The 57,671-nt window shown below is 42.5% G+C and carries 47 protein-coding genes and 1 pseudogene (1 of these 48 running past the window's edge); 23 read left to right on the plus strand and 25 right to left on the minus strand.

The genetic code is table 11. The features are described 5' to 3' along the window. Positions 1-190: 190 nt before the first annotated feature. On the minus strand, positions 191-1,003 hold the full coding sequence (locus tag MHO82_RS22140; RefSeq protein WP_239187992.1) for a class I SAM-dependent methyltransferase: 813 nt from the start codon (positions 1,001-1,003) through the stop codon (positions 191-193). A 104-nt stretch (positions 1,004-1,107) separates the two neighbouring features. Beyond that, a complete protein-coding gene (locus MHO82_RS22145) occupies positions 1,108-1,809 on the minus strand; it encodes a hypothetical protein (protein ID WP_239187995.1) in 702 nt (233 codons plus the stop codon). Between the two features lie 276 nt (positions 1,810-2,085). Between MHO82_RS22145 and MHO82_RS22150 the strand changes: the two genes are divergently transcribed. Next, a complete protein-coding gene (locus MHO82_RS22150; RefSeq protein ID WP_239187998.1) occupies positions 2,086-2,685 on the plus strand; it encodes an acetate uptake transporter in 600 nt (199 codons plus the stop codon). An 81-nt stretch (positions 2,686-2,766) separates the two neighbouring features. On the opposite strand, the gene MHO82_RS22155 is transcribed toward MHO82_RS22150, so the two are convergent. The 4 genes from MHO82_RS22155 to MHO82_RS22170 all read right to left on the minus strand — a co-directional run bounded on the left by MHO82_RS22155 (position 2,767) and on the right by MHO82_RS22170 (position 7,690). After that, positions 2,767-4,302, minus strand: coding sequence for a long-chain fatty acid--CoA ligase (locus MHO82_RS22155; RefSeq protein WP_239188002.1), 1,536 nt, complete (start codon positions 4,300-4,302; stop codon positions 2,767-2,769). Between the two features lie 289 nt (positions 4,303-4,591). Next, positions 4,592-5,821, minus strand: coding sequence for a DUF3179 domain-containing (seleno)protein (locus MHO82_RS22160; RefSeq protein ID WP_239188005.1), 1,230 nt, complete (start codon positions 5,819-5,821; stop codon positions 4,592-4,594). Positions 5,822-5,924: 103 nt separating this feature from the next. Further along, positions 5,925-6,836 carry a LysR family transcriptional regulator gene (locus MHO82_RS22165; RefSeq protein WP_239188008.1) on the minus strand — a complete coding sequence of 304 codons (912 nt, stop codon included), beginning with the start codon at positions 6,834-6,836 and terminating at the stop codon, positions 5,925-5,927. Positions 6,837-6,865: 29 nt separating this feature from the next. After that, a complete protein-coding gene (locus MHO82_RS22170; RefSeq protein ID WP_239188011.1) occupies positions 6,866-7,690 on the minus strand; it encodes a RecX family transcriptional regulator in 825 nt (274 codons plus the stop codon). A 203-nt stretch (positions 7,691-7,893) separates the two neighbouring features. Between MHO82_RS22170 and MHO82_RS22175 the strand changes: the two genes are divergently transcribed. Continuing rightward, positions 7,894-8,604, plus strand: coding sequence for an SDR family NAD(P)-dependent oxidoreductase (locus MHO82_RS22175; protein WP_239188014.1), 711 nt, complete (start codon positions 7,894-7,896; stop codon positions 8,602-8,604). Positions 8,605-8,902: 298 nt separating this feature from the next. Here the strand turns inward: MHO82_RS22175 and MHO82_RS22180 are convergent, their stop codons facing one another. Then, the gene (locus MHO82_RS22180) at positions 8,903-9,430 is read right to left on the minus strand and encodes an outer membrane beta-barrel protein (RefSeq protein WP_239188016.1); all 528 of its coding nucleotides are present in this window, start codon (positions 9,428-9,430) and stop codon (positions 8,903-8,905) included. Between the two features lie 150 nt (positions 9,431-9,580). Here MHO82_RS22180 and MHO82_RS22185 point away from each other — a divergent pair, with 150 nt between their 5' ends. Together MHO82_RS22185 and MHO82_RS22190 are read left to right on the plus strand one after the other, a co-directional pair. After that, positions 9,581-12,649 (plus strand): toxin VasX, encoded by a 3,069-nt coding sequence (locus tag MHO82_RS22185; protein ID WP_343299981.1) that lies wholly within the window; start codon positions 9,581-9,583, stop codon positions 12,647-12,649. Between the two features lie 4 nt (positions 12,650-12,653). Continuing rightward, positions 12,654-13,367 (plus strand): hypothetical protein, encoded by a 714-nt coding sequence (locus MHO82_RS22190; protein WP_239188020.1) that lies wholly within the window; start codon positions 12,654-12,656, stop codon positions 13,365-13,367. A gap of 63 nt (positions 13,368-13,430) precedes the next feature. On the opposite strand, the gene MHO82_RS22195 is transcribed toward MHO82_RS22190, so the two are convergent. The 9 genes from MHO82_RS22195 to MHO82_RS22235 all read right to left on the minus strand — a co-directional run bounded on the left by MHO82_RS22195 (position 13,431) and on the right by MHO82_RS22235 (position 21,122). Then, a complete protein-coding gene (locus tag MHO82_RS22195) occupies positions 13,431-13,976 on the minus strand; it encodes an outer membrane beta-barrel protein (RefSeq protein WP_239188022.1) in 546 nt (181 codons plus the stop codon). 132 nt (positions 13,977-14,108) lie between these two features. After that, the gene (locus tag MHO82_RS22200; RefSeq protein ID WP_239188024.1) at positions 14,109-14,909 is read right to left on the minus strand and encodes a hypothetical protein; all 801 of its coding nucleotides are present in this window, start codon (positions 14,907-14,909) and stop codon (positions 14,109-14,111) included. A gap of 345 nt (positions 14,910-15,254) precedes the next feature. After that, positions 15,255-16,055 (minus strand): carbon-nitrogen hydrolase family protein, encoded by an 801-nt coding sequence (locus MHO82_RS22205; protein WP_239188026.1) that lies wholly within the window; start codon positions 16,053-16,055, stop codon positions 15,255-15,257. Continuing rightward, positions 16,056-16,277: a DUF6500 family protein gene (locus MHO82_RS22210; protein ID WP_239188028.1), complete on the minus strand. Its 222-nt coding sequence runs from the start codon at positions 16,275-16,277 to the stop codon at positions 16,056-16,058. Positions 16,278-16,328: 51 nt separating this feature from the next. Beyond that, positions 16,329-16,874: a GNAT family protein gene (locus tag MHO82_RS22215; protein WP_239188030.1), complete on the minus strand. Its 546-nt coding sequence runs from the start codon at positions 16,872-16,874 to the stop codon at positions 16,329-16,331. 119 nt (positions 16,875-16,993) lie between these two features. Then, on the minus strand, positions 16,994-17,965 hold the full coding sequence (gene dgcA / locus MHO82_RS22220; RefSeq protein WP_239188033.1) for an N-acetyl-D-Glu racemase DgcA: 972 nt from the start codon (positions 17,963-17,965) through the stop codon (positions 16,994-16,996). A 7-nt stretch (positions 17,966-17,972) separates the two neighbouring features. Beyond that, positions 17,973-18,977 carry an N-acetyltransferase DgcN gene (gene dgcN / locus MHO82_RS22225; RefSeq protein ID WP_239188035.1) on the minus strand — a complete coding sequence of 335 codons (1,005 nt, stop codon included), beginning with the start codon at positions 18,975-18,977 and terminating at the stop codon, positions 17,973-17,975. Positions 18,978-19,069: 92 nt separating this feature from the next. Then, positions 19,070-19,990 carry a LysR family transcriptional regulator gene (locus tag MHO82_RS22230; RefSeq protein WP_239188037.1) on the minus strand — a complete coding sequence of 307 codons (921 nt, stop codon included), beginning with the start codon at positions 19,988-19,990 and terminating at the stop codon, positions 19,070-19,072. Positions 19,991-20,132: 142 nt separating this feature from the next. After that, positions 20,133-21,122: a Gfo/Idh/MocA family oxidoreductase gene (locus MHO82_RS22235; protein WP_239188039.1), complete on the minus strand. Its 990-nt coding sequence runs from the start codon at positions 21,120-21,122 to the stop codon at positions 20,133-20,135. A gap of 428 nt (positions 21,123-21,550) precedes the next feature. On the opposite strand from MHO82_RS22235, the gene MHO82_RS22240 reads away from it, so the two are divergent. After that, positions 21,551-23,548, plus strand: coding sequence for a 5'-nucleotidase C-terminal domain-containing protein (locus tag MHO82_RS22240; protein WP_239188041.1), 1,998 nt, complete (start codon positions 21,551-21,553; stop codon positions 23,546-23,548). Positions 23,549-24,127: 579 nt separating this feature from the next. Here the strand turns inward: MHO82_RS22240 and MHO82_RS22245 are convergent. Next, positions 24,128-26,431: pseudogene (locus MHO82_RS22245) on the minus strand (glycosyl hydrolase family 18 protein); the annotation flags it as partial. Positions 26,432-27,416: 985 nt separating this feature from the next. Then, a complete protein-coding gene (gene yeiP / locus MHO82_RS22250) occupies positions 27,417-27,992 on the minus strand; it encodes an elongation factor P-like protein YeiP (protein WP_239188043.1) in 576 nt (191 codons plus the stop codon). A 260-nt stretch (positions 27,993-28,252) separates the two neighbouring features. Here yeiP and MHO82_RS22255 point away from each other — a divergent pair, with 260 nt between their 5' ends. The 3 genes from MHO82_RS22255 (at position 28,253) to gltS (ending at position 31,782) form a co-directional block, all read left to right on the plus strand. Further along, entirely contained in the window at positions 28,253-29,125 is an 873-nt protein-coding gene (locus MHO82_RS22255) for a patatin family protein (RefSeq protein WP_239188109.1), read from the plus strand. 144 nt (positions 29,126-29,269) lie between these two features. Continuing rightward, positions 29,270-30,136 carry an alpha/beta fold hydrolase gene (locus tag MHO82_RS22260; RefSeq protein ID WP_239188045.1) on the plus strand — a complete coding sequence of 289 codons (867 nt, stop codon included), beginning with the start codon at positions 29,270-29,272 and terminating at the stop codon, positions 30,134-30,136. Between the two features lie 419 nt (positions 30,137-30,555). Beyond that, positions 30,556-31,782, plus strand: a complete 1,227-nt coding sequence (gene gltS, locus MHO82_RS22265) for a sodium/glutamate symporter (protein WP_239188047.1) — start codon at positions 30,556-30,558, stop codon at positions 31,780-31,782. Between the two features lie 84 nt (positions 31,783-31,866). Here the strand turns inward: gltS and MHO82_RS22270 are convergent, their stop codons facing one another. Beyond that, positions 31,867-33,678: a cytochrome c peroxidase gene (locus MHO82_RS22270; RefSeq protein ID WP_239188049.1), complete on the minus strand. Its 1,812-nt coding sequence runs from the start codon at positions 33,676-33,678 to the stop codon at positions 31,867-31,869. A 535-nt stretch (positions 33,679-34,213) separates the two neighbouring features. On the opposite strand from MHO82_RS22270, the gene betI reads away from it, so the two are divergent. The 11 genes from betI (at position 34,214) to MHO82_RS22325 (ending at position 47,402) form a co-directional block, all read left to right on the plus strand. After that, a complete protein-coding gene (betI, locus tag MHO82_RS22275; protein ID WP_239188052.1) occupies positions 34,214-34,825 on the plus strand; it encodes a transcriptional regulator BetI in 612 nt (203 codons plus the stop codon). A gap of 23 nt (positions 34,826-34,848) precedes the next feature. After that, on the plus strand, positions 34,849-36,309 hold the full coding sequence (gene betB / locus MHO82_RS22280; RefSeq protein ID WP_239188055.1) for a betaine-aldehyde dehydrogenase: 1,461 nt from the start codon (positions 34,849-34,851) through the stop codon (positions 36,307-36,309). 123 nt (positions 36,310-36,432) lie between these two features. Further along, a complete protein-coding gene (gene betA / locus MHO82_RS22285; protein WP_239188058.1) occupies positions 36,433-38,148 on the plus strand; it encodes a choline dehydrogenase in 1,716 nt (571 codons plus the stop codon). A 73-nt stretch (positions 38,149-38,221) separates the two neighbouring features. Next, complete coding sequence (locus MHO82_RS22290; RefSeq protein ID WP_239188060.1) at positions 38,222-39,181, plus strand: choline ABC transporter substrate-binding protein; 960 nt, start codon at positions 38,222-38,224, stop codon at positions 39,179-39,181. A 46-nt stretch (positions 39,182-39,227) separates the two neighbouring features. Then, on the plus strand, positions 39,228-40,070 hold the full coding sequence (gene choW / locus MHO82_RS22295) for a choline ABC transporter permease subunit (RefSeq protein ID WP_239188062.1): 843 nt from the start codon (positions 39,228-39,230) through the stop codon (positions 40,068-40,070). A 2-nt stretch (positions 40,071-40,072) separates the two neighbouring features. Next, positions 40,073-41,284: a choline ABC transporter ATP-binding protein gene (choV, locus tag MHO82_RS22300; protein ID WP_239188064.1), complete on the plus strand. Its 1,212-nt coding sequence runs from the start codon at positions 40,073-40,075 to the stop codon at positions 41,282-41,284. Positions 41,285-41,615: 331 nt separating this feature from the next. Further along, a complete protein-coding gene (locus tag MHO82_RS22305) occupies positions 41,616-42,095 on the plus strand; it encodes a MarR family transcriptional regulator (RefSeq protein WP_239188066.1) in 480 nt (159 codons plus the stop codon). A gap of 510 nt (positions 42,096-42,605) precedes the next feature. After that, positions 42,606-44,699 carry a methyl-accepting chemotaxis protein gene (locus tag MHO82_RS22310; RefSeq protein ID WP_239188068.1) on the plus strand — a complete coding sequence of 698 codons (2,094 nt, stop codon included), beginning with the start codon at positions 42,606-42,608 and terminating at the stop codon, positions 44,697-44,699. A 468-nt stretch (positions 44,700-45,167) separates the two neighbouring features. Continuing rightward, a complete protein-coding gene (locus MHO82_RS22315; RefSeq protein ID WP_239188070.1) occupies positions 45,168-45,545 on the plus strand; it encodes a hypothetical protein in 378 nt (125 codons plus the stop codon). A 10-nt stretch (positions 45,546-45,555) separates the two neighbouring features. Next, positions 45,556-46,017, plus strand: coding sequence for a hypothetical protein (locus tag MHO82_RS22320; protein WP_239188072.1), 462 nt, complete (start codon positions 45,556-45,558; stop codon positions 46,015-46,017). Further along, positions 46,014-47,402, plus strand: a complete 1,389-nt coding sequence (locus tag MHO82_RS22325) for a hypothetical protein (protein ID WP_239188074.1) — start codon at positions 46,014-46,016, stop codon at positions 47,400-47,402. The genes MHO82_RS22320 and MHO82_RS22325 overlap by 4 nt, the downstream gene beginning before the upstream one ends. 104 nt (positions 47,403-47,506) lie before the next feature. Here the strand turns inward: MHO82_RS22325 and MHO82_RS22330 are convergent, their stop codons facing one another. Beyond that, positions 47,507-48,181, minus strand: coding sequence for a DMT family transporter (locus tag MHO82_RS22330; protein WP_239188076.1), 675 nt, complete (start codon positions 48,179-48,181; stop codon positions 47,507-47,509). Continuing rightward, on the minus strand, positions 48,111-48,434 hold the full coding sequence (locus MHO82_RS22335; RefSeq protein ID WP_239188078.1) for an EamA family transporter: 324 nt from the start codon (positions 48,432-48,434) through the stop codon (positions 48,111-48,113). Before MHO82_RS22335 ends, MHO82_RS22330 begins: the two co-directional genes overlap by 71 nt. A 190-nt stretch (positions 48,435-48,624) precedes the next feature. Between MHO82_RS22335 and MHO82_RS22340 the strand changes: the two genes are divergently transcribed. Beyond that, positions 48,625-49,680: a methylated-DNA--[protein]-cysteine S-methyltransferase gene (locus MHO82_RS22340; RefSeq protein WP_239188080.1), complete on the plus strand. Its 1,056-nt coding sequence runs from the start codon at positions 48,625-48,627 to the stop codon at positions 49,678-49,680. Positions 49,681-49,773: 93 nt separating this feature from the next. Here the strand turns inward: MHO82_RS22340 and MHO82_RS22345 are convergent, their stop codons facing one another. Further along, positions 49,774-50,637: a Vmh family MBL fold metallo-hydrolase gene (locus MHO82_RS22345; RefSeq protein ID WP_239188082.1), complete on the minus strand. Its 864-nt coding sequence runs from the start codon at positions 50,635-50,637 to the stop codon at positions 49,774-49,776. 165 nt (positions 50,638-50,802) lie between these two features. Here MHO82_RS22345 and MHO82_RS22350 point away from each other — a divergent pair, with 165 nt between their 5' ends. Together MHO82_RS22350 and MHO82_RS22355 are read left to right on the plus strand one after the other, a co-directional pair. After that, positions 50,803-51,696, plus strand: coding sequence for a LysR family transcriptional regulator (locus MHO82_RS22350; protein WP_239188084.1), 894 nt, complete (start codon positions 50,803-50,805; stop codon positions 51,694-51,696). Positions 51,697-51,888: 192 nt separating this feature from the next. Continuing rightward, the gene (locus MHO82_RS22355; RefSeq protein WP_239188086.1) at positions 51,889-52,908 is read left to right on the plus strand and encodes an alpha/beta fold hydrolase; all 1,020 of its coding nucleotides are present in this window, start codon (positions 51,889-51,891) and stop codon (positions 52,906-52,908) included. A gap of 64 nt (positions 52,909-52,972) precedes the next feature. On the opposite strand, the gene MHO82_RS22360 is transcribed toward MHO82_RS22355, so the two are convergent. The 3 genes from MHO82_RS22360 to MHO82_RS22370 form a co-directional block, all read right to left on the minus strand. Continuing rightward, complete coding sequence (locus MHO82_RS22360) at positions 52,973-54,022, minus strand: AraC family transcriptional regulator (protein ID WP_239188088.1); 1,050 nt, start codon at positions 54,020-54,022, stop codon at positions 52,973-52,975. A gap of 143 nt (positions 54,023-54,165) precedes the next feature. Further along, positions 54,166-55,449, minus strand: a complete 1,284-nt coding sequence (locus MHO82_RS22365) for a hypothetical protein (protein ID WP_239188090.1) — start codon at positions 55,447-55,449, stop codon at positions 54,166-54,168. A 143-nt stretch (positions 55,450-55,592) separates the two neighbouring features. Next, positions 55,593-56,753 carry an AraC family transcriptional regulator gene (locus MHO82_RS22370; protein ID WP_239188092.1) on the minus strand — a complete coding sequence of 387 codons (1,161 nt, stop codon included), beginning with the start codon at positions 56,751-56,753 and terminating at the stop codon, positions 55,593-55,595. Between the two features lie 336 nt (positions 56,754-57,089). Here MHO82_RS22370 and MHO82_RS22375 point away from each other — a divergent pair, with 336 nt between their 5' ends. After that, positions 57,090-57,671, plus strand: the 5' portion of a protein-coding gene (locus MHO82_RS22375; protein ID WP_239188095.1) for a hypothetical protein. 69 nt of this gene lie beyond the right edge of the window; 582 of the gene's 651 nt are visible here — the first part of the coding sequence; the start codon lies at positions 57,090-57,092; the stop codon falls past the right edge of the window.

A 57,671-nucleotide genomic window follows, 5' to 3' on the forward strand; every position in this document is an offset into this window, starting at 1 on the left:
GATAAGCCCCAAAAAGCCCCCCTCATCTCAACAAGTAAAAATGCTTCGTTTCTAGCGCTGAACAGTGAGAAAGAATTCTGACTTAGGACGCATAACGCCTGGCATAAGGTGCGCCAACGATGAACTCACCAAGTCCACTGAACTTCATACCAAAACCGCCGAGTGTAACGCGTCACCCTTGATGCCTTTGTTAACTGCACTTTTTCGCAATAACTAAACCATGGTTGCTAGATCCTAATAACGAAGGTTCATCACAGTTCGACAAATGATAGCTAAGCCAGGCTTGATATTGAGTTTCTGTAAGCGCATTGATTTCTTGACCAATGTATCGACTAAAACCATCAGTAGATATATGCTTAACCAGACTGAAACCGCTACTTTCTACTAATACTTCTATTTCGCTTGGTGAAGCGAAGTAACCAGTTCTGAAAAATGCATCTACTTCAGATGTAGTAACTAGACCTGTTTCATTCAACTCACTTAGAACTTCTGGTGTTACCAAAGATGGTGACATCTTAGCGAGCAAACCAGCAACAAAGAATCGGCTAATATACGCGACGGCAACGATACCACCATCTTTTACAATTCGATGAGCTTCTTTCATGACTGCTTCACGTTCGCTTTGACTTTGTATGTGATAAAGAGGCCCAAGGATTAGAACAACATCCTGAGAGTTATCAGAAATGAAAGGGACTCGTGTAGCGTTCGCTTCATGGATATGAACATTTAGCCCTTTTTTATCTGCATTTTCTTTTAATTGTGCGATTAATTCTGGTACAAGCTCAACAGCCGTTACCTCTATTCCTTCTTGGGCATAAAACAACGAATAACGACCTGTTGCAGCACCAAGCTCTGTTAGAGTTTGACACTCTGGCATAAAATCGGAAAGCTGATTAATTGTTGTATCGAACTCAATTCTTGTGATGTTTTGACAAGTGAGCCGCTTCTCCTCATCAAAGTTTGCATAATAACCTAAATATTCTTCTTGCACTGATTCCTCCATGTGCAGTTAACGCCTGCAATAAGGTGTGCCCCACCGAACTAGGCAAAGCACACTGAACTCCGTACCAAAACCGCCGAGTGTAACGCATCACCTTGATTGCTTTGTTAGCCCTTATGCGTATAATTAAAAAGCAACTTACCTATACCAGTAAGTTCAAAACAAGTCATATTCGTTATTGGGCTTGGGTGTAGTTTTAATAAATTCAATGAAACCAAAATTTCCAACTCAACATCTAAATTCATCATGCCTTGCCAGAACCTTTCTACAGCCAATACATTTTCTTTAATACTATCAAACCAAATTGCCATCACATTTTGCTGTAAAGCACCTTGGTTCATACTTCTATTTTCTTTCGTAGTTTTAGCCACAATTTCAAACAATTTACGCTGCACCGTTGTTAATGATGCTAATTTATCAAATATAATGTATTTGTTTGGTTCTTGATAATTATCAATGTTACCTGATAAAGCATATACTTTAGACAAGTAAGAAACTTTTTCAGCGTCAGGCTCAAATTGAACCTTATCAATTAGAACTTTGAAGATATTGAGAGCTGCTGGAGATGAAAACCATTCAACCTCTATGGATTTCGACTCGAAACTTTTAATAGCTTCACCCATTTCACTTATCGATGATTCTATATTTTTAATGCGGATATCATCAGCTTTATCAAACAATAAATGGTCTAACGCACCTCCCACCATTGGTATCGCTGAAACACCTGCTCGCATCGCTGAATTTACTGTCGGTACATGTTTTGAATCTTTAGCAAAAGTTTTAATTTTTTCTAAATTTAAGTTACTCAATTATACCTCCTTAAGGGGCTAACATTAACTATACGACCAAGATCCTCATATCCCTGCCATTTGGGGAAATATACGGATCTACACCATATATCCACAATGTGAACCTAGCCAACAAATGGCACATTCACAAAATATTATCACGCAAATATACCTAACCCTTGCATAGGATCATTTATACAATCTTAGTTTCCAGAGAATGAAGCTCCCTTTACTGTTTATAGTGTATTAAAATTTTCTTACAATTTTTATTAGTAATGTTTAATAAGGTAACTCCACATGTCAACCAAACTAGCTAACCCTGCGCCACTTGGCTTAATGGGTTTCGGTATGACCACAATTCTTCTGAATATCCACAATGCAGGATTTTTTCCAATCGATTCCATGATCCTAGCAATGGGGATTTTCTACGGTGGTCTTAGCCAAGTTATCGTCGGCATGATGTGCTTTAAACGTGGTGATACCTTTGGTACTACGGCCTTTACTTCTTATGGTCTGTTCTGGTTAACGCTGGTTGGTTTAATTGTTATGCCATACATGGGTTTACCAGCAAGCCCTGCTGGTTTCATGGGTTGGTATTTACTACTTTGGGGTGTATTCACAGGCTTCATGTTCATTGGCTCACTGTGTTACCCAGTTGCAAAACAGGTTGTGTTTGGATCATTAACTATCCTGTTTTTCTTACTGGCGGCTCGTGATTTTACTGGTAGCACATTAATTGGAACTATTGCCGGTTTTGAGGGTATTTTCTGCGGTGCATCAGCCATTTACTTTGCTATGGCTCAAGTACTAAACAATGAATATGGCCGTACGGTACTACCAATTGGTGACAAAAAAGCCGCTCAGGCAACCACATTAGATCAAGAAGTAACTGCCTAGTTAATGGCTTAGTGACTGCTCGTTTTGAATCAAAAAAGCACGCGTCATGTTACTGACGCGGGCTTTTTTATTGATATAACATTAATGTGTAAAGAGCGCTCTTAATTCACGTTTTAAAATCTTCCCAGTTGCGCTTAACGGCAACGAAGACACCACCTCAACGGTTCTTGGGTATTTATAAGACGCGCATTGCTCTTTGCCCCACTGAACTAACGCTCTGCCATCCACTTCAGCGCCTTTTTTGGGTACGACTACTGCTTTGATTTCTTCTCCGTATAACGAATCGGGAACGCCCAAGACTGCAACCATGGCAATGTCTGGGTGTTGAGCAAACACTTCTTCGACTTCTCTTGGGTACACATTCATACCTCCTCGAATGATCATGTCTTTGCTTCTATCAACAATGTATAAGTTGCCACTTTCATCTTGCTGACCAATGTCTCCCGTATAAAACCAGCCACTTTTTAATACTGCTTCTGTTTCTTCAGGGCGATCCACGTAGCCTTTCATCACATTATGACCACGGATTATGATTTCGCCCTTCTCCCCTCGGTTTAGTGGGGTTCCCTGCTCATCAACAATGCGTATTTCAACTCCCAATACTGGTTTACCTACCGAGCCAGGAACGCGAGAATCGGCATAATTAAAGCTGGCGATGGGGCTGGTTTCCGATAATCCATACCCTTCTAAAATAGGTACTTTAAAACGAGACTCAAATTGCTCGATCACTTCTTTATGCAAGGAAGAACCACCACTAATGGCAATGCGTAATGAGCTAATATCATACTCATCATCAGCTCCTAATAACCCGATGTACATGGTTGGAACCCCAGCGAAAATGGTGATTTGCTCTTGTTCAATTAAACTTAAAACTGTTGTTGGCTCAAAACGTGGCACCAGCACTAAGGTAGAGCCCGTTAATATGGCGCTGTTCATGTGTAACGTTTGACCAAAAGAATGGAAAAGCGGCAACGTAACCAAATGCCTATCGTCATTACTTGCCGACAACAAATGCTGAGCAATAAAAGCATTAGACATCATGTTACTGTGTGTTAGCTCTGCACCTTTCGGGTAACCTGTGGTGCCCGATGTATATAAAATAACCGCATTATCATGGCCTTGCCGCACAACACACTCTGAAATAGGCGGGTGATCAGACATAAAATGGCTCAATGTCTCGTAGCCCTTGTAGTTTATTAGCTGATCATCTACTGCCATGACAATGAGCTTTTGACAACCTTCCACCCGCTCAAATGCAGTGATGGCTTCTTTTGCCATTGGCAGTTCGGCCGTACCTTCAAAACAAAAGAAAAATTTGGCGTGTGCGTCTTTTAAGTGATATTCGATTTCTTGGTGTTTTAGCAATACATTCAGCGGTACTACTACCCCACCCGCTTTTTGAATACCATAATAGATCAATGGAAAAAACGGCAAATTGGGGCAGCTCAGTGCAACACGATCACCGGGTGTGAGCCCGTCTTCAATCAGCGCGGCGGCAATTTTTCCAGAGATATGATCAAACTCTTGATAAGTAATCGTGGTATCACCACAGATGAGCGCGGCTTTAGTGGGTGCACAGAACGCACTTCTTTGTAGGGTATTGGCTAAGTTCAGCACAGGGCTCTCCTTTACGATCGTGTTGTGACACTTTGTCTTATAACAACATACCTGTATTTACTTTTGTCTTGCTTCAATGTTCCACTCTACAAAATGTGAATAATATGTAAACAAAAACAATTCAACTAGATGCATAAATGTCGGTTCAGTTACAAGTTTATTTCATCACGATAAAAACAGGGCGAGTGCTAAGACTTGTCAGAAAGCTTTTCAACTCCTTTAGCGTTGTATTCAAGCGTTATTCACTCTTAATAAAAAAGCCCTTTACAATCAAAGGGCTTTAGAGTGATTAAAGACGGTTCACGTCTGTTGATGGGAAGAAATCGGCCCAAATAATCCAGTAAGCGGCGGCTTTTACTGTTTCTACACGCTCAAGGTTTCCGTGCTCGGTTTGGCCATAAAAACTAATTTTATCAATCTGCTTTCCAGTATTGTTATAGTAAACCCCTAGGCTCTCATATTGTTCATCATAAGTTATCACCACGTTCTGTCCGCCGATTGTGGTATTGATAGGCGCATTTTGCATGCGAACAAACCGCTCAGTGTAAGCAACATAGTCATCGCCAATATTCATACCCCATACTTTCGCTTTACTTGGCAGCCGTTGATCTTTGTACTCAACTGTCGGGAATGTCGGTGCGTCGTAGTATGATTGGTAGGCAATCGCAAGTTTGAAAATAAACTCCATAATTGGATCATATATCGCCAAGAATGGGTTTCCCCAAAACGTCGGACGCATATCTTCCACTAGGTAATCATTCACAAACACTTCGCCATCTGGGTAGGCTTCCACAAAGCGCTCAAAAGGCATGCGGAAAGTCGGCCACTCCTGCATTTTCGCTTCAGTGCCATTGTTACGATCGCTCTCTTTTTGCCCCCATAGCTGCTGAATAGGCTCACCGGTGTTGCGATCCCACATCACTAAATTATTACGTAGTTGATTTGCAGGAGCGAGATCAAGAGCTTGACCATTAATTTCAGGAATATAAGCCATGCCTAAGTTGGTAAGACCGCAATAAGTCATAACAACGTGATCGCTTCCCAACTCTGCTTCTGTACCAGCAACATGCGGACGCAATAATTGCCTGTCGGAGTGAGCCCGTGCTTGGCCATTCACGTCAATCACAATCACGCTTTCGTGTGGTTGCAGGTACTTGGCTCCTTCTTCAACGGACACGAAATGGCCATTATCCATGCGATCTCGCATCATGAGGTGTGGGTTGATCATGCCGCTGTAAAACGTAAAAGCAAACAAGATAGCAAGACTGGCAAAAGTCACATTTCCTACGATGTCACGTTTTACGTATTTTAAATAAGCAGCCATGCCCACAGTAACGATTGCGGTCAATGCCAACGCATGACGGTTGTACCAAACCCACATGGTGGTTTCACGATCGGATTGTACAAACCACTGACTAACATCGGCCAGATCTTTAAACAATAAAGCGCCGATATACTGGGCAATAATCATGCATACCCAGAATATCTTTTTACCATGACGATCTATGATTGCTTTCATAATTTCACTCATTCAGTTATTACCTGATGAGCAGTGTATGAAAACCAAATAACGGAATAAATTGGCCTAAACAGGATAAACTGTTCCATTTTGTGGCACAGTGTCACGCTGACTTAAACACGGAATGCTCGATCGCCTTAATTCTATTTGGGATTTCATTTTTGATGGTTTCGATCAGCACTTTGACTTTTTGCGGCACAAACCTTCGTGAATGATAAATCGCATAAATCGTTTGCTGAAAACTGCTCTGCCCGTCGAACAGCTCGACCAGTTCTCCAGCCGCCAACTCCTTACTGATCATCGCCACAGGTAAACAACCAATGCCTTGCGCTTCCAGTGTTAAGGCACGAACAATATAGGGAGAATTCGCCACATACTTTGGTGAATCGGGTAATTCCAGTCGCTCATGATTCCATAAGATCTCTTGAGATGGCAGCTCATGGGCGATTAATTTATGCATGCCAGATAACTGCTTAAGATCCGTTGGCACACCGTGCTTTTGAAGGTAATCAGGGTGAGCAAAAAAGCTAAAACTCACATCACAAATAGGCTTGGCAATAAAGGAAGAATCCGGCTGTTCACCGATATCGATCAATAAATCAAAACGTTTATCACTCATTGCCGTCAGAGGCTGGCTCGTATTGTGGAACCTCAATGAGATCCCTGGGTAACAACGACAAAATTCAGACACCTGATCAATACACAACTCAAGAATATAATCAGGCGCATAGATCGTTAAGTTTCCGACTGATTCTTGCTGAGAGTGAGAGATTTCTTGTTGTACTGAGCTCACCTGCTCCAGAATAGAAAGGCATTTTTGATAAAAAACACTGCCCACCTCCGTCAGTACCACTTTACGAGTCGTCCTTTCTAGTAAGCGACTTTGCAGGTGTTGCTCTAGGTTACGTATGCGCCGACTCACGGTGGATTTGGGCATATCGACAAGATCGGCTGTTTTGGTAAAGCTACCCGTTTCCACCACCCGAACGAATAGCGCCATATCATCTAATTGCATTTAGGTTCTACTTCCGTCATGTAAAAACATTAGCCGCCAGCGATTTCACTCATCGCAAATTTGATCTCATCGGATGAAAAACCTTTTCGGCTCAACATGGCATAGGCTTTACTGCGCTCTTTATGATCCGTCACGTCATAGGATTTTTTCTCTAACTGCTCTAAGCAGGACGCATAAAAATCAATCTCTTCAGAATGAATTAATCTTTCTATCAGCGAGTCGAGATCCGTGGTATCTATCTTACGTTGACGAAGCTCTTGGCGAATAACCGTCAACCCTTTTCCTTTTCGCACGTACTTCAACACTTCTTTTTCTAAATCGGCTTTTTCTGCTTTGATTTCTAGGTTCGATTTAAGCTGTTCATAAGCCTGATGCTGACAAAGGGCGACTTGAATCTGATCATAACTAAAACCACGCTTTTGAAAGGTTGAGATCAATTTCTCTTTGCTAAGCGTAAACTCTTGGTAATTGCGGTTCATTCGCTCAATTAAAATGGTTTGCTCATCAATGTTTAACTCCGCTTTCACTTTCTCAATCGCTTCAAGGATCAATGACTCGTTCAGGCCTTTATGTTTTAGCTTATCCAAAATGTAGCCTGAGCCAAACTCACTCGAAAAGGAACGCTCGGTAAACTGCTCAGCAAATTCAGTGTCTGACTTTAAATAACCAAAGCCACGCAATTTCTCAATGGTATCGGCGATCCACTCTTCATTGTCTGTTTTAACCCGAAGCTTAACCAGCAACTCACTTTCGGTCATATCACGTTGCGTTAAATGCCACATGGCTGAGTTCATGACACTTTCAATACGTCGTGCTTTTTTTACTTGGTTGTGCTCCAACCTTGAATTCTTCATGAGCTCACAATGCCTTTTTCACGTTTCGTTTTTATTATTAATAATTGTATAGCCTGTACTACCCGCATGGAAGCCAACAATACCAGACGAATAAATAGCAACCTCAATTAAAAGCAACTGATGCATTTTTCATGACTGGCCAGCTTTGAGATAGAAACACCAGCAGGTATAGTGCCAAAAACTGAATCTAAAGGTCATCAGCCATGCCTCAATTTGCGTTAATCACCGGAGCCAGCCGCGGTATTGGAAAAGCAATTGCTCATTATTTTGCCGAGCAAGGCTATTCACTTATTTTGGTATCACGAAATATAGATAACCTGAATGAAACCAAACTAGAGTTAGAGACCCAATATCACAGCTGCCACATTAAAACCGTTTCAGTGGATTTTAATCACCCCACTGACGTTGAATCGACAATCAAAGCCATCATCAACGAACACGACACCATCGATGTCATGGTTAACAGTGCAGGTGTTCTCATGGCCGGTCACACTAACCTTCACCTTGCTCAACTGTCTGAGTTAATGAATGTTAATCTGCTTTCCACCATCACTGCATGTAATCTTGTGGTTGAAAAAATGAAGCAGCAAGGACACGGTGAAATATACAACCTTGGATCCACCAGCGGCCTTGAACCCGTGGCTAAAATTGCTGCTTACTCTGCAACAAAAGCTGCCATCGTAAGCTACAGCCAGTCGCTGTATCACGAATTGCTTCCTCTTAACATTCAAGTTTGTTGTTTGTGCCCAAGTGTGGTCGATACCGACATGACAAACGATGGACGTATCGATAACAGCCTTAAAATAGAACCACAAGATCTTGCCAAATCGATCGACTTCATTCGAAGCTTATCTGCCGGATCAGCCATGCCCACCCTGCCAATACGATGTAAAGTGATTGATTTAGAAAAATAGCCGATCACTTTTTAGAGAGATAAAAATATGGGCTAAATATCTCCAATTTAGCCCATATGATCATTTAGAAAGGAAATAACCCAAGAAAGACTTTATGACATTCTGAAATGATTAATATAAAAGTATTTTTATACTAAGATCCATCCCGTTTATTCCTAAATTATTATCTTTATTTAACACTAAATAAAAAACACAATTCAATTAAGGCTCAAACTTTATCTCATTTACATTAAAAACAAGAAAGCTGAATTAAAAGACAGTGATTTTAGTGTCGAGTTGATGAAATAAGAATGACTAATTAAAAATGAAGCTTAATGCCAAAGTTTAGGATATCAGTGTCGCTGTACTTCTCATACATAAGCTCTGCCGAAATAAAATCTGTCAGCATATAGCCAGCACCCACTCCCATGCCAAACTCCCACTCATCGGAGCCAATGGAAACATTACTTCCAGCCACATTGCCTGTCGCTTTGCTACTAATGTATGTATATGCTGGCGCAGCAAACACATAGCCACCACTACCTACAGCATACTGACCTCGAAATGATAAAGATAAATACTGATCCATTTCGATTTTCACTTCATCACCAGCCAAAGAAATCGTGTCATCGGCCAAACCAACACCCACTTTCAACTCAGGCATTAAAAATAAATTATTGCCTGATGGAATTAAATAACCAATGCTGCCAGCAATGCCAGATAAGCTAATATCTGAACCCGCACTCTCGCTGGATACATTAATATAATTAACACCCGCATTCCAACTTGCCTGAGATAAAAAAGGTGCACACGCTAAAGAAAGCACCAACAAGGATTTTTTAAACATAATAGTTCCTATTTATACTTAGTGATTACATCAGCCAAGATGATATATAATCAAATCAATAACACCACAATAAAACAATGTTTCTTTGATTTCTGTCGCATTATTCCCACAAAAGTAACTTCACCATTTTGAACTCTCTTCCCCGGAGGCATCTTTAAATCAGACAGCACTTGTTATACCCTTCGCCAATTACGCGATGGCTGGTTATACGCACTGCATCAGTCACCAAAAACCCAAGAATGGCAATTAGAAGAATACCAAGTAACACAAAGTGAGCTGGCACGAATACCGGGCCTAACCGCCGAGGAACGAATGGCCGCATCTCCTGAGCCATTGAAAACCCACCTGTTACTCTCTGATTCTCAATCGTACTTTCTGGGCTATTCGGTGAAACGATGGTCGCAACGCATCTGCGATCACTATCTTGAAAAAGAAGCCGAGCGAGAACAATGGCTACGTAAAGTAGAATTAAGCCAAAGTAACGAGCACCGCATAGGCATAGAGCAAATCGAGCAATACGTTGCCGATGTGGCACCTGAAAACAGTGACGATTTTAAGTTCACCTGTGCGCCTTTTAGTGGAGACTCCTCTGAGCCCAATGATTTTATCTGCATAACGTCAGACAAAAACGAAGCCAGTTATCGCTACCAAGCCCCTTCTGCGCAGCAACAACAGCTGGTGGCGCTGGATGATCCATTAGGTGACTTAAGCGATCTCTATCTAGCCCTGTTAATGCCGATCCTGATCACCACTTTAGACGACGAAACACAACATAAAGTGGTAATGGCCGAAACCATTCGCTCCATCGCCCGTGCCGCTATCCCCGCCGACAAAATACCAGACATTGAGCCAGAGCAATGGACAGAGTTTGAAAGCGCGCTGGATACCTGTTTGGAATTCCATTATTTCAAAACACAGTATGAAAAGTTTAAATCGGCAGGCCCCTCTTCAGAATCTGCTCGCATGAGTATTCAACTGGAATCTCAAGCATGCCGAGATGCCTATCCAGAAGCTAAGCAGACCCTGACTAAAATGGGGTTCACCGATATTCAACCCTATCTCGAAAGTTACATTGATCGCCGTAAGGCCCATCAACAAGTCAATTGGTCACAATTGGATGATTTTTATAAAACGCACTTAATGGAGCAAGCCAAAGCAAACAGCGCAATCCAGCCCGCTTTTCAGGCTCTTCTTACTGCCATTCCATTGATTGGTACGGATCCAATGAACATCGGAATCGATTTGCTGCAAGGCGATCACATGGCTTACCTGCTGGATTTGTTTGGTGAAATTGTGCCAGCATTGAACACCGTCGCTCAAGACGAACAGCAACAAGCCGAGCTTGCCAATGCCATTGTTCAAGACTCGCCCGATAATCTCCTCGCCTTGGCTTCCAGCTTTTTCTCTGCCGACCTGTACACCAAAACCGATGAACTGGCCGCACAGACCGATGTGATCGCACTCCAACGAGAGTCTGTGCCTATTTCAGGGGTGGTTGCTGGGCTAAATGGCGTAATGGGTTATGGCATGGGCGCAGAATCAGGGCTACTCAAGCACACCTTAGATATTGTCACACCTGCCGATCAACTAATCACCAGTACTCAAACCGCCCTTAAAGGGGGCGTGTTAAGCAGTTGGCAAAAAATGAGTTTTATCTTGCTCGGAATCCAAGCGAAAAAAGGAGGCTACCGAGCAGGGCTAAATATTGCCATCATGACCTGGAGCGTTGAGCAAGTCACGAAAGGTAAATTAGGGCTTAACCCCGCCTTCAAAGGCACCGACACCCCCTTTCGTCAACGATTTGTTGACACCGTAAAAGAAAGCGAAGCTTTAAAAAAAAGATTAAGAAAAAGCACTAAAGGTTCAAAAAATTACATAAAAAGTAATAACCGACTTGAGCGCTTAATCAAACGCTTAGCCGGAATGGTGGAAGACACTCCTGCCATGTTTGATAGTGTGAACAGCAAAGCTATTGCAAAGCCCGCCCGTCTATTTAGCAATATGAATGCAAAGTTTAATGCTGTGGGTCGTGTGGATTTTGTGGTTGCTTTTGCCAATGCCATTAACGTGATTGTTCAACAACAAACCCTGTCGGATACATTGGCATCTGCGCCTGAAATTGACGCTTCTGGCCAGCTCCACGTTCTTGGTTTTTCCTCTGCATGGCTGGTTCATGCCACGGGCGATATTTTCAGGGGCATGGCGTTTGATCAAATGAAGCAAGTTGACGGGCTATTAGATAAATCACTAAAATCTTTAGTAAGAAGTAGTAGCGGCAGTATAAAAGCTAATACGGCACAATTAGCGAAAGCTTATGTTAACCGCTCTATGCTTGTGGGCATGGCAGGCGTAGTTGCGGCTGGTTGGGAGGCCTTCCGAACTTACGAAGACGCCAAAGCAGCTAACTCCGAAGCTGAACGTTATTTATTATACGTTAAGACAGGGATTCTTGTTGGACAAGCTTTCATATGGGGTACCATTGGTGTAAATGCCATCAGGGCACGACTAACCAATCAAGTGATAGGAATCATCTTTCGTGGTTGGATGGCTGCTGGGCTGTTTTGGTTGGGTTTTGCTTATCTGATGGTCTCTCTTATCTTGAACTACTTGAAAAAGTCACCACTTGAAACTTGGCTACTAAACAGCACTTGGGGGAAAGAACCTAAAGATTGGACGCCTGAAGAGGAATACCAAGCTCTATTACAATTACTTAATCAACCTCAAATTCAATCAAAAGCGGTTAAATCCCGCTATATTGAAGGTAAAATGGCCGAACCTTACAAACCCTTGCCATTAGAATATCAACAACGTATTACCCTCACCTTTCCACAACAAAGTGCAGGAAAGTTAGTGGGGTTAGCCATAAATGTGCACCAACAACGTGACGTTAAACCCCTGTACGGGTACGGTAGTCAGCAGCAAACCGAAACAACCACAATGCAGCTGAATGACACCCACCTAGCACAAGGCACTTGGGCGGTAGATGAAAGTCATCAACCAAGCTTTACGTTTGATGTACCAATCTGGTTACAAAGTACTGATAGTATCGATTTTTTGGTGAGCGTTACTGGAACTAACCCATTTGCTAATGAACAGACAGTAGCTCAAACCTACCAAAGCAGAATTAAACCGGGATTAAGCCCAGTAAATGTATTAATGAAAGATTTGGAAAAACTAAACCTTACTAACAATAATATCATCACACTAAAAATTGAGTAGAATAATGACAACAACTCTTTCTTTACCACAACTTACCGATGACTATAAAGCTTCCTCACAACAAAAGGTCTTAGAGGCTGAAGTCGTCTATGAATGGCACGTGATACTAAAGGAAAAAAACAAATGGGCTCTTAATACCTTCATGTTTATTTTTATGTCATTAATGACATCGTATGCTGTTTACCATGACACAAAACTACTTTTTTTTGGCATTGCTTTCGTTTTAACTTGGGTTGCTATTTCTCACTTTTTATTCCAAGCCGATAATGAATACCAAGGCCAGATAACCCCTGAAGGTGTCATCATACGTAAAACTGAGTGTGTGCCTGAGGTATTTTATGCGGCCACTCGATACCTAGCGTACATCGGCATTGTGGTTTGTATTATTGCGGGTATAACATTAGGCTCAATGATTTTTGCCGGTGCTGGCGCGTTTGCCCTGCTGGCCTTCAAAATGACGGGGTTTAAAAAAGTACCTGAAGTCAAAATAAAACCATATTTAGATTCCATCCCATATAAACTAGAGCAAGACGATGATTACCACCAAAATAATATTCGTCAGTTTACGTGCCAAAACCAGATGCTCATACACACAGATAATCCTGAAGATGACTACTTAAGGCACTTTCATTGGATAACCATCAATTGCACGGATAAGCAATACGTTGAAATCAAACATCACTTAGCGAAGTTCATTACCTTTGACGAAGTGAAATAATTTACCTCTTCATATTCAAACGGCTGACATAGTGCCAGCCGTTTACATACAACCCTGTTCAGGTTAAAGATCAATTTTATAGCCAATTAACAGACTGATGTTTTTTTCTGTAATATTTCGGTTAAGAATGTCCCCACCGAGGTTAGCTTCTGTGTAGCGCACGCCTAATTGAAAATTAGACAAAGAAGTATTCAAACCACCTCCCCACCTAAAGCCATCAATGGTGTCTTTTTTCGTGGTCAAATCAACCGAGGTTAATGTGTAACCCGCTAACCCATACAAATCAAAAGCAATATTTTCTGTTGCTTGTAGCCTAACACCAAAAGGGATACTGGCGGAAAAAGAGGCTTTTTCAGCCGCTCCGTAAGCTTTTTCGAAATCATCATTACTCAGAATGGCCGCTTCTAACTCACCACCATAGAAAAGGGTTCCATTGTATATATTCTTAACGCCAAAATGCAGCGCTGCTCTGGTTCCCTCTTTATCATGCAGTTCATGATTGCTCATGCTTGCTGCTAAGTAGACATCTTGGGTTTTAAATTTTTGCTCCATGGCAGAAGCTGGAAAAGACAAAGCCGCAGCCAATGCCAAAAAAAGACACTTATTCATTATGTTCCTTGGAAGGTATTTTATGCACGAAGTATCACAAAATAGTATAACGTAAGCAATTGATTTATTGGAAAGAAGAGTACGCTTTTCAAAGCTATCAGCCTTATAAAACCCTCTCTTTACCAAACTTAGTTATTTAGTGACAAAGTTAGAGATTTTGTTTGTCACAGAACTATATGAGCCAACTTTTTTTCCAGAGGGAGTGCTAATGTCAACAGAAGCTTGATTTACATTATAAAGAACATTAGCGAAATAACCGCTGTCTTTATAACTGTATTCATAAGTCCCTATTAAAGACTTCCTAAACCCATAATTCAGGCCATTAACATCTACATTAACTTCTGTTTTTTCAATGGTTTCCGTTTGAACAAACGTCACTTTGGCGGCAAGAGTGCTTAAATGGTATGGTTTTCTCGTTTGAGCACTTTCAATAATATTGGTTGTATCGATTTGATTAATGTCTAAGCTATCGCTCGTAATGGTGATTTTATACTCATAACTACTTTTAAAGTTGTCGACTTTTACGACAACCACTTGACCATTTGGCAATGAAAATTGAGTCGCCTTCGTACCAAAGTTAGCATGAACTAAGTCTGCTAAATCTGAAATGCTATCAAACAGAAAACCATATTGCGGGTATATCGAAGGGAAGTAACCAGAAAAGTTATCGATAACAAAGGCAGACTTACGCGCCGTATTTTCAACTTCAAGAGCCAACTTATCGCTTTCATTCGGTTTGGTAGACAAGGCTAACTTACTATTGAGGTTAAGCATCGCGCTATCTAACTCCACCAAATTTTGAGGGTGATAATCTGCATCGCTGTATGGTGTGTATGAAGTACCGCCGCTGCCTTTCTCTTCAGACAAACAACCTGACAATAAAAAAGCACTTGATACAGCAGTCAAGCACAACAAATATTTCATACGATACATTTTTAATTAACGCCGTTTTTTTAAGCATGAAAGCTACCCAAATTCCTTGTTTACACTGGGCATCAAATCAAAGTTTCTATGAGCATAGCCAGCATGGCCACAAATGATTATTGAGCGTAATGATAACATTGTGCTTTATAAAAGCCCAACGCAGCTCAGTCTAGCATCAGAGAGAAAAGAGCAGGAAAAACAAGCCGTCAATTTAACATGGCTTAAAACCTGATCTAGCCTTGTACACATTACTCATATTGATGCTTTAAGTATTTAAAAAGGTTTTATTATTAATAATGACCGCGAACAAAATTGATTAACGAAAAATCACATGCTTAAGTAAAGCCCACACCACTATCGCAACTCTTTGATAGCATTAATAATACTTTTTCTTTCCGTGTCCAAATCGACACCTAGCACTTTCTTCTTTATTGTAGAATCAATATTTATCGTGACAGTCTTCACCTCTTCATGCTCACTGGCACAGAATATAAGCTCGCCCAGCGGAGACACCACTTGGCTTTTACCGCAATAACGACCAGCCACCTCAGTCGTAATTTCCTCTCCGACTCGATTACAAGTGATCACATGAAAATTATTTTCTATGGCCCGAGTTTGAGCGATTTGTAAGCTTTGTTCACCACCAAAGTTCGCAGGATGTAATAACACATCAATATTTCGGCGGCTGTACTCACCAATTACTTCTGGAAACCAAAGGTCAAAACAGATGGCAATACCAAACCTTACCCCATCGACAGTAAACGTAACGAGTTCGCTACCACGTGAGAAGTATTGCTTATCGATGTTCGTTAACGCCATTTTACGGTATTGATTAACTAAGCCTTTGGCATCTACCACCACAACGGTGTTGTAATAGCGACTTTCCACTTTTTCAGCAAGACCCGCCACAAACGTAGTTTGAAACTTCTGAGCTAGACGCGTCAAATAACTTACCGTGTCACTGCTGTTGGTCATGGGCTCTGCTAACTGATGTATTTCGTCAGGCTGCTCAAATAAATACCCTGTCGTAAATAATTCAGGCAGCAACACAAGATCACCAACTCCGTCACAACGCTCTAATAAAGTGCCAAGCTTATTAAGGTTCTCTTGTCTATTTTTATAACAAATATCAAGCTGCACTAAAGTGATGTCCATTTATGACTCCATCGTCTCTACCAACTGCTTAATCTTCACCGCCTTTTCAAAATGGTCCAATTTATGCTCCATGATCCACCAGCTTGCGGCTTCCATCAATAACTCAGGATCATCGTTTTTATTAGCAAAAAAGGCATAAAAAGACACACCAACACCTTCACCTTTTTTAGCAATTTTTTGCTCACAAACATCAATGATTTTTTGTTTTAGTTGCGATCTCACTGTTTTCCTCGTTACCCTTTCTCTTTAAGTGACGTTGTCACCATGATTTATTTATGATGTAAGCTCAAGCCACTCACGCTTAAGCAAAGCCAAAACAACCGTATCCCACCACTGATTTTTAAAAAAGCGATGCTCAATGAAAGTGGCTTCGGTACGCATACCCATTTTCTTACACAATAAAATCGCGGCTCGGTTTTTCGCGATAGTTTCCGCATACACTCGGTGTACGTTTAGGTTCTCAAAACCAAACTGCAATAAAGCGGACATGGCCTCTTGCGCAAAGCCAGACACTTGATATTCACGGGCCAAACCACAACCAATCGACGCTTGTTGATGGTCTTCAACCCGAAGACCACAAATACCAATAAATTGCCCTGTCATTCTGTCAGTAATGGCCAAGTTGTAGTTCGTTCTGTGTTTAGCTTGCGCCTCTTCCACAAACATCTGTACCAATTGAACGGCTTTTTCTTTTGAGCAATCGGCTTCATCATAAAACCGCTGATATTTTTCATGCTGTGATAGTTGAGTATACGCCTGTAAATCCTCTAATCTTACATCACGCAAAATTAGCCGAGGGGTTTCTATTTGAAATGCCATTACCGTTTAAATATCCCTATTTATAAGACGTCGAATTTCACTGCACCTTAATACATAGAAAAGGAAAAAGCATCCATTATCACGATCGGTATTGAATAACTTGGGCGCTAACCTAACACTCAAAAGCAAACAATCTGACCATTCAAATAGGTTAAGCCATCAGGGATATCTGAACCGAGTAAAACCGGGCCATCCAGATCAACAATCTCAGCGTTCGCAGCAATAGGCAATGCGGCTTGCATGGCACGTGAGGTTCCCAACATGCACCCTACCATGATTTTCAAACCGTGCTGCCGAGCTAGCGCCTCTAACGTCAGTGCTTCCGTCAACCCACCTGTTTTATCAAGCTTAATGTTGATCATGTCATAGCATTGCAGTAAAGCAGGAATGTCTTCTCGGGTATGGCAACTTTCATCGGCACAAATGGGAATTGGATGATCTATATAGGCCAATAGGTCATCTTCACCTTTTGCGACAGGCTGTTCAATCATCGCAATGTCCAGCTCCGCTAATTGATGAAATAGGGATTCTAACGAAAGTGCTCCCCATGCTTCATTAGCATCTAAAATGATCTTGGCACTTGGTGCAGCGGCTCGCACAGCGGCGACCCTTTCAATGACTTGCTCAGCATCTAATTTTACTTTGAGTAATTTCGCCCCTTCATTCATGTACGTTTTGGCCTGCTGACCCATAGCTTGTGGGCTATCAATAGACACCGTCATGGCCGTGGTAATTCGTTGGGGGATCTCAAAACGTGGGTGAGGAAAACCTGTGTTTGCCATTATGGCTTCTAAACGCCATAACGCGCAGTCGATGGCATTTCTGGCCGCCCCCGCCGGAAGTAAGGTTTGAAGCACCACTCGCGCTTCTTCATACTTACAATGTAACAAGGCTTGTGATGCAGACTCAATTTTCTCTATCACAGAGTTCACCGACTCTCCATAACGCGGATATGGTGTACATTCCCCATGAGCTTGGAACTGTTCATAAGTAACGGTAACTTGCACGACCTCAACATGAGTACGCGTACCACGAGCAATGCTAAAAGGCTTGGCTAATTTTATTTGCTGGGGTTTTGCACAAATCTTCATCTCAACCTCACCATGTCGCCAAACACTGAGCAATAGACTCAACACCAAAGCGAACGGGATCCGTTACTGGCATTGCGTACTTTTCAGACCACTGCAAACACAGCTGCTCCGCATCCTGAACGGATATGGCCGAGGTATTCAAACAAATACCGACAAACTGCGCATCTGAGTTTGTCAACTTTGCGGCTTGTAAATTCGCCTCTAACGTTTGTTCAATGCTAGGTAATGGTGCATGAGGAAGGTGACGAATGTGCTTTCTGCCGATTTCATGGCACAACACCAAAGCATCAGGCTGTGCACCATGCAAAAGCCCTAAACTTACCCCAGCAAACGAAGGATTAAATAGTGAACCCTGCCCTTCAATAATGTCCCATTGATGATCATCAAAACTTGGACTGAGCGATTCCACCGCCCCGGATATAAAGTCGGCAACCACGGCATCCACAGAAATACCAGAACCTTGGATAAGAATGCCCGTTTGTCCCGTTGCTTTAAATTCGGTGCTGATCTGATGTTGGTTCAAAGCTTGTTCTAAGGCCAGAGCTGTGTACATTTTCCCAACGGAACAATCCGTACCCACCGTTAATAATCGTTTTCCTTTGCGCTTCTTACCATTGCCCACCGCCAGTGGCTCATCAAAGTGACGAACATCATGTAAATGCGTTTTTCCTTGCTCTTGCAGTTGGGCAAGCACAGCCACATCCGTCAGACGTTGATGCATGCCAGAGGCCAAATCAAAGCCCATGTCTGCTGCCTGAATTAAGGTATCTAACCAGTTGCCAGGGATCACGCCCCCGGCATTTGCCGTGCCAAGAACCAGAGTCTTTACACCCAGATCTTGTGCTTCTTGTAACGAATAATCAGGTAAGCCCAAACTGATGGTCCCTGGGCTTAATCTTAGTTGACCAATACAGGCTTCTGGTCGCCATTGTAAAATGCCACGAGCAGTCTTTGCCGACAGTGGATCGGTGACATCACCAAGAAATAATAAATAAGGCTGTTGAATACGCATAAAAGATCCTTTTCTCTTGTTTTTACGGTTAGAAGTAATCTAGAGAAAGTGATCTTTTTTGCCGAATACTTATCTGTCTGCTGCCTATAACATCACGTTATACCTTGATCATTCGGCCCCTTAATTGACTGAATTAATTGCTCCGAAAAGTATTGAGCAGTAAGGGAGATCGGCTGATGCTCGGCATGCAATAACGACACAGAAAAAGCAATGTCGGGGGAGACTTTCCGTGCAGAAAGTCGATTAAGGTAATGCGCTTGTTGATAATGCTGAGCCGTCCACGGATCAACCACCGCAATACCTGCATGATGCAGAACCAATTCTGCCGCGGCACTGTAACTTCTGACGGTAATTTGGGAATGATAGTGAGGATCGACTTGATGTATGGCTTGACTGAGCGATAAACCAAGTGGATCACGAGAATCCAGCCCGATAATACCTGCAGGGTGAGAAACCAATTCATTGAGTTCGATATTACCGCTCCACTGCTTATTACCTTGCTCAGAACAAGGTAATAAAGCACACATGGCTTCTTTAAGTAACGTTTGCTGGGTGATCCCCGCTGGGGCTTCTTCGCCAAAACAAACAGCCAAATCAAGTTCGTTTTTTAATAAGCCGTCACATAATTCGTTACGGTTTGCTGTAGATAATTCAATAGAAAGAGCGGGATCGTGACTTAATTTCGCAATAACAGGCGTTAACAGTGCATTTGCTAAAATCGGCGGCGCACCAATTCGCAAATGCTGATTGCCTTTTTTTACTTTATTCGTTAACGAGCGAAATTGCCCTAATTGCTGGTAAATTTTTTCTGCTTCAGGTAATAACGTTTTTGCCTCTTGCGTTGGTACCAAACGCCCTTTTACGCGCTCGAACAGCGCAAACCCCATTTGCTGCTCGGTGTGCGCCAATACCCGAGTCACGTTAGGCTGCGAGACGTTTAAGTTTTTTGCTGCACCTGACACCGTTCCAACTTGCATAATGGCGTAAAAAATTTCTAACTGTCGGAGGTTCAAATAAATATCCTTATCAATGAGCAACAAAGCAGATTGTAGATCATGTCACTTACAGAGCAACTCGGAACGGAACCCGCTGCCTGTTCCTTTATTCGGAACCATGAAGGCCTGTGAATATCTTGCCTATGCTTTTCCGATCAACTCACACTTTGCCTAAAATTTTATCCATTACCCAGCTAGTATGTAATGCAGACTTTCCTGAAGACGGGTGCGCTCCTCCTTCCGCTAATTGAGTGTACATGTTAGCAACATGAAACAGTTGAATATTCTCAGGGTTCTCTATGTAGAAGAGCTTCTCTTCTTCTCCTTCACGATGCAATCGTATCGGCTGTTCATCAAACACAGAAAAGCTAACCTGACCTTCACTCCCCATGATCTCCACTTTATCTTGGCGGCGAGAGCACCCAAAATTCCAGCTTCCGACACCAGTGACACCTGATTTATGGCTCCAACACGCTGAAATAGCATCAAGCGCAGAATATAAACCTTGCTGGTTTAATCCAATCCCTTGAACAGAATCAAAATCGCCCAATAAATAGGCAAATAAATCTAAACCATGGCTGGCTAAATCATCGAAATACCCACCAGCAGCAATATTGCTATCGGTACGCCAATTATACTGCTCAGACAAATCCATATCGTTCGCGGGTTTACTTAAATGCCAACTGATATGACGTACTTTACCAATACTACCTGATTCTAAAATCTGTTTTATCTGATTAAAACGGGGCAATGAACGACGATAATAAGCGACAAATAATGGCTGCTCCGCTTTTTTAAATGCAGTGACAATGTCTTTACTGTCTTCATAGTTTGGAGCTAATGGCTTTTCAATACAGCACGGTTTACCCGCCTTGGCTACTTTTAATGCGTAATATTTATGGCTATCAGGCGGAGTAGCAATGTAAATCGCATCAATATCTTCACTATTTATGAGATCATCGGCATCGGTATAAAACGCTGGAACTTTATGCCGCTTCGCATAATCTTGCGCTTTATCGTGACTTCGGCGCATTACCGCAGCTAACTCAAACCCCTCTGTTTTTTGATAAGCAGGGCCACTTTTTAGTTCTGTCACGGCTCCGCAACCAATGATCCCCCAGCGGATAGGCTGGTGTGTATTGTTTATCATTTGAACTTTTCCTTTCTCTTTCTACCGTTACCCATAGAACAAATTCAGCCTGCATATAGGATGCGCGCTCTTAGCTTATCATTTTGGAATGCCTTTTTATTATTAACAAAGTACTTCGAATGTATTTAAAGCAAACCGCGAATTTAGGAACCAAATACTGATAAATTCATACACATCAAAAATGATAACCCTTACATACATTAGATATAATTACTTAGAAAAAAGGCAAGCTAAGTCTAATTTCCGCCCTTTAATAACTAAATCATCAATAATTTGAATATAGAGTATATAGACGATATTATCTGCCTGCCCTGATACATGACTCTATGTTTAGAGAAACAAGCCATGGAATATGGTTCATCAAGGCAAATTCGATACAAAAATACCACGGAAGGAAAACCAGTCACACTCACTAAGGTTTTACTTAAATGTTACGTAAGTCTCTTTCTGCTCTCGCGATTTCTGCCGCTTTATCTGGTTGTCTATCCTCCATTACAACACCTAATGACAACAACATTGACAACACCTTTACACTCACTATTGCCCACATTAATGACACCCACTCTAATTTTGACCCAGTACAATCCAGTTTCAAAGCCAATAACACCAAAGTGTACAATGAATTTGGTGGCTACCCTCGCCTTCAAACCATGGCCGAGGATTACAAACAACAAGCGCAAAAAAATGATGACAGCTTTCTATTTCTTCATGGTGGCGACGCTTGGCAAGGCAGTGCCTACTTCAAATTAAATGAAGGAGCCATGAACGCAGATCTGCTAAGCAAGATGGGCTTAGACGCAATGGCACTGGGTAACCACGAATTTGATCTCAATAATGCCAAGCTAAATGAATTCATCGATTCCGTTAATTTCCCTGTTTTAGCCGCCAATATTGATACCAGTGAAGACGCTGACCTCCGTGATCAAAAAAACCTGATGCCGTATCGAGTATTTGCTTTTGACGGTAACAAAAAAACCATCGTTAAAGACATTAACCACTTGCCTCAAGGTGCCGATATTGTGGCCGTTTTTGGCCTAGCGCTGGAAGACATGGCCAACTTATCGCCCAATACAGGTAAGGTGAAGTTTTTTAATATGGTGAAATCAGCACAAAAAACCGTGGATATGTTCACCGAAAAAGGAATCCACAATGTGGTTGCTGTTACTCATGTGGGTAACTCCAAAGACATCGAGATCGCCTCTCAAGTAAACGGCATCGATTTGATCGTGGGTGGTCACTCACACACCTTACTTGGTGATTTTACCAACCTTGGTATGGGCAATAATGGTATGTATGCTCAGCAAGTGATCAACCCAAATAACCAAAATAAAACCTGCGTTGTTCAAGCCGGTGAATACGCCCAAGCGATCGGCCGTTTACAAATTAGCTTTGATAAAAACGGCCACATTACCCAATGTGATGGCCGCAATACATTGCTTTCAAACGACGACTTTTACTATGATGCCGCAAGACGTGAACAAGACAAGTTCAGTGACAGCGACAACCAAAAAGTTGTTAACTTCATTGATAAGGAAGAAAACATCACCATCACTGACGAGAATCAGCAGCTACGTAACCTCATCGATAGTAAATACAAACCTGAAGCTGAGGCTGCGTATGGTCAGGTAATTGCTCAAGTGCCAGTCGAGTTAAAACATGAAAGACGCCCGGGCGATCGTGGCTCTGATCAACATGGCTCTGATGTTGCCCCAATTATTGCTGAAGGCCAATATTACTGGGCAAATACTGAGGAAGTAAGAAACGTTACAGGCATGAAGGTAGATTTCGCCTTAATCGGTGCTGGTGGCATTCGCACTAACATTGAAGCTGGCCAATACCGTGAAGGCAGTGTTGCACTCGAAATGCTACCTTTTGCTAACTTCTTATCCGTATTGCCTGTCTCTGGTGCTGATATAAAAGCAGTGATCCACGGCGCTATAACCGCCACTTTGCCTGAAGGCTCACACGCTGGAAAATTTCCATACGGTGGCCACCTTCGTTACTCTTTCACAGAAACGACACTCCATGAAGTGGGTCAGCTCGATAGCATTGAAGTCATGACAGGCAGCGAAGAAGATCCAATTTGGACACCGCTTGAAGATGACCGTACGTATAACGTGGTCATCAATAACTACAACGCCACGGGTAACGACGGCTGGACACCGCTATTTAAAGCACAACAAACACAGTCTGATCGTGTCGATTTAATGTACGTGGACGGAAAGCTGACTGGGTTTAAAGTCAAAAATATTGCTGAAATAGATGGCAAGTATCAGGTTAACTACCATTCTTCTCTGCCTAGTTGTAAAGATGATAATGTTCGTTGTAACACCGATGCACAATCGGTTATCGATTACATTGCCAATGAAAAAGCAACATTAACACCGCTTAGCTATGAAGTAGTAACATTCAACCGTGCTCAGTAGAGTCCGATAAAACCCTTCTGTATCGGCTGATTCATACTGGCCGTTACAGAAGTACTTTTTGCAATACTCTCAGTATTTTGTATAAAACTTGGCAAGACACAATTAAATCGTTTTAAACAGTCCCATAAATGAGAATGATAGTAATTAAGATAGATTATTATCAATAATCAGACTTTACTCCAGATAAACAATCAGACTCATAACAAATTTGTAGCTTACAACCCGTAAATACGAGATAACAAGACGGTAATGTAAAGAGTCAACACAAAGCCGAAGTACCGTTGCTCCTTACACCTAGCCTATTAAAAGCCAAGAGGAAAAATCTACCTCTTGGCTTTTTATTATGTTCAGAACCAACATAAAATCCGTTATTCCCCGCAAAATTATCAACTAACAAACCTCTATTTGTACCCTTTATTCTTCCTACTTGAAAATGGCGTTTTAAACAGCTTTCATCTGACTCATTTCATATGACCATAGAATAAGGACATGAGCACCACCTACATTTCATAAGTTGCGCCAAATAAAAAAGCGCATAGATCACTCTATGCGCTTAATGTATCTATTTATCTAAAGAGATTAGATATTACACACTTTTGTCCAGCTACCATCGCTACCTGGTACAGAGCTTGTCCACCAGTTCGCTTGGTATACCACACCTTGGTGAATCAGTTTGTCGCCAGTATTAGCGTGGCTTGGATTACCCGCCCAATCACTTTGTGGGAAATTAGGGTAAGTTTGAACGCCAGTTGTGTCACAAGTACCTGGCTCAGGACCTGGGCCTGGACCAGGACCTGGTGCATTCAAGTCACCTAAAGGTAGATCCGGTTGCTCAAACTTAAAGGCATAATCAACACCATTTACGTTTACTGAGTAGTTAGCAGGGCCAGAGATTGGTAGGTAGTAAACCATATCTAGCTCGTAGCTAGCACCAGCTGGTAAGCTCTTCCAAGTTGGTAGAGAGAATGCCACGCGGTGCATAGGTCCGTCTAAACCACCAATGTTATTCGCACGAGTGTGACCAGAAGCAATTACTTTCAAGCCGCCGCCAGACTGATCTTTCGCGTTATCTGGTGCTGAAACAGGAATATCAAACTGGAATTCTGTTCCACCAGGTAATTCTGCACCCGTGTTGTTCGTAAACGTAACCTTAGGGTTGATTGGGTAGTTTTGATCACCTACTTTGAACCCGCCAACAGACACTGTAATGTCTACAGCTTCAGTTGGAATAGCGCCTGTTGCTAGTGTATTACCGTAAGGTGTCGCTGACTTAAACTTATCGTAGATAGCTTTAGTCATGGTGTTACCCATGTGGTACTCACCATTACCACTTGCACATGCTTGCTCTGTTGCATCTACAGACGTACGGTTACCCGCTGCATCTAGTACGTAACAGTTGTAGTCACCCGCAAGCTCCCAGAACATGATACCGCCAATTTCTTTGTCGATTACATAATCTGCTTTCGTATTGATTGACTGCTTATCTTCTGTTGATAAGAACACGCCTTTCTCAGCATTCCACAGCCATGGTGCTACCGCAACGCTGTCGTAGTTACGTGTGTATGTACCAACCAGTTTGTCTGATGGATCGTTCACAGGATCAAGATTATAAGCATCAGCGTAAGAACCAAAGATACCGTTTTCTAAGTTTTTCGCATGCCACATTGGGTTAGAACCAGCACCCATCTCTTTGCCGTTTGCATCAAGATCATGCCACATGTTGTCGATGCCTAGTGCACCATGCCCACAGTTATTCTTCTCACCTTCACCAGTACCCGGCGCACAATCAGCCTGATTTGGTAATGCTGCACGGCCCCATAGACCATTTTCACCACCAGTTACACCTTGCCAACCACGAGTATAGTAAGGAACACCAATGTTAATACGGCCTGCTGGCATTGAACCACGGAAGTAATGGTAAGCCCAGTCCGTATTCAAGTAACCGATGCCACCGTAAGCAGCAGTGCCATAAACATTCCATTGTGCAAGCTCTGAATCTTTACCTGTATCGTATAGAGCAGCGTTATGGCCTACATGATCGTTCCAAGCACCGTGTAAGTCATAAGACATGATGTTTACGTAATCAAGGTATTTAGTAACATCAAAGGTTTCCATACCACGTAATAAGTAACCTGAAGATGGTGCGGCAATGGTTAACATGTAGTGAACGCCATCTTGCGCTGAAACCGCATCAAGTTTTTGACGAAGTACTTTCATCAACTCTTGGTAAGAAGCCCATAGGTAAGCACGACGAGGCTCCATGAACGCTTTGTCGTCTGGGTTACCGGCACCTGCCATTGACGTAGGGTATTCGTAGTCAATATCTAAACCATCGAACTTATATTTACGCATCATCTCAACAGCAGATGTTGCAAATTTTTCGATACCTGCGTGGTTAATAGAACCATCCGCGTTAGTTGTCATCGTGTAGAAACCACCGTCAGCCACACGAGTGCCATCCGTAGCAAAGTGACCGCCAGTTTCTGCCCAACCACCGATAGAAATCAGTGTTTTAACACCATGTTTCACTTTTTGTGTCGCTAAGGCACCAAAGTGACCTTTAAAGCCAAGAGCTGGGTCAATTTCGACTCCAGGCCACTCTTTACCAACTGCGGCGTTATTTGGATCGTTAACATCACCAACGTTCACTTTACCATCTGAGCCAATGCTCACGAACGCATAGTTAATGTGTGTTAACTGCTCCCAAGGAATATCGTTAACTAGGTAAGCTGCTTGTGGATCATCACCAGAACGCCAACTTGTGAAGTAACCAATCACACGACGAGGATGATCTGCACCCATTTTTTCACGACCGTCTTGATCGTAAATAGTACAGTATGGGACGTTCACACCGTCGGTTTTATACAAGCCATCTGGACGACAATCAGCAGCCGCAGATGCATTAAAGGCCATTAAACAAGAAACAACCAAGGTACTGAGGGGGAATACCTTCTTAGCGATTTTCCCATTACAGAGTTTCATAATTCACTTTTCCTTAAGTTATTGAATAGAAATGTAGAATGATTCATAGCTCTACGCCTGAATCTTTTGTTTTATTGTGAAATAACTTTAGGTGATATCCAGTTTTACGCACTAGGTTATGATGGGATTTATAAAATAACTCGCAATAAATCAGATTTACGTTGCACATGGTTGCAAAATGTTGCGACTTATTTTGCATTAAAAAACCAAAGTCAACACAAAAGCACACATTAGAAACCAAACACAGAGCAATATGTTGCTTATTGTTGTTTTGAGAAAGAAAACTGAGAGAAATCAACTGGTAGGGTTGAATGAACTTTCACGTAAAAAATTAAAAAAACGAACAAAAAACGAGCTAAATATCTAATTTATATAAATAAAGCTCTCATCAACAGTACAAATAACAACCGATCATTTTATTCAATGCCATTACTTCATATAATTTGCTTCACGAAATGCAAACCATGATCTATTTGAGACACATGCCCATTTTCTAATAAGAAATACCCGGCTTATAAAAACGATCTCATTGCGGATTTAGTCAAAATCGCGAATAAAAACTCCTGACCATTTTTCTGACATCACACCAAAAATAATCACAATCAGTTTGTTGCCAGTTGATCAGGCAATTTCAAAGCCTGAGTGAGACATCCTTTCTCTTTAACAGTGTGAATGGCTTCAAGCTACAGTGAAATAGCCACTACTAGATGCAAAAGTTCCTGATCTAAAGATTTTCCCAAGCCAACATCCAAAGTCATAAGCGCTTTGCTTTTTACCCGCTCAAAATAAAAAATCGACCAGATTCACTCAATTGTGAAACTGATCGATTTGATTTCAAAGACAACAAGGCGACCAATAAACAGTCACCTTTGGGCTAAGAAAAGAATTACTTAGAGTCAGCGCGGCTCATGAACTTGTGCTCAGACGTGTTCACTTTGATCTTTTCGCCATTGGCAATGTACTCAGGCACTTGTACTGTTAAGCCAGTCGATAGTACAGCAGGCTTAGTACGAGCACTTGCAGAAGCACCTTTAATAGACGGATCGGTTTCAACAATAACTAGCTCAACACTCGAAGGAAGTTCAATCGCAACAGGGTTACCATCAACGGTTAATACTTGCAGACCTTGAGTCTCTTCTGTAATGAACAGTAGCTCTTCAGAAATGCTGTCTTTATTAAACGTGTACGGCGTGTAATCTTCGCTGTCCATGAACACGTACTCATCACCATCGATGTATGAGAATGTCGCGTGATGACGGCTAAAGTCAGCTAGATTTACCATTTCGTCCGCTTTAAAGCTTTCGTCTACTTTCAGGCCTGTTGCTACATCATACAGACGCATTCTATAAAGGCTCGCACCAGCACGACCACTTGGTGTTAGCTTATTAATGTCTTTAACAAGAAGAACTTTACCGTTCAATTCAATCGCAGCGTTCTTTTTTACTTCACTGGCCTTTGGCATGATCATTTTTCCAATAATAAAAGGTAAGCAGAAAATAGCATGGACTGAATTATAGACCAAGAGCCACTCTGTAGAAGTGCATACTTATTAATCAGATTTGGTTAAATCTATTCATGAAACCCAACCTATACCTCTGAGTGAAGTGCTCGAAAGGTTCAACTACATAGGTTTTAACGATGACATTAATAGAGCAGAGCCATTATACCTAAGGTCTCGCTTTCCGTATTCTCTACTGCGTTAATTGCAATGAGGATAATATGATGAGTAAGAAGGCGTTAATTGTAGAAGGCGGGGCCATGCGTGGCATTTTTGCGAGTGGTGTTCTCGATGCCTTCATGGATCAATTTTTTGTTCCTTACGATTTTGCCATCGGTGTATCAGCAGGTGCGACTAACCTAATTGGTTATTTAGCCCATACCCCAAAACGCAGTTTTCATGTCATCACCCAGCTTGCGACAAACAAAGCTTTTTATGATCCAGCTCGGTTTGCCACAGGTGGCCATTTGGTCGATGTAAAATGGCTTTGGGAAGAGTCTAATCGCCGATACCCTCTTAACAAAGAGACTCTGTTCACTTCCATACCAATGTACGCAGCGGTAACCAATGTCGATACAGGCAGTGCGGATTATTACCAAATTAAAAGAGATAACCTATCGGATGTGATTGAAGCGACAACCGCACTGCCTATTGCTTACAAACAAACACCCTGCTTCTCTGGCGGCTGTTATACCGATGGTGGCGTAGCCGATTCTATTCCAGTCAGAGAAGCCTATCGACGCGGAGCACGCGATATTACCGTTATTCTCTCGCACCCTCTTAATTATCAGATGAAAGCGACTAAATACCCTTGGTTAATGAAAAAAATGCTGTCTCGACACCCTAATATTGGTCAATCTATGATCACAAGAGCCGACAATTATAACCAATCATTAGCATTTATTCGTAACCCTCCTAAAGATGCGGTGATCCGAGTAATTGCACCACCAGCAAACTTTGCAGTGAAACGACTCACGATCAAGCAAAGCCTATTAGAAGAAGGCTACCAAATGGGACTAAAAGCAGGACAAGACCATTTGGCCAGCCAAAAAGGCATTTATGGATTAAATGAAGATAACTGTCCTTTTTGTGTGTGAATAATTAACCCCAATTCAATAATATTGATAAGTTGGGAGCGCGCAGCCTCCCCATTATCACTAATCAGGTCAGGCCAGCTTATGTCACCATTTAAGGTATAAATATAAACACAATAAACCAGCGTACAATTATAAGAAGGACATATGCACCAGAACATTACCATCACTTCACACAATCACACGCTTTCCGGCCACCTATACCTACCAAAGACACAGGAGACTTCGCTGCCTCTTATCATTTTATGTCACGGTTTCTGCGGCGTAAAAGAGTTACTTCTTCCTGCTTTTGCTCAACGTTTTGCCGATCAAGGTTACGCTGCCCTGACGTTTGATTACCGTGGTTTTGGTGAAAGTGAAGGTGAACCTGGCCGCTTGGTACCTCAGCTACAAATTGAAGATATTCACGCAGCCATCGAATGGGCGGGTACTCAAAAAAATATTGACAGTAATCGCATTGGTTTATGGGGCAGCTCTTTTGGTGGGGCCAACGCCATTATCGCAGCCAGTGAAAACCCACAAGTAAAATGCGTGGTTGCTCAATTAACTTTTTCAGATGGCGAAACGGTAATCACAGGCGACATGCAACCAGAAGAAAGGGAAAAATTCGTTTCAACGTTAACTCGTATGCGTGACAAAAAAGAAAAAACAGGCAAAGAAATGATGGTGCCTATTGCGAAAGTATTAAGCGACCCTCAATCTGTTGAATTCTTCAACCAATTTAAAGAAGATTTCCCTGCGTTAACCATCAAAATCCCATTCTTGACCGTGTGGGAAACCATGAACCATAAACCAGTGAATGCGCTTAAAAACTTAGATAAACCGCTTCTCATTGTTGCAGCAAGCGAAGACGGTGTAAATCCAGTCAGCGAGTCAGAAAAACTGTTTGCCAACGCCAATGAACCGAAAAAGCTGCATGTCGAGCAAGGCGCTACTCACTATCAAGTGTATTCCGGCGAACATTTTGAGTCGGTAGTGCAACAAGAACTGGCTTGGTTTAATCAATACCTGTAATTACCGTTATTAAATAACACCCGTGCGCTCTGCTTGCTTCAGGGCGTACTTAACATACATCCCACTATCAATATAACGATTCCATCTGATTTATCGCCCAATATTGCCTTTGCAAATGCTGCTTTTTTCGCCATAGCAACACATCATCAGTAATAGCTCTTGTCAACCTATTCAAATACCGGATAAATTAGCTCAAAACACCAGCAATCCACATAACTTTCAGTATAAAAACGCATTACCTGACATTTATCTAACATTTCTCTCTTAAACTCCTGTATCCTTCCCGACTATTTTCATTTTTAAGAGCTAGTATAATAACACTTCATACCATAAACTCTTCTGGCATATTGCCCAGTTCTGAATAGAGTTTCGTCCTGTGCCTGACGGTACGGAAAGAGTGAAAAAGAAAAAGAGGTAATATGAATAATGCTTATGCCGTTGGACCACTGGAGTCCTTCTTAATTGCAATTGGTGTACTTTTTTTAGGCCACCTTGTTAATTCCAAGCTTCCGGTCTTAAAAAAATACAATATCCCAGAACCTATTGTTGGCGGGCTTATTGTCGCTATTGCGTTAACTGCGCTTCATTTTCAAGGTATAGAGCTCACCTTCTCTTTACCATTACAAAGCACCTTTATGCTGATGTTTTTCAGCACCGTCGGACTGGCAGCAAACTATACCCAGTTAATGAAAGGCGGAGCGAAAGTATTCCTATTCTTAGCCGTTGCGTCGGTGTACATCATTATCCAAAATGGCGTTGGATTAAGCTTAGCAACCGCCATGGGGCTTGAACCATTAATGGGCTTGATCGCAGGCTCCATTACCCTATCCGGCGGGCACGGTACTGGTGCAGCTTGGTCACAAACATTTTCAGAGACTTATGGCCTATCCAATACCCTAGAGATTGCCATGGCCTCAGCCACTTTCGGCTTAATCATCGGTGGTATCATCGGCAGCCCTGTCGCCAAAAAACTGATTGATAAGAACAACATGAAATCAGAGTATGGCCAAGGTATCCATACTCATGAACGCTTTCCGGAGCTGGTCACCTATAACGAATTTGAAGAAGACCGAGTCACCGCAAAAAAAGTAATTGAGACTCTGTTTATCCTACTGATTTGTGTGACAGGCGCAGGCTACCTAGAACAGTGGGTCAGCAGCTTTGAGATTTCTTGGTTAAAAATCCCTGATTTTGTCTATGCACTCTTCATCGGTGTTTTCATCACCAATGTAGCAGAAGTGACTAAGGCTCATAAGATTGACACAGAAACGGTCGACATTTTAGGTACCGTTTCACTATCTTTATTTCTTGCAATGGCACTAATGAGCTTGAAGCTATGGAATATCTTTGATTTAGCAATCCCATTCTTAGTGATCTTAACAGTACAAGCCGTAGTATTAGGCTTCTTTTCCTATTTTGTCACTTTCAAGGTGATGGGTTCGAACTACGATGCCGCCGTGATCGCGGGTGGACACTGTGGATTTGGCCTAGGTGCAACCCCAACCGCCGTAATGAACATGGGCTCACTGGTATCACGCTATGGCCCCTCCCCTCAGGCTTTTATGGTCGTACCGATTGTCGGTGCCTTTTTTATCGACATCGTTAACTTAATCATTCTTCAAGCCTACATCTCGTTTATAGGCTAACACTAACCTACCTAAATTAAGAGCCAGTCCACACTGGCTGGCTCTTCACACCAACAATACCTATTTCTCGTTGCTTAAGAAACGCTATAAAGGCTTTCCATCTATATCGATAGCATCTAATTGGTGCCCATCAGGACCACCATCCCTTGGCGGAATTAATGCATTAACTTCTTCACTTCCAGCAATGGCTTCTGGATCAGTCAGGCTACGTAAAAAAGCCGCTAAATACGCCACTTCTTGCTCACTGTATCCCCGGATAATGGCGTTATCACCACGATCGCTGGCTGCACGCTGAGCCGCTAAGGTTTCCAATGTAAAATCATCCCCTTCACCTATCACCTCGGCACATTGTTCACCATTTAAGTGAGCAAACTGTGGCAATAAACAAACTTCATTATTGTCAAAGTACCCTTGCAAAGAACCCACGGTATCTGAATAGTGCTGGATCACACGCTCTAAGGTCGCAAATGCCCCTTTATCACCATAAGGGGCCGTTAACCCCACATTAAGCAAACTAGGCATACGAAATTGAGTTTTCGCGTTACCATCTCCAACACCAAGAATTCCAAATTGAGGATATAAAGGGCCACGAGTACGCTCAGGAGTAAACATCACCCCATCGTGACAGTTTGCACAACCAGAACCTGCGAGAAAAAATAACGCTCCCCGCTTTTCCATTTCACTTAAGCTGGCCTTATTGCCATCGATATAGTCAAAAAATGGGTTGTCGATAAAAAGAAATGACGCTTGATAGGCAGCCAACGCTTCGGCCACTTGCAAATAAGTCACCTTCACACTGCCATAAACGTCATTAAACAGCTCCCCCCAATCCGTTTGCAACCGCTCTGCTAAATATTCACGGTACTCTTGAGGCGATTCAAACCCTTCTGCTGATCCCATCTCCGCTTCAGCCACTACAGGAAAATGAGCTTGTGCAATAAGAAGACGACGAGGGTGCTCAGCGGCAATGTCTTCATTCATAACATCGGTGACATCACGCTCTGGTGTACGGATCGGAGCCGTCGATACCATACCAACCGTACTTTCCGCATTCGACTCTTGTAAAGTCACTCTCTTATCCCAAAACATACTCTCGACCCAAAGCGCAGAGTTACAAATGGGCTGAGAGTTTCTACCAACTTTAGGAACCACATTGCCATCATAGCGCCCAAGGCCAATGACATTTTCATCAAAGGCTGCAACACCAATGGGCATCGACAGCCCATCACCACCACAGCCAACTGCAGGGTGATGGCATGATGAACATGAGGTATCGTAATTTTTACTCAACACCTTGCTATGGAATAAACGTTTGCCCAGTTCGATCTCCGAGCGATTTTCCGCTCTGCGCAAGCGAGCCACAAAAGCACGCAGATCATTTAAGCCTTCTTTCAGCGTGTAATGTTCTATGGCCGTATCTAAGCAAGCATCCAAAGACGCTGCCGGTACTTCCTCAATCGAGTTGGTGCCACAAACCTGCCCCAGAGACAATACACCCACCCTAAGAACAGATCCATTATGCAGCCCACTATTGTCATCATTGATCAAGGTCTTTACCGTATCCACATTGGATGGTTCAGACACAATCTTACCTCTGGCAAATGCCACCACAAAATAGGTATGCTCGCTGCCTGGAACCGCAGAAGTGTCCACATAAAATGTTTCTTTGGTTTTACCAATGCGTTTACCATCTCGGAATACTCGGTAAGCGACAACCTGCTCACTGCCAATCGGCGCTTGCCACTCCAGTGCAACTTGTGTTGAAGAATGCGTTTTTGCAATCAATTGCGTTGGCGGGTGCTCAATGTCGGCCAAAGCCAACGCTGGCCTCACCAATAAAATACACATAAACCCAGTGAACACTGCCCTTATAAAGCCAGTTTTAACATTACTCATATCCATCACCTGACCATCTAATCTGTTGTTTTAAATAAAATATTAATTAACAAAATAGATTTTAGTTAATCGGCTTGGATCCAACGCCACCAATTCACTGATGTGGACTAGATATCCCAAAGCCAAAATACATTCACAAAACAAATCAAACATTTTGGAAGCATCATCAAAACTAGACCATGTACTCTAGTCACCCCTATTTCATCCTTACAGCTCAGTAATAAAAAAGACCGCCGCTTCATCTGTCATAAAGAGGCAAAGTTGCTCAAAAAAACAGCCCAAACACACAAAAAATATTAGCCCCGCCTTTTAATAAATCTGTCAAAAATTTAGAGCCATAAACATCACAACTCAAATCTTTACATCTCAAAACACCAGCATAAAACAACACCCAAATAGTTGTTTTTAAATGAATATTTTTAACAAAGGCGCGCCGAATGACATAAAACACTCAAAATAATGATTTGAACTCTAACTAAATATCTGTCATTTTATAATTAATTGAACGTTCAATTAAAAGTAATAAGGATAAAAAATGCCCAAGGTAGGGATGCCTGATATACGTAAGCCACAGCTTGTAAAAGCAACAATGACGGTGATTGACCGTGTTGGCTTACACGCCGCCAGCATTTCTTTGATCAGCAAAGAAGCTGGTGTATCAACCGGGATCATCAATCACTATTTCGGCGGAAAGCACGGACTTTTAGAAGAAACCATGCGTGAAATTCTTCGCCAGCTGTCAAATACCGTGACCACTCAATTAAAAGCGTTGCCTGCTGATGCTCACCAGCAGCGCATTAATGCCATTATTAGCGGTAATTTCGAAGGTTATCAGGCAGAAAATAAAGTGGCTAAAACGTGGCTGGCTTTCTGGTCCTATTCAATGCATGACCCGCAACTGAAACGCTTACAGCGCGTGAATGAAAAGCGATTACTGTCCCATTTACGGATCGAATTAAAAGCTTTACTCAAACACGATCAAGCAGAACTGGTTGCACACGGTATCGCTTCTTTGATTGATGGTATTTGGCTACGAGGCACGCTTAACCCAGATGGCATCAATGCCGATAAAGCCAGAGCCATCATCAATGATTACCTTGAAAAACAACTTACGTTTTACGCCTACAACACCACTCATCAACCATAATAATTACTAAGTCAGAACTTCTCATGGAAATAAACTCGTTATACATTGATGGTAAAAACATTCCTGCGACGTCAGGAGAAACTTTCACTAGCATCAACCCAGCCAATGGTGAACCGATCGCCATTCTTGGTCAGGCGTCTTCCGCTGACGTAGAAAAGGCCATTGAATCGGCTAAACGTGGCTTTGCGGTTTGGTCTGCAATGGCCCCTATCGAACGCAGCCGCATTCTTTTAAAAGCTGTCGAAATACTTAGAGCACGAAATAATACCCTTGCAGAACTTGAGGTTGCTGACACAGGCAAGCCACTTCAAGAAGCCATAGAGGTTGATGTGGCTTCAGGTGCAGACGTTATTGAGTATTTCGCCGGGCTTGTACCTGGTATGCAAGGGGATCAGCAGCCCCTAGGTGACAGCCAGTTTTTCTATACCCGCCGCGAACCTCTTGGCATTTGCGCCGGTATTGGGGCATGGAACTACCCAATTCAAATTGCGATGTGGAAATCTGCCCCTGCTCTTGCTGCGGGTAACACGATGATCTTCAAACCATCAGAAGAAACCCCTCTTACCGCATTAAAGCTGGCAGAAATTTTCACTGAAGCCGGATTACCTGACGGCGTGTTTAACATCGTTCAAGGTGATTACCGTGTTGGACAAATGCTCACCGCCCACCCAGACATCGCTAAAGTCTCTTTCACTGGCGAAACTGGTACAGGTAAAGCGGTGATGGCCGACAGTGCAAAAACACTGAAATCCGTTACCATGGAGTTAGGTGGCAAATCGCCAATGGTGATTTTTGATGACGCAAAGCTGGATGATGCCGTCTCTGCCGCGATGGTTGCCAACTTCTACACCCAAGGTGAAGTGTGCACCAATGGCACCCGAGTGTATGTTCATGAAAGCATCTATGACGATTTTATTGCTCAACTAAAAACACGCACTGAAAAACTGATCGTTGGCAATCCGATGGACATGGACACTCAAATCGGTGCCTTGATTTCAAAAGATCACCTCAAGAAAGTTCTAGATTCCATTGAGCAAGCCAAGCACTCTGGTGCTACTTTGCTAACGGGTGGTTATCAAGTCACAGATAATGGGCTGGATAACGGTAACTTTGTGGTGCCTACCGTGTTTGTAGATTGCCATGACGAGATGCCTCACGTTCAGCAAGAGATCTTCGGCCCTGTGATGTCAGTAATGAAGTTTACTGATGAGGACGATGTCATTCGCCGCGCGAACAACACCCATTACGGCCTTGCGGCTGGTATTTTCACCCAAAATTTATCACGTGCCCATCGCGTCATTCACCAAATGCAAGCGGGGATTTGCTGGGTCAATACTTGGGGTGATTCACCAGCCGAGATGCCAGTTGGTGGCTATAAACATTCTGGTATCGGCCGTGAAAATGGCCCAGAGACTTTACTTCATTACACTCAAACCAAAAGCATATTAATTGAACTTGGCGATTACGCCAGTCCTTACGCTTAACGGTAATACCTAGCCCTATACGCTAAGCTGTGCCCGTAATGATTTGAATCACCGCAAGCACATTATTGCTCAAACCACGATTCAAATACGTAAAGGCACAGCCTAAAGTCACGGAGAAGACAAATGCAACAACGCTACGATTATATTATCGTCGGCGCGGGTTCGGCCGGCTGTGTGTTAGCAAACAGACTAACAGAAAGCGGTCAACACAGCGTTTTACTATTGGAAGCTGGCGGCACAGATAAGAGTATTTTTATCCAAATGCCGACGGCGCTTTCCTACCCAATGAACACCGAAAAATACGCATGGCAGTTTGAAACGCAGCAAGAAGCGGGCTTGGATGGCCGCCAACTTCATTGCCCACGTGGAAAAGTCCTGGGTGGCAGCTCTTCCATCAATGGCATGGTGTATGTACGTGGCCACGCTTGCGATTTTGACGAGTGGGAAGAAAAAGGCGCTGCTGGGTGGAATTACCAAGCCTGCCTACCCTACTTCCGCCGCGCTGAAAGCTGGATCGAAGGTGAAAACCAATATCGAGGGGGGAATGGTCCCCTAGGTACATGTGGCGGTAACGATATGGCATTAAACCCTCTTTACCAAGCGTTCATTGATGCAGGAAAAGACGCAGGTTACCCAGAAACCGACGACTATAACGGCTATCAGCAAGAAGGCTTTGGTGCCATGCACATGACGGTGGAAAAAGGCGTCCGTGCTTCTACCTCTAACGCTTACTTACGCCGCGCGTTAAAGCGCCCCAATCTCACACTGTTGAAAGGGATCATAGCGAGACGTATTTTATTGGAAAACAAAGGGCTTGAAGGCCAAACCGCCGTCGGTATTGAGTTTGAAAAAGCGGGCAAAATAGTAAGTGTACACGCGAATAAAGAAGTGATTTCGAGTGCGGGCTCCATTGGCTCAGTTCAACTGCTTCAATTATCTGGCATTGGGCCAAAAGCCGTACTGGATAAAGCTGGCGTAGAAGTAAAACACGATCTACCTGGTGTCGGCGAAAACTTACAAGATCACCTAGAAGTCTACTTTCAATACCACTGTAAAGCGCCGATTACCCTTAACAGTAAACTAGGATTAGTGAGTAAAGGATTAATTGGCACTGAGTGGATCTTAACTCGCAAAGGGCTTGGCGCAACCAACCACTTTGAGTCGTGCGCCTTTATTCGCTCTCGTAAAGGGTTAAAGTGGCCAAATATTCAATACCACTTTCTACCTGCAGCAATGCGATACGACGGCCAAGCGGCTTTTAATGGCCACGGCTTCCAAGTGCATGTCGGCCCTAACAAACCCGAAAGTCGTGGTACGGTTTCCATCACGTCGGCCGATCCACATGCCAAGCCGGAAATCATGTTTAACTACATTTCAACCGAGCAAGATCGCCAAGACTGGCGTGACTGTATTCGCTTAACACGAGAGATCTTATCCCAGCCAGCCATGGATCAGTATCGCGGGGATGAAATTCAGCCCGGTGCAGACATCACTTCCGATGAAGCCATTGATGAATGGGTAAAACAAAATGTAGAAAGTGCCTATCACCCTTCTTGCGGATGCAAAATGGGCGCAGATGACGACGCCATGGCCGTATTGGATGAGCAATGTCGTGTGCGTGGAGTGAACAGCTTACGCGTTGTGGACTCGTCCGTTTTCCCAACCATTCCAAATGGCAACTTAAACGCACCAACCATCATGGTGGCAGAACGTGCGGCCGATTTTATTCTCGGTAATGACATGCTTACCGAAGAGCATGCCCCAGTGTGGCTTGCCCCTAACTGGGAAAACGAACAACGGCTCAGTAAACCCATCAGAGAGCTAAGCCACTCTGAATAAAAATAAAGATAAAAGACCTAAGTCAGCAGTGCTGTTATCTAAACAGCAAAAGGAACGATCACAAGGAATAATTATGACTATCACGAAAAAGGCTCTTAGCACACTCGCACTCACTACCTTTGCATTTAACGCTTATGCAAACTCACCTCTTGAAGCAAAGCAATGTGAAAATGTGCGCTTTGCGGATGTAGGCTGGACAGACATAACCGCTACCACCGCGGTGACCTCTGAGCTACTAAAAGGCATGGGGTACAATACAAAAACCAATCTGCTTTCCGTACCTGTAACCTATTCTTCTATGGCCAACGGCGATATTGATGTTTTCCTTGGCAACTGGATGCCAACCATGGAAGGTGATATTGCCAAATACCGTGAAGATGGCTCAGTAGAGACTGTGCGCGCGAATTTAGAAGGGGCGAAATACACCCTAGCCGTACCCAAATACGTCTACGATGCTGGTGTAACAAGCTTCGCTGATCTGGCCAAGCACGCTGACAAATTTAGAGATCGCATTTACGGCATTGAGCCAGGTAACGACGGTAACCGCTTGATCCAATCCATGATCGATTCCGGCGCGTTTGGATTACAAGATTTCAACCTCGTAGAATCCAGTGAAGCAGGCATGGTTTCCCAAGTATCGCGTGCCGTTCGTCGAAACCAGTGGGTAGTGTACCTTGGCTGGGCACCACACCCAATGAACAGCAATGTAGAAATGGAATACCTATCTGGCGGCGACGACTTCTTCGGTCCTAATTATGGCGGTGCAAATGTTTACACCAACGTTCGCTCTAACTACCTTTCTGAATGTAAAAACGTCGGTCAACTCCTCCAGAATCTAGCGTTTAGCCTAGAAATGGAAAACGAACTGATGGAAGCCATTCTCAACCAAAACGTAAAACCAGAAAAAGCCGCTCAGCAATGGTTAAACCGCAACCCAGAGCAAGTGGAAGCTTGGCTTAAAAATGTAAAAACCTTACAAGGTGAACCTGCTACCAAAGCGGTAACAGAATACCTAAAACAAGTAAAAGCTTAATCAAAAATAGGTGGGTTACGGCCCACCATCAATTAAAGGCAATATTGTGAATTTTATTACGGACAACAAGATCCCTGTAGGTCAATGGATGGAAGCTGGTGTTGACTGGTTAACAATCAACGCAGCAGGATTTTTTGATGCCATCTCATTTTTTTTAGAAACCATCATCCTGTTTTTAGTGGATATTTTTAAATGGATGCCACCAGCGCTGCCGATTGCCATTACCGCAGCCCTTGCATGGTACTTACACCGCAAACTGTCACTGGTGATCTTTGTCGTGGCAGCTTTACTGACCATTTTAAACCTTGGCTACTGGCAAGAAATGCTGGAAACCTTTGTCCTCGTGTTTGCTGCGACAACGATTTCCGTATTAATTGGCGTACCGGTTGGGATAATGGCAGCACATCGACCTTGGCTATACACCCTATTAAGGCCAATTCTAGACCTTATGCAAACCGTACCCACGTTTGTGTACTTGATCCCAACCCTTGTTTTGTTTGGTTTAGGGATCGTACCGGGCCTGATTTCCACCATCATTTTTGCGATTGCGGCCCCTATTCGCCTCACCTACCTTGGGGTAACCAAAGTGCCAGAAGAGCTTATTGAAGCAGGCAAAGCCTTTGGTGCCAGCCGCATGAAACTCTTGATGAAAGTCGAGCTGCCCGCCGCACTGCCAAGCATTATGGCAGGGGTTACCCAATGCATTATGTTATCCCTTTCTATGGTGGTTATCGCCGCATTAGTGGGCGCTGATGGTTTAGGTAAACCCGTAGTGCGCGCGTTAAACACAGTTAACATCTCACAAGGTTTTGAAGCAGGCTTAGCCATCGTATTGGTTGCCATTATTCTTGATCGTTTATGTAAAACACCCAACCAGAAGGACGCCTAACGATGTCACAAGAAAACACAGTGATGGACGCCATTACGATTAAAAATCTGGATGTCGTTTTTGGTGACAAAACAGATCACGCCCTAGCCCTGTTAGATAAAGGTAAAACGCGTCAAGAAATCATTGATGAAACAGGCCAAGTAGTGGGGGTCGATAATGTTTCACTCACCATTAAAGAAGGCGAAATTTGCGTTCTGATGGGGCTGTCGGGCTCCGGAAAATCCAGTTTACTTCGCGCTGTAAACGGTTTAAACGAAATTAGCCGTGGCTCATTAGCCATTAAAGATGGCGATAAACAGGTTGATTTGGGCAAACAGTGTGATGAAGCAACGTTACGCCACCTACGCACCCACCGTGTCTCTATGGTATTTCAAAAATTTGCACTGATGCCTTGGTTAACCGTGTTAGACAATGTCGCTTTTGGCCTTGAAATGCAAGGTATGGCCAAAAATGAACGCCGAGCTAAAGCCCGTGAGCAACTTGAAATGGTGGGCCTTGCTGAATGGGAAACCAAGTACCCTCATGAATTATCGGGCGGTATGCAGCAGCGTGTGGGCCTAGCTCGCGCTTTTGCCATGGATACCGATATCTTATTGATGGACGAACCATTTTCTGCCCTTGATCCTCTCATTCGAGCGCAACTTCAAGATGAATTGATCACTTTGCAAAACAAACTCAATAAAACCATTTTGTTTGTTAGCCACGATTTAGACGAAGCACTGAAAATCGGTAATAACATCGCCATCATGGAATCAGGAAAACTCATCCAGCACGGCAAGCCAGAAGAAATCGTACTAACGCCGAAAACCGAATACGTCAAAGATTTTGTTGCTCATACTAATCCACTGAACGTATTAAAGGGCCGCTCATTAATGCAACCTTTAGCGTCACTCGAACACAACAATGACAGTTGGAAAGTGTGTGATACAAAAGATGTATGGATAAATCAGCATCACGGAAAATTAAACGTCGCGGGCGACTCTTCATTAACCTTGTTTGAATGGACAGGATCAGAAAGTGAGTTAAGTTCTATCAATAAAACCACGTTGGTGATAGCAAGCCCAGATATTGGCATGCGTGATGCGATTAAACTCAAACAGTTAAGTGAACAACCTATTTTACTGGTTGAACACAATCAACTGGTCGGTGTGCTCGATAACAGTGAGTTTTATAATGCGCTATTAGGAAACTTTCAATTTTCTAACGCAGCATAAAACCGCACTCAGCAGACAAAACATGTGAAGGGAGAGAGTAACACTCTTCACATGGCCCCCTTCACATGTTGAGTCTGAACTTAGTAACAAATAGACCTCGCGCACTCTTTCGCAACGGCAATGGTGCAAAAAAGCATCAACGTGTCATAAAGCGATAGTTAAAGATTGAGAATACTCTGAACATAAGTACAATGCGGAAATTAATTAAGTAAACTATAAATCTACAACGCCACATCAATTAAGCCCTGTCAGGCGCATGACGTCGCTATTAGCTGTATTGAAATAAAGTGTTGTGATTACCTAATAGTGCATTTATACAAAGGTCTGTAACTTGGAAAAACATGAAGAAATTCTAGTCGCTATTCGTCAGATTATTCGAGCCATCGATTTACACTCAAAGAAACTGAGTAAAGAGTATGGTTTGACTGGCCCTCAACTGATTTTGATGAGAGCAATCCAAGAAATGCATAATGTGACGATCAAAGAATTATCGAATCACACCAATGTGAGTCAAGCGACCACCACAACCATTATCGATCGCTTAGAGCAAAATGGTTATGTGCAACGTGTACGCAGTGAGTCTGACCGACGCAAAGTTCATGCAAATCTTACCGAAAAAGGACAAGCGTTACTGAATAACGCACCGCTCCCTCTTCAAGATAACTTTGTCAACAAATTCCAAAACTTGGAGCCATGGGAGCAAAGCCTACTCTTGTCTTCAATGCAGCGCGTTTCCTCAATGATGAATGCTGAAGACATCGATGCCGCTCCCGTACTACAACTTGATAGCATCTCGAAACCTAGCACCTAACTGCGTTTAAAAACGATCATCTGGGCCTATTTACTTTCTTTGCTACACGGTAAATAGAGCCCTCAAGTTTAATACGCTACTAACTCGAAACGGATCGTTTACGCCTTAGCCTCGCCCTTTAATTTCCTTCCTTAGAATTAGCCAATGTATCATCAATATAAATGTGACATGTTGTGCATTTTTAACTTATAAATTAAAGGCATACCAATATAACTGGCTTAGCAATGAGATCCATTTTATTGAAAATTTAGCGATACCCACTCAAAAACAAAGTGAATAGATTTATAAAATTCAGTCACTTAAGACAATTAAACACTCACTATTACTCTGTGCCCTAGCGTAAATCACTGACCAACCCATTAATAATACTGCTTATATTAGAGCAACCTATTCATATCAACTCACATATCATTAATAACACTTCTATATACTCCCTCACTTATTTCATTTTGTAACCGTTTCGCTTTATAACAATTCAGCCACTTGGCTAACACATTATTTGAGGCTCACATGTTTAACAGTATACGTACTCGAATTGCCATCAGTGCAGGGGGCGCAATGGCCTTCACCCTACTGATCGCCATGGGCATGACCACCAATGCATTTACTGATGTTAATCAAAAAATAACAACCAAAGTCAAAGCACAATTAACCGAAGCAACAGTAGATAACCTAAAATCAACGGCATTAAATCAGGGCCAGTCCATCTCCAATAACCTAAACCCTGTTTTAGCAAACCTTACTCAAGTACGTTCCATTATCGAGTTAAGCGCAAAAGCAAACACAGGTGCAGACATTATTGTTAATCAGTTTCGTGCCGCATTAGAAGTTCAAGATAAGTCCGTATTTGCTGGGTATATGGTTTGGGAAGAAAAAACGTGGCCTCTCTATTCGGAAACAAACGTACAAGAAGCACTCAACAGTAAAGGCGTTCTTGCTCCTTTCTTTTCGCCTAACTCCCAGCAAAGTTTTGATGTTGTGGCGATGGAAAGCTTCAGTAATACCTCAAAAAACAGTAATGGTGAGCGTAAAGATGATTGGCATTTGATTCCATATGAAACAGGCCAAACCTTTGTGATGGAGCCCTATATGTACCCAGTACGCGGTAAAGAAGAGCTCATTACAACGATCAGTCAGCCAATTAAGCACAACGGGAAGATCATTGGCTCTTTAGGTTTTGATCTCGCGTTGGATGATCTCCAAGACCAGAGCGAAGAACTGGCACACAACCTATTCGATGGCGAAGGTAATATCATGATTGCATCATGGCAAGGTGCCTTGTTGGCCAATACAGACGATAAGAGCACAGTCGGATCAAAAGTTTCTAGTGAGTTGCGCTCACAATGGTCCAAGATCCAATCTCAATCCCAGAAAAACGACATTGGTATAATGACCATAGGGTCGAAAGAATATGCCATCACGTCAGTAGACACATCAGGCTCTCCTTGGATTGTGATGGTTTCAGTCCCGACAAATCAGCTCAAAAAAAGTGTCGCCAATTATGAAAATTGGAGTAAATCACAAAACGCCTACGCAATAGAGCAAGGGATCTGGGGCGGTATTATTGCCGCTATTATCGGTATTGTGACGATGACGTTCATCGCTAACTCATTGGGTAAAACCCTAACTAACCTTGTGGACCGCTTTAAAGATGCAGCACAAGGCAAAGGTGATCTGACCTATAGAATTGAAGTAAAAGGAAAAGATGAAACGGCTCAATTAGCTCATTGGTTCAATACCTTCCTTGGTCGTATGCAAGAGATGCTACGTGTGGTAATGGAAACCGCCGATCAGGTTGATCAAGGTGCAAACACCAGCCAGATTCGCTCGGGGGAATCAAAAAATCAACTGAGTACACAAGTCAATGAAGTGAGTTCATTAGCAACGGCCATCAATGAAATGAGCGCCACAGCACAAGAAGTGGCTCATTCAGCGGTACAAGCGGCCACGGCGGCAAACCAAGTTAAAATCAATAGTGTCGATGGTATGGAGCGCATGAATAACGCAGCGGGCGCGGTTGAAGCACTGGCCGAGCAAGTGAATCACGCGCAAAACCAAACCCAAGATTTGGCCGCTTCAAGTGCCGCTATTCAAGGTATTTTAAGTGAAATCGGTGGCATCGCCGAGCAGACCAATTTACTTGCTTTGAACGCCGCCATCGAAGCGGCCCGTGCGGGGGAAGCAGGTCGAGGGTTTGCGGTGGTTGCTGATGAGGTTCGTAATTTAGCGACCAGAACTCAAGGTTCTACCGAAGAAATTCGTACTATGTTAGCTCGCCTTGAACAAGAAACCCAAGCCATCGTACTTTTAATGCAACAAAGTCAACAGCAAGCGGCCAACACAAAAGGTGAAGCCCAAGCGTCCCAACAAGCATTAGCAGAAATTAACCAAGCCATTGAAGTGATCAATGACATGAATAATCAAATTGCTTCTGCTGCGGAAGAACAAAGCTCAGTTTCTGAAGAGATCAACCGTAATGTCGTTATTATTAATGATACCGCAATGGATGTAATGGACAGCATGAGCTCTTCTGTCGAAATCAGTTGCGAGCTTTCTAACAAAGCCGAAACACTGCAAAGTGAGCTAAGCAAATTCAAAATCTAACTTAGGCTGCATTCGACTATTTGAATCATCGTGGAACTCAATCACGGTGATTCAAATAATTTGGAAAGGCTATATGAACTTATCCCCTTTCAATTCTCTCCCTTTCACACAGTAAAAATAATGAAAGAATAATATCTTCAATAATGACTATAGGCTCTCATTTATTATTTTGAAATTAGAATATTTATATAGAAAATAAAAATAACTACCCACTATATTTATCTCTTTTTGTATAGATTATAGTCTTTACTATTTAAGGATTTTTCCCCATCTATGCATCAAGATAAAGCCTGCATACTGATTATCCTTCACATCACTTTATTTATAAATAAATACAAGAAATCCTAGTTGAATATTTAATCACTTCAACACCAAACCAATCAATAACCCATAAAAATATTACTATTGACAATGATATTTACTATCAATATCATTCGCACCTCATTTATATGAAATAGGTAAAATAAAATGAAAAAACTTTTAATGGCATTATTATTAGCATCTACAAGTGCTTCTGCTACCGACTACATCAATTTTTCAGCTGAATTGACTTCTATTGAAATTTCGAATGATGTTCAAGATAAATATGATGTGAAAATTGGGGCTAAAAATATCAAGTTTCTTCATAGTAACCCGTGGGGAATTGGATTCACTAGTGAAGTCAAAGAAGACATGTTAGGTTCTTGCGAAGATAATATTCACTTAAATAAAAGTAGTTCCAAAAACTACCACACTATTTTATCGAGCCTAATGTCTGCTCAAGTGCACAAGAATAAACTGCTATTTACTCTTAGTAAAGAGCACGAAAACTGTGAAATAAAGAACTTAGAAATAGTGACAAAATAAAGAGTGACAGATGCAAGAAGTCTACTCTTATGATGTATCTTTACTAAAATCATTCTTCTACTTAATAATACCATTAATAATAGTTCCAATTATTAAATACAAGCATAGAAAAACGATAAAAAATCGAGAAAAACATATTTTATCGGTTTTTATCATAATATGCATCGTTGGTTTTTTTAATAGCCTATATAAAAACATGAATATCTTATGGGCTTTAAACTCTAATTGTACGTCCAAGGAATGCATCATTGTTAGTGGTGAAGTTATTGACTTCAAAAGCTTTCAAGGCACAAAAAATTATCAAACTAACCAGTTCAAAGTTGGAAATATGAACTTCAAACTGGATGAAAAAGGTAATTCATTTGGCTATGGGCTAATCATAGAAAAAGGTGGCATTTTTCACCCTGGGAAAAAATTTAAGCTTTTTACCTTAAATAATAAAATTATTAAGGCTTATGAGGTAACAGATTGAAATGGATTCATGCTTTTCTCTTCACTATTACTGCATTAAGTATCACGCTCAGTAATACTGTCAATGCAACTGAAGAGCCAAAGAATAAAATAAATATAAAATCAAGTGATTCTCACATTAACTTTGAAGTTAGAGAGTATCAAGATAAGTTTAAAATAGTATTGTACGATACGAATGGGTTAATTCAAACATACAATGGCACAAACTTTATTTTAACAGAACCTAAGCTCAATAAGTACATCCTGCATATTGAATTTATTGATCGTCTTAAAAAAAGAGGAAAGTTAGTTTCAGGCAACGCCCTATTTGGTAATTCTCCAAATCTTTTTAGAGTCGATGTTTCTGGCACTAAAAAGCTATTTGACGTGAATTCGGGTGCTTCATACTTATCTGGTGGAGGTACTGGTTACTTTATCTCTGAAGATCATAATACCAATATTGAAATACCGAAGAGTTTATTAAATATCAATAAACCCGTTTTGCGCGTTACTTTAGAGCAAGTTGGGTTAAGATCGTCCAAAGAGCAAGTTAAAGTTCATTCTAGAAAAAAACGTTCTATTATTAACCATGATTTTTCTGGCGAAGCCGCTAAACAAGATGTGTTTGACGAGATAAACAATAACGTAAATGTTGAAGTCAGCGGTTTTGTTAGCACCTCATTTGATTTAGGCGCGATCAACGGTGAAGTTACCGTATTTGCGGACACTTCTGGACTTACCTTCCAGGGTGGTATCAATAATGGACTGTCTAAGCCGATATCTAAACCTAAGCCTAACTCAGTGAATAGTCCTTTTTCAGCAGCCATAGGGCTTGCTTACCATGAAGGAGATCTCGGTGTTTTTGAAAATTTAGGGGCTTCTGTTGAGCTTTCTCACTTTGGCTTAGGTTTTACAGTTGACGATGATCTAAATATTACATCTGATGGTTTTACTATGCATATCTCCACAGACAGTGCTTTTTCCGCATCAGGAGCTTTAACAACAGATATCGACAACTTCTTGTCCAATAGTTATTTTGATACAAAATTAGCGACAAGCCTAACTCTTGGAGGTGCGTTATATTGGCGTTCGGTGATAGCAAAGTTAAATACAGAACTAGACAACCTGTTAGCGATCAAAGATCAAGTGTTGAATGAGTACAATAATCAAAACTCTGGCAATTCAGACACTAATAATAGTTCTAACGGTTCTGATAACCATGGTTCCGGTAACCACGGCTCTGATCGACCAGACAGGCCTAATACAGGGGGATCTAACAATATTGTTCATGAAACCGATTTAACCACTGGTGAAACAACCACCGTTGACCTCGGTAAAGAACCCGTTGATGCTGGCACTACTGATGATGACTCAGATACATCGGATAATGATTCAGGCTGGTGGTGAAAATAAGACATTACTAAAGTAATACTTTATCTATGAAGCGATAATTCACTCGGGCATATATAACTATATGCCCGTTTTATTACTTTAACACCCCAGCATACCTATTATGCAAAAACAGATTTCATGCGATGCCACAATCGACCATCAATGGCTGACAAACCAAGTGCGATTAACAGCATTCCTAAAAAGTGTATCCAATCTAATGTCTCGCCAAGGAACAGTGTACCAAGAAGAATGGCTGACACAGGCACTAACAAAGTGACCAATAATACATTTGTCGCCCCTGCTAATTCTAAGATCTTAAAAAACAAGACATAAGCAATTGCTGTGGAAACAACAGCAAGAGCAATAATCGCCATCCAAGTGTGAGTACTTACCTTTTCTATATCCACCGCTCCGTCAACGAAAAATGCCACCGGAGACAATATTAATGTGGAAGCCGTAACCTGCCCTGCTGCGGTAAGTACCGGATTAATACCCAGCCCCTTAAATCTGCGGCCATACACACCAGCAAAGGCATAGGAAAGAGTCGCGGCCACAATCGCAAGTTGCGCCAACAGTTTTGCCTCCCCACCAGGAGCAGGAACGCCTATCATAACGACCACCCCAACAAAACCGAGCACAACCCCGATTAACTTTAAAGGCGTCGGACGCTCATCGGGCAATAAGAACCCAGCCACCACAACCGCAAAGATCGGAGTCGCTGCATTAAGAATGGAAGCAAGCCCAGAAGCAATTTGAGTTTGCCCCCAGACAATAAGAGCAAAAGGAATCCACATTATTCAGTAGGCCCATCCCAAAAAAAGCCCGCCATACGGCACCACTTTTAGGGACACGTAAGCCCATCATAAACGCAATAGTCCATAATGCCACCGCGGCAATGCCAACTCGAAAAGTCACAATCGTCAGTGGCGGAAGATCATTGACGGCAATACCGACAAAAAAGAACGAACCTCCCCATAATATGGAGAGTAAAATGAGCATGGCCCATACCTTTGAGCTCATCACCGTATTAATAGAAGATGTCATCATCAGATCCGGTTGTGTTTTGTATTTTTGGATTCATACTAATTTTAGCCATATCTTAAAAACATCCGAATGTTGCGTCATGTTCAACATTGATGTGATGGCGCATAATCAAATTACTCAGCAAGAATCGGATAGTAGACATAACGTAAATATGATGTGATGGATCCATTACTTACCCGCAAAGAGTACTGCCATGTCTATGCCCTCTCAAAATGAAATGAAGAAAGCCATAAAGCAAAGAGACAGCACCTTTGATGGACAATTTTACTATGGCGTGATTACAACGAGGGTGTTTTGTATGCCGTCGTGCCCAACCAAAGCGGCAAATACAGAAAACCTGCGGTTCTTTACGACTATGGAATCAGCGATGCAATCTGGGTTTCGTCCTTGTAAACGCTGTCATCCAACTGGAGATGATGCCCGAACTCAAAAACTGATTGATGTTGCTCGCTACATTGAAGAGCACATTGAAGACAAAATCACGCTTTCTCAGCTAGGAGCGCTGATTGGGCTTTCTCCTTCACGGCTACAACGAATCTTTAAAGACCTGTTTGGCGTTTCCCCTAAACACTACCAAGATGCCGTTCGAATGCAAAAGTTTAAACAATCATTAAAAGATGGCGAGGACGTAACAGACGCTATTTACTCTTCAGGGTTTGGTTCAATCAGCCGAGTATATGGGGAAACCACTCGAAATATAGGCATGACACCTAAAGCGTATCGGGCTGGTGGTCAGGGAGTAACTATCCATTATGCATGCAGAAAAACCTCTCTTGGTTACATGGTGATGGCCGCAACAGAAAAAGGCGTGTGTTCGGTACAATTTGGTGACGATGAAAAATCCCTGCTGACTCTTCTATCTAATGAGTTTCCTAACGCCGAACTGGTGCTTTCTGCCGCACAAAACACGATTGAGCTGGATAACTGGATAGAAGCTTTAGATAAACACATCAGTCAAGGTGCCCCCAAACCCAACTTACCACTTGATATCAGAGGAACCGCCTTTCAAATAAAAGTATGGCACTTTTTACTCAGTATTAAGGAAGGAGACGTAATGAGTTACGCAGACGTAGCCAAGCATATAGACAACCCTAACGCAGTACGTGCTGTTGGTACTGCTTGTGGCAAAAACCCAATAGGTATACTGATCCCTTGCCACCGAGTGTTAAGAAGTGATGGATCACTGGGTGGATACCGTTGGGGGCTAGCGCGTAAGCAAGCCCTATTAAACAAAGAAAAATCGGAATAACCACCTTAGCTTTGCTAAATCGATAACCTTACAGGACCCTACATTCAACCTTCTTAAAGATAGAATGTAGGGCTGTGGCAGTTTACGCTCGTATTACCACTCCATCTCCCCTGTGTTTACTTTTGCACTTAGCTCTAAATCGCTCACCCCTTCTAACTTAGGATAACGCTGCTTCATCGCTTTAATAACGTCACCGGATGTCACATTTTTTGAGCTTTTTAGTGCAGTTTCAAAATTCGTTAAATAGTCGATGGTAAATTGAACGGCTTCTGCTCCAGAGGGAACCTCTCCTAAATAGTGACCTGGGATCACCGTTTGTGGTTCGAGCGCTTTCATGCGTTCAAGGGATTGAACCCATTCACTACGCGCCTGTTTTGTTTGACTGTCCGCCGTCCATACATGCATTCCAGATGTTACAGACACCCCACCAAACACGGTTTTCTGCGATGGCAGCCATAAATAAGCTTGATGGCTGTTTATCTCCTTAACCTCTATCTTCTTACCTTCAAGGTAAAGTTCTGTGTCATTAAATACCTGTGGCACAACAATAGAATTAGGCGCACCGTCTTTTAGAATCGGCCCCCAGTAAGCAAGCTTCCCTTCTTTTGTCTTTGTAATGTGATCAACAATCGACTGGCTAGCCACCACTTTTGCTTCTGGGAAGGCGTTCACTAAGGGTTCTAAACCAAAGTAGTAATCCGGATCACCACTGCTCACGTAGATCATGTTCAGCGTTTTTCCCGTCGCCTTAATCTTTTCAACAAGGGCTTTGCCATCAACAGTACTAAATTGCGCATCAAATAAAATGGCTTCCTTTTCACCACTGATCAATACCGATGTGGTCGGGAATATGCCATTACTTCCCGGGTTATATTGGGTAATATTCAGATCTGATGCCACGACGTGACCAGCCGTAAATAATGCAGTAACTAATGCCGCTTTAACGAAAAATTTCATGTTATACCTTCTCAATTTGGAATAATTCAGGCGTTGACTTCAATGCCTGTTGTCGTTAAAGGCACTTTATTTGATTGTATTTTGATAATAAACGCCATAAATTGACGTTCACTATTTCAATATTCGAACATATTACTTTTCTTAATTTGAAAACGGGTTGATTAAATGGACAGACTGACAGCATTACATGTGTTTGCCACGATCGTAGAACAAGGAAGCTTAAGTGGAGCCGCAGAGCAGCTTGACATGTCTCGGCCAAAAGTAACTCGATATTTAGCGGAATTAGAAAGCTGGATGGATACGCGATTGCTGCACCGGACCACTCGTCGTTTAAGTTTAACCACCGCAGGGGAAGAAACCCTTGAAGTGGCCAAAAACCTTCTCTCAATGGCTGACTCGTTAGAAGGTATAAAACATCAAAATTCCCTGAAATTACAAGGGCAACTGCGCGTTACAGCAAGTTACTCTGTCGTAGAAACCTTGTTGCTGGATGCCATAAGCGACTTTGTTTCACGCTGGCCAAATGTCACCATTGATATTGTCTCTACCGATAAATCCGTTAATTTGATCGATGCTCGAATTGATTTAGCCATTCGAGTAACGAACGATCTCATGCCGAATGTGGTCGCTAAAAAATTAGGTGAATGCCACTCCGTAATATGTGCCTCTCCGCAATACCTTGCAGAACGTGGCACTCCTAAAGACGCCCAAGCCCTACAGCAACACAACTGCTTATCTTTTGCCTATTTTGGTCGCTCTGCTTGGGTTTTTGATGGCCCAAATGGCCCTGAGTCGGTGCCAATCAGCGGTAATATCAGCGCTAATGTTTCTGAAGTATTACTGGCGGCCACGTTACGTGGTCAAGGGATCGGCTTACAACCACTTCCTAGCGTTCAACCTTTTATTGATAGCGGCCAATTAGTACAATTGCTCCCAGAATGGACACCAAAAACTTTAGGTTTGCATGCCATCTACTCAACCCGAAAACAAATGACCCCTTTGCTCAGAGCGTTTATTGATCACCTGCATCAGCACGTCGAGTCATCACAACACTGGTGATATTAGTAAGCACAAACTAACTACGTCAATTACGTTAAAACTCTCTGTAAATTTTACTGAAGCCCTTAAAAATAAGGACTAAAAGCGGTTTTAGGTCGTACTCAATCGTGTTTTAGGACGCAAATAACCCGAATAATGGGCATGCTTGGTTCACTTTCGTTAAATCAGAATGAACCTATTCAGGATGGACCTATGAAACTGCTTATTCTTATCGGGCTACTTATCTGTTGGCCCTACACAACTGTGGCGAGTTCTGTTGGCTTTCAACAATTTGAGTTAAATGATGATCCACAGCGACCATTGCCTATCACCGTTTGGTACCCAACACAGCAAAAAGCGCCGCCAGAGCTGGTTGGTGACAACCTCGCTTTTGTAGGGACTAAGGTGGTGAAAGACGCTTCTACCCTTCCCCACAAATCCCCTTTTGTTTTACTGTCGCATGGCTACCGCGGAAACTGGCGAAACCTAAACTGGCTTGCCACAGAGTTAGCGCAAAAAGGAATGGTGGTCGCTGCCCCTGATCACCCTGGCACCACGACTTTTGATCACTCACCGCAACATGCCTCTCTATGGTGGCAACGTCCGCGAGATTTAGTGCGTATTCTCGACCACTTTCAAACCGATCCCACTTGGCGCTCTATTATCGATAGGGATAACGTCTCGGCCATTGGTCATTCACTTGGCGGTTGGAGCGTCATGCAGCTTGCAGGGGCGCAGTTCGATCGCAACACATTCCACCAGCATTGCCGTCAATACCCGAACCCTAAAACTTGTGGGCTCAAAAACGAACTGGGACTGGCCTCCCCACAGCCCAATGAACCAGCAGCGTTTCACTTTTACGAACCACGCATCAAAAAAACCGTCATACTCGATCTTGGCCTAGCACGCAGCTTTTCCACCAGCAGCCTTTCTAAAGTAAACACCCCCACTTTGATCTTGGCGGCAGGGATAGATATTGGTGACTTGCCTCAAGCACAGGAATCCGGCTATTTAGCGGAACATTTACCATTAGTGTCTCGTCGTTACAAAGTATATGAACAAGCCATGCATTTCAGTTTCATGCAATTGTGTAAAGAAGGGGCAGCCGAGCTACTTGAAAAAGAGACCACGGGGGACGGTATCGTCTGTAAAGATGGCGCGAACACAACTCGGCGTGCATTACATCAAACCATGTTTGATGATATTTGGCGTTTCATAACTAAATCTTCGTAATCCCTTTAGTGCCGAGTAGGCTATGCCTTCGCTGACCGTACTCGGCAATAATCTCATGGCTTTGTTATAAAACGGACTGTCTATATGCGCTGGGAGTTTGGCCCGTTATTCGTAAAAATTCACGATTGAAGTTCGATTTAGTCTGAAAACCTGAATTCAAATAAATCTCAGTAATGCTATCTTCACTGTGAGCCAGTAATTGCTTAGCATGATTAATCCGGTATTCATTAAGTACTTTTGAAATGTTATTGCCACACACTTGATTAACCGCCATCGAAACTTGCCGGGCAGGAATGCCCAATTTACGAGCCAAACGACCAAGGGATAAGTTAGGATCTCGAAACAGCTCTGTGTCCGCCATTAATGCCTCGATGCTGTCCACAATACTTTTGGCGTCAAGCTCAGACAGTTGATTGGTTTTTCGAGCAAAATTTTCTCTTTGGGCTGTATGTGAATCCAGACTCGTTTGCTGCGAATTAAAAATGGCTTCAGGCTCTGTATGGCATGTACTGCATCCCACAGTGATCACTGCCATCACCATCACAGGCATGAAAACAAGATAACTAAAAGAAACAATTCCTAGCGCATGCTCACCGCCATACACTAAAAAATCAAACAACACCGCCCCATCAATTGCCGTTGATACCAATAACATGACACCCGCAATGCGCTCTGCCAACCTCACCCGAACCACGTCCCCCAATCGAACCGCTTCCGGAACCGTGAAGGAGGCTCGAACCAGCGCCACACCGTACACCACATAGAGCCCCATCAAAATAATGTCTATCGCTTCTCGCCCAAAAACATAGTCGAAAACACAAAGAAGAATGGCAACAGGCCCTAATAAGTGCAGCAATGAATAACGGGATCTGCCATGCCCTTTTGCAAAGCAATACCAAGCAATAACAGGCAGCACGGAAGCCACAATCGGCTGTAACCACGAAAAAATAGCCGCTTCAAACGCCCAACGCGCACCGACCAACGCCGTACTGATCGCACAGACGCCAATAAACACAGCAGGCATCTTTCCATTTGTCGGTAACTTAATCACCCAAAAGGCGGCAAGGATCAAAAGCAATATTGACACAAAGAAAGGCAATGGGATGGCAAGCATTTGATTTTGTTCTACTATAATGGCGAAAAGAAAGGTAAATAATTCACTAAAACGTCTTACAGCACAATAAGTAAACCCGCTTTTTGCTTCCCCGAATAACAAACTTGCCCCGAGAAAAACTCAGGGCATGCACCATCAAACGATCAGTAGCTTCCTTTTTTACTATCAATACGAGAGAACTCGGGAGTTTGCTCTAGCATTTCTAGCAGCGACGAGTAACTGCCCTCGCCTTTTACATACGTTTGAAAAAACTGCCCAACCGTTGCTCTGTTGATAGCATTCATTCGGTACGGATCAATCGTGCCAAAGTTATCTGTATTACGAACTTCAGGCATCGTCAATGTGAGATCACTAAAATCCAAATGGCGGCTGTTCGCCACTTTAACCATATAAGTGTCTCGATCTTGCTGATCAAAAACCAACTGATAGTTCGCGGGCATTGGATAATCTTGATACATGATCATCAGTGGCTTTCTGGCTGGGTTACCCGGAGATAAATCGTAATGCATGGCATCTAAATTGGCCGCCGCTTTACATTTTGCCTGACGGTTACAGAAGGTTGCCGCCGTTGGGCCACCAAATGACAAGCCAAAAGCACCAAAATTATCAAGATCCAGCTTACCTTTAAGACTGCTTAGCTCCACCTGCTGGTTCGAGAAATGAGACACTTGGCCATAATTCACTTTATGCAGTTGATTAAGCGCAAACTCCATGTCTTGCACCCAAACTTGCAAGGAGTTTCTGTCCCCTTCTGCAAGCGTAAACAGATGATAAAGGCGATCTTTTTCTTCTTGAGACAACGGCCTACCCGCATAGGAGGACACTTCAACGTTCCATTCATCTAGCGTCATGGTCGTGAGATCGCTCAACTGCCAATCATTCCAACGTTTGTTCCAATCAAATTCCGCGTAACCATCAGATAAGGTAATAAATTGCAGCTGATGGGCATGGCCAACACTGGCCACAACATACCCTTGGCTCGCCAAATCCACCATGACGCTTTCGCTGTCTTCAAGGTGTGAAAAATACCCCGGCGAATAGAAAATAACAGGGAATTTTTGATCGGACTCCACCATAGGTGCCTTTCGAAAAGCACCACTTAACAGCGTTTTTAATCGGTTATAATACTCATCATCCGCCCCCGGTAGAACGGCAGCAGGAAAAGGATATTGCTCAGTATGATACCCCAGATGTGAAGGCACCGACGCTTCATTGAGTTCAGCCGGATACCAAATCTTGATCATCACATCACGATAGTCATCATTCCTTTCTGTGAATGTTTCAACTTGGCTGTAGTCAACCGCATTAAAATAAGTCACGCCCACTTGATATGGCGCATCCACAGTCTGTCTCTGATCATTCGCGTACGTTAAAGGTGTTAAAATCAGCGCGCACAATGCACCCGCAAAAGAGTATACCGATTTCATGTTTGTCTCCCTATGCATGAATAACTCATAACACAGTGACACGCTTTTTACGTTATAACGCCCGAACCTAACGGCTCATACAACTAATATGAATATCTATTGCCTATCAAGGTGTTACTTAGTGCTAGCCGCTCGGTCCATACCTACCCTAAGGAACTAAACTGACGGCGATACGCAGAAGGCGTCATGTTTTCTTTGCGTTTAAAAACAGAGTTAAACGTCGCTTTGCTGTTAAACCCAGAACCAAGAGCCAATGACAAAATGGTTTTATTACTGTCGGCAGGATCGCTTAAACGGCGTTTGATCTCTTCTATGCGGTATTCATTAATAAAGTCATAAAAGCTTTGTTGAAAATGTTGATTTAGCAACTGAGATAAATGGTGTGAAGATACGCCTAATTTTTCCGACAGATCCGATAACGTCAATTCATTATCAAGATAAGGGCGCTCCGACTTCATATAGGTGATCAACTTACTTTTTAAAGTACCTGCGACTTCATCACTTAATTTTTGCTTTTGATACTTTTCGGGGCTAGCGTTCACCTTCGATTTATCAAATGGGTTTGCCGTTAATTTCCCTTGCCATACGCTGTAGCCACTTAAAAAATACAGCACGGTCGCATAAGGTAAATACGAAGCCATGATTATTGCAGGCGTCAACGCATGAGGGCTGATCAACAGCGCCACAGAGCAAATCAGCAATACCATTAACCAAGCGACAATTTGTAAAACACTAAATCGGTACAACCAAGTCAACCTTTCCCGAGGCAAGCCCACTTTTGCTTTTATCGCACCATTAATCACTGTAAAAGCCCATACATAACTAATAAGAGGCGTCATAAAATAGAACAATTCATACGCTGTAATAGGGCGCTCAAACTCCCCTTTCATGTAAATATCGTACTGCAATAATTTCAATTCAGGTGAAACGAAATAAGCCTGAATGTTTACATACACCGTCACAGCAAAAGGCACGAGTAAGAATACATGCACCCAACGCAGCTGATATGTTTTTACTTGCATCACAATATAAAGAAAAAATAAAGGCCCATACAAAGCATCGAGCTCTAACATCGCGCCAATCCAATCTGGATTTTGGTAGAAAAAATCGCCTACTTTCAAGCTGTTCCAACTCAGCTCGACAATTAAACAACCTAACCACAACGCCAATACATAATTGGCCGAATTTCTCTTTGCACTGCGTAACAGCAATCCAACAAGTACAACGCCATTCAAAATCGCAAAAATAAAGATGTGATTTAATATTGAAAAAAGAAAAGGTGCATCCATGCGGTTTGTATTCATCCATGAGTGATAACATCATGCTAACAAATGCCTTTTTGATGCTTTAATAAAGAATCCTGAATGTTGAGAGGGAAATCTAGGAAAGATGCAACAGCACTGAATAACGTATGGAAGTGGATAAAAGGTAAGAATATCGATAAATGCCAATAACCCAAAGCGACAACGACAGTCACAATAAATGAACCACTATCTAAAAAAACACACGCTCAGATTGCTATTTCACTCACACTCAGTAAATTGGCCCATATGAAAACATAAGAGCATAAACTTTATGTAACGCTCTGCCAAACAGCTCTAAACACAATCTAATAACTCCATGTACAGCAAGGAGAAAACATGAAGTTGATACAACAATGTATAGCAATAATGCTCATTTTTTCACTGATAGGATGTAATGGCCCTTTAAGAAAATCACTGTGGGAAAAAACCTACTACGAAGAAAAAATCACCGGGTTTTACATCAATGAAGAAGACTCAGTGATTCTTATTTCAGGTGAAAAATTCAGCTATATAATTGAATGTGACACAAAGTTATGTGATTTAGCCAAAGTAAGCCGAGACATCGAAATATCAACCTACTTCGATGACTTAACACTCATGGACGATGGCATCGTAACCGGAGAAGTAAGATTTTACCCAGCTGTAGAAACACATAAACCCATTGAGCAAGCACTCTTTAAGCAATACCAAGAAGCTGGGTTATTAAAAAAAACCAGTTCCGGTGAAGTAATCGAGAAACCCCAAAAAATAACGTTCGAAGCCAAACGTTATAATGTAGAAGGCACCCTTCCATTCGAAGTATTGGAAAAACCCATAGACACCAGAATATTAGTACCCGATTCAACCATTGAACATGCCGGAAAAATGGTGATAACTCCTGCCGCTATCGTACTTGATAGTGCATACATACTCGCCATT

Source organism: Vibrio sp. Of7-15 (assembly GCF_022347565.1).
In the GTDB taxonomy this organism is placed as follows: domain Bacteria; phylum Pseudomonadota; class Gammaproteobacteria; order Enterobacterales; family Vibrionaceae; genus NORP241.

What these genes read in the sequence shown, in the direction of transcription:
- MHO82_RS22140 (WP_239187992.1), bottom strand. Translation starts at nt 1,003, where the DNA reads ATGGAGGAATCAGTGCAAGAAGAATATTTAGGTTATTATGCAAACTTT.
- MHO82_RS22150 (WP_239187998.1), top strand. Translation starts at nt 2,086, where the DNA reads ATGTCAACCAAACTAGCTAACCCTGCGCCACTTGGCTTAATGGGTTTC.
- MHO82_RS22160 (WP_239188005.1), bottom strand. Translation starts at nt 5,821, where the DNA reads ATGAAAGCAATCATAGATCGTCATGGTAAAAAGATATTCTGGGTATGC.
- MHO82_RS22165 (WP_239188008.1), bottom strand. Translation starts at nt 6,836, where the DNA reads ATGCAATTAGATGATATGGCGCTATTCGTTCGGGTGGTGGAAACGGGT.
- MHO82_RS22170 (WP_239188011.1), bottom strand. Translation starts at nt 7,690, where the DNA reads ATGAAGAATTCAAGGTTGGAGCACAACCAAGTAAAAAAAGCACGACGT.
- MHO82_RS22175 (WP_239188014.1), top strand. Translation starts at nt 7,894, where the DNA reads ATGCCTCAATTTGCGTTAATCACCGGAGCCAGCCGCGGTATTGGAAAA.
- MHO82_RS22180 (WP_239188016.1), bottom strand. Translation starts at nt 9,430, where the DNA reads ATGTTTAAAAAATCCTTGTTGGTGCTTTCTTTAGCGTGTGCACCTTTT.
- MHO82_RS22190 (WP_239188020.1), top strand. Translation starts at nt 12,654, where the DNA reads ATGACAACAACTCTTTCTTTACCACAACTTACCGATGACTATAAAGCT.
- MHO82_RS22195 (WP_239188022.1), bottom strand. Translation starts at nt 13,976, where the DNA reads ATGAATAAGTGTCTTTTTTTGGCATTGGCTGCGGCTTTGTCTTTTCCA.
- MHO82_RS22200 (WP_239188024.1), bottom strand. Translation starts at nt 14,909, where the DNA reads ATGTATCGTATGAAATATTTGTTGTGCTTGACTGCTGTATCAAGTGCT.
- MHO82_RS22205 (WP_239188026.1), bottom strand. Translation starts at nt 16,055, where the DNA reads ATGGACATCACTTTAGTGCAGCTTGATATTTGTTATAAAAATAGACAA.
- MHO82_RS22215 (WP_239188030.1), bottom strand. Translation starts at nt 16,874, where the DNA reads ATGGCATTTCAAATAGAAACCCCTCGGCTAATTTTGCGTGATGTAAGA.
- dgcA (WP_239188033.1), bottom strand. Translation starts at nt 17,965, where the DNA reads ATGAAGATTTGTGCAAAACCCCAGCAAATAAAATTAGCCAAGCCTTTT.
- dgcN (WP_239188035.1), bottom strand. Translation starts at nt 18,977, where the DNA reads ATGCGTATTCAACAGCCTTATTTATTATTTCTTGGTGATGTCACCGAT.
- MHO82_RS22235 (WP_239188039.1), bottom strand. Translation starts at nt 21,122, where the DNA reads ATGATAAACAATACACACCAGCCTATCCGCTGGGGGATCATTGGTTGC.
- MHO82_RS22240 (WP_239188041.1), top strand. Translation starts at nt 21,551, where the DNA reads ATGTTACGTAAGTCTCTTTCTGCTCTCGCGATTTCTGCCGCTTTATCT.
- yeiP (WP_239188043.1), bottom strand. Translation starts at nt 27,992, where the DNA reads ATGCCAAAGGCCAGTGAAGTAAAAAAGAACGCTGCGATTGAATTGAAC.
- MHO82_RS22255 (WP_239188109.1), top strand. Translation starts at nt 28,253, where the DNA reads ATGAGTAAGAAGGCGTTAATTGTAGAAGGCGGGGCCATGCGTGGCATT.
- MHO82_RS22260 (WP_239188045.1), top strand. Translation starts at nt 29,270, where the DNA reads ATGCACCAGAACATTACCATCACTTCACACAATCACACGCTTTCCGGC.
- gltS (WP_239188047.1), top strand. Translation starts at nt 30,556, where the DNA reads ATGAATAATGCTTATGCCGTTGGACCACTGGAGTCCTTCTTAATTGCA.
- MHO82_RS22270 (WP_239188049.1), bottom strand. Translation starts at nt 33,678, where the DNA reads ATGAGTAATGTTAAAACTGGCTTTATAAGGGCAGTGTTCACTGGGTTT.
- betI (WP_239188052.1), top strand. Translation starts at nt 34,214, where the DNA reads ATGCCCAAGGTAGGGATGCCTGATATACGTAAGCCACAGCTTGTAAAA.
- betB (WP_239188055.1), top strand. Translation starts at nt 34,849, where the DNA reads ATGGAAATAAACTCGTTATACATTGATGGTAAAAACATTCCTGCGACG.
- betA (WP_239188058.1), top strand. Translation starts at nt 36,433, where the DNA reads ATGCAACAACGCTACGATTATATTATCGTCGGCGCGGGTTCGGCCGGC.
- MHO82_RS22290 (WP_239188060.1), top strand. Translation starts at nt 38,222, where the DNA reads ATGACTATCACGAAAAAGGCTCTTAGCACACTCGCACTCACTACCTTT.
- choV (WP_239188064.1), top strand. Translation starts at nt 40,073, where the DNA reads ATGTCACAAGAAAACACAGTGATGGACGCCATTACGATTAAAAATCTG.
- MHO82_RS22310 (WP_239188068.1), top strand. Translation starts at nt 42,606, where the DNA reads ATGTTTAACAGTATACGTACTCGAATTGCCATCAGTGCAGGGGGCGCA.
- MHO82_RS22315 (WP_239188070.1), top strand. Translation starts at nt 45,168, where the DNA reads ATGAAAAAACTTTTAATGGCATTATTATTAGCATCTACAAGTGCTTCT.
- MHO82_RS22320 (WP_239188072.1), top strand. Translation starts at nt 45,556, where the DNA reads ATGCAAGAAGTCTACTCTTATGATGTATCTTTACTAAAATCATTCTTC.
- MHO82_RS22330 (WP_239188076.1), bottom strand. Translation starts at nt 48,181, where the DNA reads ATGTGGATTCCTTTTGCTCTTATTGTCTGGGGGCAAACTCAAATTGCT.
- MHO82_RS22335 (WP_239188078.1), bottom strand. Translation starts at nt 48,434, where the DNA reads ATGATGACATCTTCTATTAATACGGTGATGAGCTCAAAGGTATGGGCC.
- MHO82_RS22340 (WP_239188080.1), top strand. Translation starts at nt 48,625, where the DNA reads ATGTCTATGCCCTCTCAAAATGAAATGAAGAAAGCCATAAAGCAAAGA.
- MHO82_RS22345 (WP_239188082.1), bottom strand. Translation starts at nt 50,637, where the DNA reads ATGAAATTTTTCGTTAAAGCGGCATTAGTTACTGCATTATTTACGGCT.
- MHO82_RS22350 (WP_239188084.1), top strand. Translation starts at nt 50,803, where the DNA reads ATGGACAGACTGACAGCATTACATGTGTTTGCCACGATCGTAGAACAA.
- MHO82_RS22355 (WP_239188086.1), top strand. Translation starts at nt 51,889, where the DNA reads ATGAAACTGCTTATTCTTATCGGGCTACTTATCTGTTGGCCCTACACA.
- MHO82_RS22360 (WP_239188088.1), bottom strand. Translation starts at nt 54,022, where the DNA reads ATGCTTGCCATCCCATTGCCTTTCTTTGTGTCAATATTGCTTTTGATC.
- MHO82_RS22365 (WP_239188090.1), bottom strand. Translation starts at nt 55,449, where the DNA reads ATGAAATCGGTATACTCTTTTGCGGGTGCATTGTGCGCGCTGATTTTA.
- MHO82_RS22370 (WP_239188092.1), bottom strand. Translation starts at nt 56,753, where the DNA reads ATGAATACAAACCGCATGGATGCACCTTTTCTTTTTTCAATATTAAAT.